Annotated in this window: 66 protein-coding genes (1 of these 66 cut by a window edge); 9 read left to right on the forward strand and 57 right to left on the reverse strand. The window is 41.4% G+C overall.

What is annotated here, in order from left to right; genetic code table 11:
* On the reverse strand, nt 1–229 hold a 229-nt coding region (locus BMX34_RS04890; RefSeq protein ID WP_200793406.1), incomplete at its 3' end, for a transposase.
* A 287-nt stretch (nt 230–516) separates the two neighbouring features.
* On the opposite strand from BMX34_RS04890, the gene BMX34_RS04895 reads away from it, so the two are divergent.
* The 5 genes from BMX34_RS04895 (at nt 517) to BMX34_RS04915 (ending at nt 8,128) form a co-directional block, all read left to right on the forward strand.
* Nucleotides 517–966 carry a BlaI/MecI/CopY family transcriptional regulator gene (locus BMX34_RS04895; protein WP_092571415.1) on the forward strand — a complete coding sequence of 150 codons (450 nt, stop codon included), beginning with the start codon at nt 517–519 and terminating at the stop codon, nt 964–966.
* A 31-nt stretch (nt 967–997) separates the two neighbouring features.
* Nucleotides 998–3,484: a heavy metal translocating P-type ATPase gene (locus BMX34_RS04900; protein ID WP_092571418.1), complete on the forward strand. Its 2,487-nt coding sequence runs from the start codon at nt 998–1,000 to the stop codon at nt 3,482–3,484.
* 355 nt (nt 3,485–3,839) lie between these two features.
* Complete coding sequence (locus BMX34_RS04905) at nt 3,840–4,325, forward strand: nucleoside 2-deoxyribosyltransferase (protein ID WP_092571420.1); 486 nt, start codon at nt 3,840–3,842, stop codon at nt 4,323–4,325.
* 11 nt (nt 4,326–4,336) lie between these two features.
* Nucleotides 4,337–5,890, forward strand: a complete 1,554-nt coding sequence (locus tag BMX34_RS04910; protein ID WP_092571422.1) for a Ppx/GppA family phosphatase — start codon at nt 4,337–4,339, stop codon at nt 5,888–5,890.
* 21 nt (nt 5,891–5,911) lie between these two features.
* Nucleotides 5,912–8,128 (forward strand): RNA degradosome polyphosphate kinase, encoded by a 2,217-nt coding sequence (locus BMX34_RS04915; RefSeq protein WP_092571424.1) that lies wholly within the window; start codon nt 5,912–5,914, stop codon nt 8,126–8,128.
* 172 nt (nt 8,129–8,300) lie between these two features.
* Here BMX34_RS04915 and BMX34_RS04920 read toward each other — a convergent pair whose 3' ends face one another.
* Nucleotides 8,301–9,275: a GMP reductase gene (locus tag BMX34_RS04920; RefSeq protein ID WP_092571426.1), complete on the reverse strand. Its 975-nt coding sequence runs from the start codon at nt 9,273–9,275 to the stop codon at nt 8,301–8,303.
* 27 nt (nt 9,276–9,302) lie between these two features.
* Nucleotides 9,303–10,931, reverse strand: a complete 1,629-nt coding sequence (locus tag BMX34_RS04925; protein WP_092571428.1) for an ABC-F family ATP-binding cassette domain-containing protein — start codon at nt 10,929–10,931, stop codon at nt 9,303–9,305.
* Nucleotides 10,932–11,278: 347 nt separating this feature from the next.
* On the opposite strand from BMX34_RS04925, the gene BMX34_RS04930 reads away from it, so the two are divergent.
* Nucleotides 11,279–12,448: an MFS transporter gene (locus BMX34_RS04930; RefSeq protein WP_092571430.1), complete on the forward strand. Its 1,170-nt coding sequence runs from the start codon at nt 11,279–11,281 to the stop codon at nt 12,446–12,448.
* Between the two features lie 636 nt (nt 12,449–13,084).
* Here BMX34_RS04930 and BMX34_RS04935 read toward each other — a convergent pair.
* The 5 genes from BMX34_RS04935 to pyrF all read right to left on the reverse strand — a co-directional run bounded on the left by BMX34_RS04935 (nt 13,085) and on the right by pyrF (nt 19,385).
* Complete coding sequence (locus BMX34_RS04935) at nt 13,085–15,106, reverse strand: DUF2079 domain-containing protein (RefSeq protein WP_234971680.1); 2,022 nt, start codon at nt 15,104–15,106, stop codon at nt 13,085–13,087.
* Between the two features lie 71 nt (nt 15,107–15,177).
* Nucleotides 15,178–16,581 (reverse strand): basic amino acid/polyamine antiporter, encoded by a 1,404-nt coding sequence (locus tag BMX34_RS04940; protein ID WP_092571435.1) that lies wholly within the window; start codon nt 16,579–16,581, stop codon nt 15,178–15,180.
* A gap of 137 nt (nt 16,582–16,718) precedes the next feature.
* A complete protein-coding gene (locus BMX34_RS04945; RefSeq protein ID WP_092571437.1) occupies nt 16,719–17,966 on the reverse strand; it encodes an MFS transporter in 1,248 nt (415 codons plus the stop codon).
* Nucleotides 17,967–18,016: 50 nt separating this feature from the next.
* Nucleotides 18,017–18,655 (reverse strand): orotate phosphoribosyltransferase, encoded by a 639-nt coding sequence (gene pyrE, locus BMX34_RS04950; RefSeq protein WP_092571439.1) that lies wholly within the window; start codon nt 18,653–18,655, stop codon nt 18,017–18,019.
* Nucleotides 18,648–19,385, reverse strand: coding sequence for an orotidine-5'-phosphate decarboxylase (pyrF, locus tag BMX34_RS04955; RefSeq protein ID WP_092571441.1), 738 nt, complete (start codon nt 19,383–19,385; stop codon nt 18,648–18,650). The genes pyrE and pyrF overlap by 8 nt, the downstream gene beginning before the upstream one ends.
* 342 nt (nt 19,386–19,727) lie before the next feature.
* Between pyrF and BMX34_RS04960 the strand changes: the two genes are divergently transcribed.
* Both BMX34_RS04960 and BMX34_RS04965 read left to right on the forward strand, forming a co-directional pair.
* Nucleotides 19,728–20,450, forward strand: a complete 723-nt coding sequence (locus tag BMX34_RS04960; protein ID WP_092571443.1) for a YebC/PmpR family DNA-binding transcriptional regulator — start codon at nt 19,728–19,730, stop codon at nt 20,448–20,450.
* A 9-nt stretch (nt 20,451–20,459) separates the two neighbouring features.
* Entirely contained in the window at nt 20,460–20,930 is a 471-nt protein-coding gene (locus tag BMX34_RS04965; RefSeq protein WP_092571445.1) for a glutathione peroxidase, read from the forward strand.
* A 174-nt stretch (nt 20,931–21,104) separates the two neighbouring features.
* On the opposite strand, the gene BMX34_RS04970 is transcribed toward BMX34_RS04965, so the two are convergent.
* The 9 genes from BMX34_RS04970 to BMX34_RS05010 all read right to left on the reverse strand — a co-directional run bounded on the left by BMX34_RS04970 (nt 21,105) and on the right by BMX34_RS05010 (nt 29,414).
* Nucleotides 21,105–21,536 carry a CBS domain-containing protein gene (locus BMX34_RS04970; protein ID WP_234971677.1) on the reverse strand — a complete coding sequence of 144 codons (432 nt, stop codon included), beginning with the start codon at nt 21,534–21,536 and terminating at the stop codon, nt 21,105–21,107.
* Nucleotides 21,537–21,649: 113 nt separating this feature from the next.
* Nucleotides 21,650–22,354, reverse strand: a complete 705-nt coding sequence (locus BMX34_RS04975; RefSeq protein ID WP_092571447.1) for an ABC transporter ATP-binding protein — start codon at nt 22,352–22,354, stop codon at nt 21,650–21,652.
* Nucleotides 22,354–23,127, reverse strand: a complete 774-nt coding sequence (locus BMX34_RS04980; RefSeq protein ID WP_092571449.1) for an ABC transporter ATP-binding protein — start codon at nt 23,125–23,127, stop codon at nt 22,354–22,356. The genes BMX34_RS04975 and BMX34_RS04980 overlap by 1 nt, the downstream gene beginning before the upstream one ends.
* Nucleotides 23,128–24,102: a branched-chain amino acid ABC transporter permease gene (locus BMX34_RS04985; RefSeq protein WP_092571451.1), complete on the reverse strand. Its 975-nt coding sequence runs from the start codon at nt 24,100–24,102 to the stop codon at nt 23,128–23,130. It abuts the gene before it with no gap.
* A gap of 9 nt (nt 24,103–24,111) precedes the next feature.
* The gene (locus BMX34_RS04990) at nt 24,112–24,990 is read right to left on the reverse strand and encodes a branched-chain amino acid ABC transporter permease (RefSeq protein ID WP_092571453.1); all 879 of its coding nucleotides are present in this window, start codon (nt 24,988–24,990) and stop codon (nt 24,112–24,114) included.
* Between the two features lie 53 nt (nt 24,991–25,043).
* Nucleotides 25,044–26,201, reverse strand: coding sequence for an ABC transporter substrate-binding protein (locus BMX34_RS04995; RefSeq protein ID WP_234971678.1), 1,158 nt, complete (start codon nt 26,199–26,201; stop codon nt 25,044–25,046).
* 357 nt (nt 26,202–26,558) lie between these two features.
* On the reverse strand, nt 26,559–27,398 hold the full coding sequence (locus BMX34_RS05000; RefSeq protein WP_412457634.1) for an aldo/keto reductase: 840 nt from the start codon (nt 27,396–27,398) through the stop codon (nt 26,559–26,561).
* A 16-nt stretch (nt 27,399–27,414) separates the two neighbouring features.
* The gene (locus BMX34_RS05005; RefSeq protein ID WP_092571458.1) at nt 27,415–28,884 is read right to left on the reverse strand and encodes a hypothetical protein; all 1,470 of its coding nucleotides are present in this window, start codon (nt 28,882–28,884) and stop codon (nt 27,415–27,417) included.
* On the reverse strand, nt 28,878–29,414 hold the full coding sequence (locus tag BMX34_RS05010) for a hypothetical protein (RefSeq protein WP_092571460.1): 537 nt from the start codon (nt 29,412–29,414) through the stop codon (nt 28,878–28,880). The genes BMX34_RS05005 and BMX34_RS05010 overlap by 7 nt, the downstream gene beginning before the upstream one ends.
* 144 nt (nt 29,415–29,558) lie before the next feature.
* Here BMX34_RS05010 and BMX34_RS05015 point away from each other — a divergent pair, with 144 nt between their 5' ends.
* The gene (locus tag BMX34_RS05015) at nt 29,559–30,233 is read left to right on the forward strand and encodes a hypothetical protein (protein WP_092571462.1); all 675 of its coding nucleotides are present in this window, start codon (nt 29,559–29,561) and stop codon (nt 30,231–30,233) included.
* A 153-nt stretch (nt 30,234–30,386) separates the two neighbouring features.
* On the opposite strand, the gene truA is transcribed toward BMX34_RS05015, so the two are convergent.
* The 40 genes from truA to fadB all read right to left on the reverse strand — a co-directional run.
* The gene (gene truA, locus BMX34_RS05020) at nt 30,387–31,157 is read right to left on the reverse strand and encodes a tRNA pseudouridine(38-40) synthase TruA (protein WP_092571465.1); all 771 of its coding nucleotides are present in this window, start codon (nt 31,155–31,157) and stop codon (nt 30,387–30,389) included.
* 3 nt (nt 31,158–31,160) lie between these two features.
* Nucleotides 31,161–31,964: an energy-coupling factor transporter transmembrane component T family protein gene (locus BMX34_RS05025; RefSeq protein ID WP_092571467.1), complete on the reverse strand. Its 804-nt coding sequence runs from the start codon at nt 31,962–31,964 to the stop codon at nt 31,161–31,163.
* Entirely contained in the window at nt 31,957–32,853 is an 897-nt protein-coding gene (locus BMX34_RS05030; protein ID WP_092571469.1) for an energy-coupling factor transporter ATPase, read from the reverse strand. Before BMX34_RS05030 ends, BMX34_RS05025 begins: the two co-directional genes overlap by 8 nt.
* Nucleotides 32,823–33,662, reverse strand: a complete 840-nt coding sequence (locus BMX34_RS05035; RefSeq protein WP_092571471.1) for an energy-coupling factor ABC transporter ATP-binding protein — start codon at nt 33,660–33,662, stop codon at nt 32,823–32,825. The genes BMX34_RS05030 and BMX34_RS05035 overlap by 31 nt, the downstream gene beginning before the upstream one ends.
* A 260-nt stretch (nt 33,663–33,922) precedes the next feature.
* Nucleotides 33,923–34,309: a 50S ribosomal protein L17 gene (gene rplQ, locus BMX34_RS05040; RefSeq protein ID WP_092571473.1), complete on the reverse strand. Its 387-nt coding sequence runs from the start codon at nt 34,307–34,309 to the stop codon at nt 33,923–33,925.
* Nucleotides 34,310–34,345: 36 nt separating this feature from the next.
* Nucleotides 34,346–35,290 (reverse strand): DNA-directed RNA polymerase subunit alpha, encoded by a 945-nt coding sequence (locus tag BMX34_RS05045; protein WP_092571475.1) that lies wholly within the window; start codon nt 35,288–35,290, stop codon nt 34,346–34,348.
* Between the two features lie 85 nt (nt 35,291–35,375).
* Complete coding sequence (rpsK, locus tag BMX34_RS05050; protein WP_092571478.1) at nt 35,376–35,762, reverse strand: 30S ribosomal protein S11; 387 nt, start codon at nt 35,760–35,762, stop codon at nt 35,376–35,378.
* A gap of 25 nt (nt 35,763–35,787) precedes the next feature.
* The gene (gene rpsM / locus BMX34_RS05055) at nt 35,788–36,144 is read right to left on the reverse strand and encodes a 30S ribosomal protein S13 (protein WP_092571480.1); all 357 of its coding nucleotides are present in this window, start codon (nt 36,142–36,144) and stop codon (nt 35,788–35,790) included.
* Between the two features lie 13 nt (nt 36,145–36,157).
* Nucleotides 36,158–36,271, reverse strand: coding sequence for a 50S ribosomal protein L36 (gene rpmJ, locus BMX34_RS05060; protein WP_092571482.1), 114 nt, complete (start codon nt 36,269–36,271; stop codon nt 36,158–36,160).
* Nucleotides 36,272–36,297: 26 nt separating this feature from the next.
* Entirely contained in the window at nt 36,298–36,516 is a 219-nt protein-coding gene (gene infA, locus BMX34_RS05065; RefSeq protein WP_092571484.1) for a translation initiation factor IF-1, read from the reverse strand.
* A 56-nt stretch (nt 36,517–36,572) separates the two neighbouring features.
* Entirely contained in the window at nt 36,573–37,223 is a 651-nt protein-coding gene (locus tag BMX34_RS05070) for an adenylate kinase (protein ID WP_092571487.1), read from the reverse strand.
* A 21-nt stretch (nt 37,224–37,244) separates the two neighbouring features.
* On the reverse strand, nt 37,245–38,543 hold the full coding sequence (gene secY / locus BMX34_RS05075; RefSeq protein ID WP_092571489.1) for a preprotein translocase subunit SecY: 1,299 nt from the start codon (nt 38,541–38,543) through the stop codon (nt 37,245–37,247).
* A complete protein-coding gene (gene rplO / locus BMX34_RS05080; RefSeq protein ID WP_092571491.1) occupies nt 38,543–38,983 on the reverse strand; it encodes a 50S ribosomal protein L15 in 441 nt (146 codons plus the stop codon). Before rplO ends, secY begins: the two co-directional genes overlap by 1 nt.
* Before the next feature lie 30 nt (nt 38,984–39,013).
* Complete coding sequence (gene rpmD, locus BMX34_RS05085) at nt 39,014–39,193, reverse strand: 50S ribosomal protein L30 (protein WP_092571493.1); 180 nt, start codon at nt 39,191–39,193, stop codon at nt 39,014–39,016.
* 10 nt (nt 39,194–39,203) lie between these two features.
* Nucleotides 39,204–39,707, reverse strand: coding sequence for a 30S ribosomal protein S5 (gene rpsE / locus BMX34_RS05090; protein WP_092571495.1), 504 nt, complete (start codon nt 39,705–39,707; stop codon nt 39,204–39,206).
* A gap of 20 nt (nt 39,708–39,727) precedes the next feature.
* Nucleotides 39,728–40,093: a 50S ribosomal protein L18 gene (gene rplR, locus BMX34_RS05095; protein ID WP_327077512.1), complete on the reverse strand. Its 366-nt coding sequence runs from the start codon at nt 40,091–40,093 to the stop codon at nt 39,728–39,730.
* A 39-nt stretch (nt 40,094–40,132) separates the two neighbouring features.
* Nucleotides 40,133–40,669, reverse strand: coding sequence for a 50S ribosomal protein L6 (gene rplF / locus BMX34_RS05100; protein ID WP_092571499.1), 537 nt, complete (start codon nt 40,667–40,669; stop codon nt 40,133–40,135).
* A gap of 41 nt (nt 40,670–40,710) precedes the next feature.
* Nucleotides 40,711–41,109 carry a 30S ribosomal protein S8 gene (rpsH, locus tag BMX34_RS05105; RefSeq protein WP_092571501.1) on the reverse strand — a complete coding sequence of 133 codons (399 nt, stop codon included), beginning with the start codon at nt 41,107–41,109 and terminating at the stop codon, nt 40,711–40,713.
* 36 nt (nt 41,110–41,145) lie between these two features.
* Nucleotides 41,146–41,331, reverse strand: coding sequence for a type Z 30S ribosomal protein S14 (locus BMX34_RS05110; RefSeq protein WP_092571503.1), 186 nt, complete (start codon nt 41,329–41,331; stop codon nt 41,146–41,148).
* 17 nt (nt 41,332–41,348) lie between these two features.
* Entirely contained in the window at nt 41,349–41,891 is a 543-nt protein-coding gene (gene rplE, locus BMX34_RS05115; RefSeq protein ID WP_092571505.1) for a 50S ribosomal protein L5, read from the reverse strand.
* Between the two features lie 27 nt (nt 41,892–41,918).
* Nucleotides 41,919–42,224, reverse strand: a complete 306-nt coding sequence (gene rplX, locus BMX34_RS05120; RefSeq protein ID WP_092571507.1) for a 50S ribosomal protein L24 — start codon at nt 42,222–42,224, stop codon at nt 41,919–41,921.
* 26 nt (nt 42,225–42,250) lie between these two features.
* The gene (rplN, locus tag BMX34_RS05125) at nt 42,251–42,619 is read right to left on the reverse strand and encodes a 50S ribosomal protein L14 (protein WP_092571509.1); all 369 of its coding nucleotides are present in this window, start codon (nt 42,617–42,619) and stop codon (nt 42,251–42,253) included.
* 30 nt (nt 42,620–42,649) lie between these two features.
* Nucleotides 42,650–42,916 (reverse strand): 30S ribosomal protein S17, encoded by a 267-nt coding sequence (rpsQ, locus tag BMX34_RS05130; RefSeq protein ID WP_092571511.1) that lies wholly within the window; start codon nt 42,914–42,916, stop codon nt 42,650–42,652.
* Between the two features lie 17 nt (nt 42,917–42,933).
* Complete coding sequence (rpmC, locus tag BMX34_RS05135) at nt 42,934–43,131, reverse strand: 50S ribosomal protein L29 (protein ID WP_092571513.1); 198 nt, start codon at nt 43,129–43,131, stop codon at nt 42,934–42,936.
* Nucleotides 43,121–43,555 carry a 50S ribosomal protein L16 gene (gene rplP / locus BMX34_RS05140; RefSeq protein WP_092571516.1) on the reverse strand — a complete coding sequence of 145 codons (435 nt, stop codon included), beginning with the start codon at nt 43,553–43,555 and terminating at the stop codon, nt 43,121–43,123. Before rplP ends, rpmC begins: the two co-directional genes overlap by 11 nt.
* A 2-nt stretch (nt 43,556–43,557) precedes the next feature.
* Nucleotides 43,558–44,220, reverse strand: coding sequence for a 30S ribosomal protein S3 (gene rpsC / locus BMX34_RS05145; RefSeq protein ID WP_092571518.1), 663 nt, complete (start codon nt 44,218–44,220; stop codon nt 43,558–43,560).
* A 3-nt stretch (nt 44,221–44,223) separates the two neighbouring features.
* Nucleotides 44,224–44,580, reverse strand: coding sequence for a 50S ribosomal protein L22 (gene rplV, locus BMX34_RS05150; protein WP_092571520.1), 357 nt, complete (start codon nt 44,578–44,580; stop codon nt 44,224–44,226).
* Nucleotides 44,581–44,596: 16 nt separating this feature from the next.
* Nucleotides 44,597–44,878, reverse strand: a complete 282-nt coding sequence (gene rpsS, locus BMX34_RS05155) for a 30S ribosomal protein S19 (protein ID WP_092571522.1) — start codon at nt 44,876–44,878, stop codon at nt 44,597–44,599.
* 37 nt (nt 44,879–44,915) lie between these two features.
* The gene (gene rplB, locus BMX34_RS05160; protein ID WP_092571524.1) at nt 44,916–45,746 is read right to left on the reverse strand and encodes a 50S ribosomal protein L2; all 831 of its coding nucleotides are present in this window, start codon (nt 45,744–45,746) and stop codon (nt 44,916–44,918) included.
* Between the two features lie 36 nt (nt 45,747–45,782).
* Nucleotides 45,783–46,082 carry a 50S ribosomal protein L23 gene (gene rplW, locus BMX34_RS05165; protein WP_092571526.1) on the reverse strand — a complete coding sequence of 100 codons (300 nt, stop codon included), beginning with the start codon at nt 46,080–46,082 and terminating at the stop codon, nt 45,783–45,785.
* Nucleotides 46,082–46,705 carry a 50S ribosomal protein L4 gene (rplD, locus tag BMX34_RS05170; RefSeq protein WP_092571528.1) on the reverse strand — a complete coding sequence of 208 codons (624 nt, stop codon included), beginning with the start codon at nt 46,703–46,705 and terminating at the stop codon, nt 46,082–46,084. Before rplD ends, rplW begins: the two co-directional genes overlap by 1 nt.
* 30 nt (nt 46,706–46,735) lie before the next feature.
* Entirely contained in the window at nt 46,736–47,368 is a 633-nt protein-coding gene (gene rplC, locus BMX34_RS05175; protein ID WP_092571530.1) for a 50S ribosomal protein L3, read from the reverse strand.
* A gap of 24 nt (nt 47,369–47,392) precedes the next feature.
* Nucleotides 47,393–47,701 carry a 30S ribosomal protein S10 gene (gene rpsJ, locus BMX34_RS05180; RefSeq protein ID WP_092571533.1) on the reverse strand — a complete coding sequence of 103 codons (309 nt, stop codon included), beginning with the start codon at nt 47,699–47,701 and terminating at the stop codon, nt 47,393–47,395.
* Nucleotides 47,702–48,370: 669 nt separating this feature from the next.
* Nucleotides 48,371–49,648 (reverse strand): mechanosensitive ion channel, encoded by a 1,278-nt coding sequence (locus BMX34_RS05185; protein WP_092571534.1) that lies wholly within the window; start codon nt 49,646–49,648, stop codon nt 48,371–48,373.
* Between the two features lie 95 nt (nt 49,649–49,743).
* Nucleotides 49,744–51,303, reverse strand: coding sequence for a malonate decarboxylase subunit alpha (locus BMX34_RS05190; RefSeq protein ID WP_159428856.1), 1,560 nt, complete (start codon nt 51,301–51,303; stop codon nt 49,744–49,746).
* 66 nt (nt 51,304–51,369) lie between these two features.
* Nucleotides 51,370–52,341 (reverse strand): NAD(P)H-dependent flavin oxidoreductase, encoded by a 972-nt coding sequence (locus BMX34_RS05195; protein ID WP_092571538.1) that lies wholly within the window; start codon nt 52,339–52,341, stop codon nt 51,370–51,372.
* 30 nt (nt 52,342–52,371) lie between these two features.
* Nucleotides 52,372–53,313 carry a LysR family transcriptional regulator gene (locus tag BMX34_RS05200; protein ID WP_092571540.1) on the reverse strand — a complete coding sequence of 314 codons (942 nt, stop codon included), beginning with the start codon at nt 53,311–53,313 and terminating at the stop codon, nt 52,372–52,374.
* A gap of 35 nt (nt 53,314–53,348) precedes the next feature.
* Nucleotides 53,349–54,110, reverse strand: coding sequence for an enoyl-CoA hydratase/isomerase family protein (locus BMX34_RS05205; RefSeq protein WP_092571542.1), 762 nt, complete (start codon nt 54,108–54,110; stop codon nt 53,349–53,351).
* 14 nt (nt 54,111–54,124) lie between these two features.
* On the reverse strand, nt 54,125–55,312 hold the full coding sequence (locus BMX34_RS05210; protein WP_092571545.1) for a thiolase family protein: 1,188 nt from the start codon (nt 55,310–55,312) through the stop codon (nt 54,125–54,127).
* Nucleotides 55,313–55,340: 28 nt separating this feature from the next.
* On the reverse strand, nt 55,341–56,317 hold the end of the coding sequence (fadB, locus tag BMX34_RS05215; protein WP_092571547.1) for a 3-hydroxyacyl-CoA dehydrogenase/crotonase FadB. The gene runs 1,282 nt beyond the window's last position; the window shows 977 of its 2,259 coding nt (coding positions 1,283–2,259); its start codon lies off the right edge, out of view; its stop codon occupies nt 55,341–55,343.

A 56,317-nucleotide genomic window follows, 5' to 3' on the forward strand; every position in this document is an offset into this window, starting at 1 on the left:
CCAGTGTTCCTACCCGAGTAGTAAATTCTCGCTCATAATAGCCGTTTCTTTGACTTTGCCGACTTTTTGAACGTTCATACGCATCGGCTTGAATATATTCTGTTCGTTGATTTTCCATCAATTGGTTGAAAACAGTAGTTAAAATCTTTTTAGAAACATCATCATTAACTGATCGTTCAATAATGTTTTGAACCTCTTCGCTGTTCAGTGTAAAATGTACTTGGGTCATGTAAAGTCCTCATGGGTATGTTTTTGTGGTTAAAAACATTGTACCGTAAAAAGGGCTGCTACATGGCCTTTTGTCTTTTACACAATTATATGGACTTTATCCCAACTTGACTGATTCATTTAATAATATATTACTGACATTACAAAAAAGAATTTAGTATTGTATATAGGAAAATTTATCCTAAATCATGCTTATTGACTTTGTTCGATTACAGTTGTAAACTAACCATAGAGTTTACACTTGTAAATTTAAATTTTAAATCTAATAAATAATTTATTTTGGAGGTGATGAAAATGCATCCAGCAACCGAAATTTCGATGGCCGAGCTAGAAATTATGCGCATTATCTGGGCTCAAAGTCCGGTTTCCAGTCGAGAAATTATTGATATCGCCAGTCAAGTAAAAGATTGGAAAGAAGGCACGATTAAATCTTTGATTCATCGTTTATTGCAGAAAGAATTTATCGAACAAGATACCAGTCAACGGCCTTACTTGATCTCTGCTAAGATTTCTGCCGAAGAAGCGACTTGGTCCCGAATTGACGAAGAGTATGAGCAAGTCTGCGCCTGTGATCGGCAAGGTTTACTCCTTCATTTACTTAAACAAACAGAACTGAGTAAAGTCCATTGCCAAGAATTGATTCGTTTTTTAGAAGCTAAAGCCACCAAGGCACCTGAAAGCATTCGATGTCAGTGCCCACCTGGCCAATGTCGTTGTCATCATGCTCACGCCCACTAGCTCGATGTTACATAGAAAGGAAGTGACTCTGATGGAAAAAATTCGTTTTGATGTTGAAGGAATGCACTGCGCTTCCTGTGCCCAAACGATTGAAAGAGGTCTAAAGAAACAAGCAGGTGTTGAAGAGGCTTCCGTAAATCTATTAAGTGAGGAAGCCTGGGTCAGCTTTGATCCCCATCGTATTCAAGCCAAGGATTTACAAGACGTTGTTGATAATCTAGGTTATCAACTAATTCTCCCTCAAGCTCAACAAGATCAGGATCAAACAGCTACTCAAATCCAACACTATAATATAGAAGGAATGCATTGCGCTTCCTGCGCCCAAACCATCGAAAAAGCTGTCAACCAGCTGGATGAAGTCGATCAAGCTCAAGTCAATCTGGCCAATGAAACTTTAAGCGTTCATTGGAAAAATCAAGCCCAATCTCAACGAGTGGTCGACACCGTCGCCGATGCCGGTTATCAGGCTCAATTACAAGAAGATAATGTTCAATCCTATCAAAAAAAACGCCAACGTAAATTAGTCCAACAAGATCAAGAAAAACACAAACTCATCTGGATGACCCTTTTACTCATCCCGCTTGTCCTGATTGCCATGGGTCCCATGCTTGGTTTGAGCTTGCCAGCTTTTATTGATCCGATGCACTCGCCAAAAACCTATGCCCTCGTTCAAGCCATATTGACGACTGGCATTATGTTTATGGCCCGGCAAACGTTCACGATGGGACTCAAAGCTTTATTTAAAGGCCACCCTAATATGGATTCGCTAGTGGCCTTAGGTACATTGGCTGCCTACTTACAAGGCTTATTTACCACGGTTGGCCTGTGGCTGAATGACTCAGCTCAGTCAGAACATCCCGTCTTATATTTTGAATCTGCTGGCATGATTCTGGTCTTAATCGGCTTAGGTAACTATCTAGAAAATCGGGCCAAGCATAAGACCAGTCAAGCGATTGAATCGCTGATGGACTTGAGTCCACAGACTGCCCATCTAGTAAAAGGTCCCCAAGACATCGTTGATGTCCCCACTGAAAAACTTAAGGTAGGGGACCGAGTCTTAGTGAAACCTGGCGAAAGAATCCCGCTCGATGGTCGCATTGTCCAAGGGCAAAGTAGCGTCGACGAATCGATGTTAACAGGCGAAAGTTTACCCGTTGAAAAACAAACAGATGACAAAGTTACTGGTGGCTCTTTCAACCAATCTGGTTCTTTCCAATTTGAAGTGACGCGTGTCGGTCAAGATACCACCCTGGCGCAGATTATTCGCTTAGTTCAAGATGCCCAATCCACTAAGGCCCCTATCGCTCGTCTCGCTGATACAATTTCGGCTTATTTCGTTCCCATTGTCATGACTCTGGCTGTCTTAGCGGCGGGTTACTGGTATTTCCTAGGGGGCCAATCGCTGAATTTCGCACTCAATATTCTGATTAGTGTCCTCATTATCGCCTGTCCCTGTGCCCTAGGCCTAGCGACACCGACCGCCATGATGGTAGGTATTGGCAATGCAGCCAATAAAGGCATCCTTATTAAGAGCGGACAGGCCCTCGAACAGATTCAGCAAGCTGATGTCATCCTGCTTGATAAGACGGGAACCATCACCCAAGGTAAACCAAAAGTACAAGCTTTCCACATTGTCCCAGAATATCAAGACCAGGAAACAGAAATCTTAACCTGGATTGCTTCCGCGGAGAATCAGTCAGAACATCCATTGGCCCAAGCTATTGTCCAATTCGCCCATGATCAAGAACTTGACTTAAGTGAGATCGATCATTTCCAAGCCGAAACAGGTCAAGGTATTCAAGCTGAAGTTAAACACAATGTAATCTACATTGGTAAGCAGGATTATATTGCTCAACATGCCACCATTCCGCAAAGCTACTTAGACCAAGCCAATGAAGCGAGCCAGCAAGGATTAACCACAATTTATGTGGCTTTAGCAGAAAAATTTGTAGCCAGCCTTAATTTGGGTGATCAAATCAAAGAAACTTCACTGGCTGCCATTCAAGATTTGCAAGATCGCCATTTAGAATTAGTGATGTTAACGGGGGATAATCAACAAACGGCCGAAGCGATTGGTCAACAACTTCACCTCGATCGAGTCATTGCAAATGTTCTCCCTGCCGATAAGGCAAACGTTGTGAAAGACTTACAAGCTCAAGGCAAAAAAGTGCTAATGGTTGGTGATGGAATCAACGACTCTCCAGCCCTGGTTCAAGCCGACATTGGTCTCGCTATTGGTTCTGGCGCCGATATTGCGGTGGAAGCCGCTGATGTGATTCTGGTTCATAGTGATCTCGCCGATATTGTTGAAACTTTTAACTTGAGTCAAGCTACTATTCGCAATGTCAAACAAAACCTCTTTTGGGCGTTTATCTATAATATTATCGGTATTCCATTGGCGATGGGCTTCTTCTATGCTTTTGGGGGTCATCTGTTAAATCCAATGGTCGCCGCCGCAGCCATGAGTCTATCCTCAGTATCGGTTGTCCTCAATGCGCTAAGATTACGCCGGGCCTAAGTGAATCTACTAGGTCGCTCAAAGCCTGAGTCCAATTAATATTTTCTCTAATGGTATTGAAGGGCCAAAGACGGCCTTTCAACAAAAGATCATAATTTTAATAAAATGAATCCTTGTTCTAGTGGCAAAGATTGCTCAATTGATAATTTTTTCAATAAAGCAATCTACAAGTCGCACTCGATAACGGTGTGATTTAGCTTAGAATGGGGATTCTTTTTTATATGTATGAGGATAATGTCTGCTGAGCAAGAAGGCGGATATTCGGCTGAATCCTTTGGCAATTGCTCGCTTAGGTGTTGAGTCCCTAGGAGCCAATGGTTATAATACAAGTAGATTAGTGATGAAGGAGTGCCCTATGACTAAAATCTATTTTGCCAGTCCCTTATTTAGTGAAGGTGAATTGGCTTATAACCGATATGTTAAAGATTTAATTTTACAACATTATCCTCAACTTCAGGTTCACCTACCGCAAGAAGTTGAATCGATTAACGATAAACAAGCCTATGCTGATTCTGTCATGATTGCCCAAGCTGATACCCAAGCGGTCTTAGATAGTGACTTAGTGATTGCTGTCTTAGATGGCTTAGTGATCGATCCTGGCGTGGCCTCAGAGATTGGAATTGCCTTCCAAGCAGGTATTCCAATTATTGGATTGTATACAGACTCTCGTCAACAAGGTGCTGAACATCCGCAGAAGATTGCTGCCCTGAAAGAACTTGCCGAGTCCCAATTCTCCTATATTAATCTTTATACGGTAGGACTCATCAAACAAAAAGGGCAAATTGTTGGTTCCAGCCAAGCACTCATTGATGTCTTAGCTGATTATATTAACCAGTCTTAGAAAGGGATGCCATGCACACAGAAAGACTCGCTATTATTGATATAGGTTCCAATACCATCCGTCTGGTAATTTACGGAATCAACCGTTACTTTGATATTGAAGAACTCCACAATGTAAAAACACCAGCCCGTTTGGCCGAATTCCTCCATGAGAAAAAAGGCCAGACGATTCTCGACCAAGCTGGCATTGACCGGGTTATTATGACCTTGAATAGCTTTAAACAAGTGATGCGCCGTTTCCAAGTGGATACGGTCAAAGCCATGGCTACCGCAGCCATTCGTCAATCCAGCAACCAAAAAGAAATTCTTGCAGCGATTGATCAAGCCACCGGCATCCAGGTTGAACTGTTAAGTGAACAACAAGAAGCTGAATATGGTCAATACGCAGTAAACTATACTATGAATGTCCACGATGCGATTACCATTGATATGGGCGGGGCGAGTACCGAAGTGACGCTCTTTAAAGATAAAGAGATGGTTGCTTACCATAGTTTCCCCTTCGGGACCGTTAGCCTGAAAGATCGCTTCTTTAACGGCAAAAGTCACAATGACCGTAAAGCCATTGATAAGACCAGCGCCTTCTTAAAAGATGCTTTCAAGAGTCTTCCTTGGTTAAAGAAAAGTAAGTTACCTCTGATTGCTATCGGAGGTTCAGCCCGGAACGTGGCCAATGTCCACCAGCGGATGACGGCTTACCCGATGGCCGGTCTTCATGGCTATCCAATGACCAACGACAACTTATTAACCACTTTGAATTTATTCCTGGAGACCGAAGCAGAGAATCTTTCTGATATCGATGGACTCTCTAATGACCGGGTCGATATCATCGTTCCAGCTAATCTGGCTTTCCTCGAGTCAATGAATGTCATCAAAGCCCCTGAAATGTTAATTTCAAGTCAAGGGATCCGAGAGGGGATTATCCTTTACCATATTAATACCACCTACAATATGCCACTCGATAATCAACAGATTCGCGTACGCACGGTCCAACAACTGATGCGCAATCTGCCGATGAATGATTTCGGCGCCTACTTAAGGGTTGATTTTACCATTAATCTCTATCTACAAGCTTGTCGTCTAGGTATCTTTGAATACGATTATGAACAACATGTCGAATTAGAATTCGCAGCTTATCTCTATCGAGTCGGAGCTTTCATTAGTAGTGAAGCCGATTCTCACCACACTTTCTACTTAATTTCCAATATGAATCTGCTCGGATTTACCCATAAACGTCGCTTACGTCTTGCTCTCTTAGCTAGTTATAAGAACCGTTCTTTACTCATGCAATTCTTAGAAGATTTCGCTGATTGGTTAAGTCTAGAAGAAGTTGATCTAATGATTGCCATGGGGGGCTTAATTAAATTCGCTGCTGCCTTAAATGATTCGAAGACCAACCCAATTAATCAACTGAAACTTGAACGGATTAAGGATGACCAACTTGAACTTAAGATCTATCATGATCGTCCAGTCTTAGCAGAACAGTACCGAACCCAACGTCACAAGAAGCATATTGAACGTAGTCTCAATGCCCAGGTCGCTCTTAATTTTATTCAACAACAACCATAATAAAAATAAAGGAGTATCAGCATGAACGCGGATAATTTAACCGAACAAATCGAAGAACCTAACCTTAATCAGTCTTTGGAAGAAGCTTTTGAAGATCCTAGTCTTTATTTTAATCGTGAACTTTCCTGGTTAGACTTTAATTATCGTGTGATTGAAGAGGCCTTAGATCCAGAAAATCCGATTCTGGAACAATTGAATTTCTTAGCGATCGCTAGCTCCAACTTGGACGAATTCTTCATGGTGCGTGTCGCTGGAGTTTATGACCAATTAGCCGCCGGCATAGAATTAGCAGAAACTAAGACCATGATGTCCCCTGACCAACTACTCAGCGCCATCTCTGAGAAAAATCACGAGAACGTCCGCATTCAATACGAACGATATCATGAACTCAAGGAGAAAATCATTCCCTTAGGTTATGAAATCAAATCTATGAAACAACTGACAGCAGATGAGATGGCTGAAGCAACCCTTTACTTTAAGAACTTCGTCCAACCCACCCTTTCACCTTTAGGAGTCGATGCTTACCGGCCATTCCCTCATTTAAATAACAAGGTGATTAATATTCTGGTGAACTTGACCGAATCACGGACGAGTAAGAAAGGCAATATTAAGACAACGGATCGTTATGCAATTGTGCCCATTCCAGCTTTATTAGGTCATTATAAAGTCTTCCAGATTGGATCAACCAAGACCGTCGTATTGATTGAAGATTTGATTATTCATTTCCTTGATGTGCTCTTCGATGGCATGACTATTAATTATGCCTATCCTTTCCGTATTACCCGAAATGCTGATTTCGATATTATTGAAGACGATGCAGCCGACTTATTAATTCTGATTGAAGATTATATTAAACAACGGAAGAATGGTCGAGCTATCCGCATTGAGATTGATACTAGTTATCTACCAGAAGAACGCAAAGTCGCTGGTAATTATCTGAAAGAAACACTGGAAGTCGAAGATCGGGCCATGTATCTGATTAATGGGCCGCTCGATTTAACCTTCCTCTTTGGTCTGCATGATCTGATTGGCGAAGACCATCCAGAAGAACTTTATCCGCCGTTTACCCCTTATCTGAATCCGAATCATCTTGGTGAGAAACTTTATCAAGAAATTGCCAAGCATGATGTCTTTATTCATCCACCTTATATGTCATTCGATCCGGTGGTTTCTTTCGTCCAACATGCTGCCGAAGATCCTCAAACGGTATCTATTAAACAAACCTTGTATCGCGTATCCAAAAATTCGCCAATTATTGCTGCCTTAAAGAAAGCAGCTGACAATGGTAAAGAAGTTACCGTCTTGGTCGAATTAAAGGCTCGTTTTGATGAATCTAATAACGTCTATTGGGCACGGGAATTGGAAGAAGCAGGCTGTCACGTTCTCTATGGCGTCTCTGAATTAAAGACCCACAGCAAAATTACCATGGTAATCCGCAAGGAAGGCAACCAAATTCGTCGTTATGTCCACTTAGGAACTGGGAATTATAATGACAAGACGGCCAAAATCTATACCGATATGGGCGTCTTCACCGCCAATCCGCAAATTGGTGACGATGCTACTAAATTCTTTAATTATCTGAGTGGTTATACCGACAGACCTCATTATACCCATTTACATGTGAGTCCTTTCGCCATTCGTGATTCATTGATGGACTTTATCGAAGAAGAAATTGACTTCCATAAAGCTTATCAGAACGGTCGCATTGTTGCTAAGATGAACTCACTAACCGATAAACCATTAATTAAGAAACTCTATCAAGCCAGTCAAGCCGGGGTGAAAGTCGAACTGATTGTACGGGGAATTTGTTGCTTGAAGCCAGGGATTCCAGGCATCTCCGAAAATATTCAAGTCCGCAGTATTGTCGGCCGCTTCCTTGAACATCCGCGGATCTATTACTTTAACCGGAATAATGAAGGTCACTTGTTCTTGTCCTCAGCGGATATGATGACTCGAAACATGGTGAACCGGGTCGAAATCGAATTCCCAATTCTCGACGAGAAGATTAAACGACAAATCATTGAAATTCTTGATGCTCAATTGAATGATACTATGAAGGCTCGCGAATTACAGATGACAGGCGAATACATCCGTCCAGATCGGACTAAAGTTCAGCTAAATAGTCACGATAAGATGATGGAATACGCTAACCAAATGCAAGCCGAACTTAATAAAACCCAAGAGAAAAAACAAGAAAAGAAATCTTGGTTTGATCGGATTCTTCGTCGTTTCCGCTAATTGAGATTCATCCCAAATAAATAAGACCTAGGATCGAGCAATCATTGCTTGAACTTAGGTCTTATTTACTTTAGCTAGATAGGGAAAAACCTAAATCATTATGATTTCGACAAAAAAACGAGCAGAGCTTAGTCTAACGACCAAACTCCACTCGAAATATTAGTTTTAATGCTTAATAATCCCCATTGAAGATTGAATTACGGACGATGACATAATCTACTTTGCGTAAATCAGCCAATTTATTCCCACCAGCATAGGAAATTGATGATTGTAAGTCTTGTTGCATCTCAATCAAGGTATCAGCTAGATGACCTCGTGTTGGAATTAACTCAATCTTACCTTCAACGTTCTTGCGGGTTCCTTTTTGATATTCGGAAGCTGAACCAAAGTATTCTTTAAAGAGTTGTCCGTCCACTTCACGAGAGCTCCCTGGACTTTCAATATGGGCAGCCAGCAGAGAACCAATCATGACCATCGTAGCGCCAAAACGAATGGACTTAGCAATGTCCCCATGTTGACGGATCCCCCCATCACAGATAATTGGCTTACTTGCTGATTTAGCACAATTTCTAATGGCAGCCAATTGCCAACCCGCTGTACCAAAGCCGGTCTTTAACTTGGTAATACATACGCGACCTGGGCCAACCCCCACCTTAGTGGCATCGGCTCCGGCATATTCTAAGTCGCGCACGGCTTCTGGCGTAGCCACATTTCCTGCAATCAGGAAACTTTCTGGCAGATATTCTTTAATGAAGCGAATCATATCCATCACATCTTCAGAATGACCGTGGGCCACATCGATGGTGATATATTCGGGGATAATCTTCTCATCGGCCAGTTCACGAACGAAATCAAATTCATGGGGTTTAATCCCAATTGAGATGGAGGCAAATAGACCCTTGTCGTGCATCTTTTGGATAAATGGTTTGCGCGCTGCTTCATCAAAGCGATGCATAATGTAGAAATAGTCATTCTCAGCAAACCAGACCGCTAATTCTTCATTAATCACTGTTTGCATGTTGGCTGGCACCACCGGAATTTTGAATGTCCGTGGACCAAATTTAACGCGGGTATCACATTCAGACCGCGAATGAACAATACATTTGTTGGGAATCAGTTGGACGTTCTCATAATCGAATAGTTCCATTATTTATAAAACTCCTTTAAATCATCCTTAACCTTCATATAATTGGTTAAGTCTGTCTTGAATTTCTGGATTATTAACATAATCTTCGTACTTAGTATTAATGTGATCGAAGGCTCCTTTAGGGGTTAATTCAATGACCCGATTACAGGTCGTATTCAGAACTTCATAGTCGTGTGAAGCCATGAGGATGGCACCTTTGAATTTAATCAGCCCTTCGTTCAATGAAGTAATCGACTCCAAATCTAAGTGATTGGTTGGTTGATCTAAAATTAAAACATTAGCCTTAGATAACATCATCTTGGAAAGAATGGTCCGGACCTTCTCGCCCCCAGAGAGAACCTGAACGGACTTCTTGACATCATCCCCTGAGAAGAGCATGCGTCCCAAGAAGGACCGCAAGAAAGTTTGATCCTGTTCCTCTTTACTAGCGAATTGGGCTAACCAATCGACAATCGATAAAGAACTGTCGCCAAATTCATCGCTAGCATTACGAGGTAAGTAGGTTTGTTTGGTCGTAACCCCCCACTCGAAACTACCCTGATCCGCTTCCATCCGCCCCATTAAGATATCAAACAACGCAGACATGGCTAAATCATTGCGACTTAGAAAGGCTACCTTATCTGTTCTCTGTAAGGTAAAGGTTAAATTATCGAATAGTTTAACCCCGTCGATGGTCTTGGACAGACCTTCAACACGCAAAAGGTCATTACCTATCTCGCGCTCGGGTTCAAAGCCAACATATGGGTAACGTCGGGAAGAAGGTTGAATATCGTCTAAAGTAATCTTGTCTAATAATTTCTTTCTCGAAGTTGCTTGTTTAGATTTCGAAGCATTGGCCGAGAATCGAGCAATAAAGGCTTGTAATTCTTTAATCTTTTCTTCTTTCTTCGCATTTTGATCGGCAGCCATCTTCGCAGCCAGTTGACTGGATTGTAACCAAAAATCATAGTTACCGACAAAGAGTTTGATTTTACCAAAATCAACGTCAGCCATATGGGTACATACTGTATTTAGGAAATGGCGGTCGTGAGAAACTACAATCACGGTATTGGGGAAGTTCAAGATAAAGTCACTCAACCAAGATACCGCCCGTGCATCCAACCCATTGGTCGGCTCATCTAGCAGAAGATTATCGGGCTTACCGAATAGAGCCTGAGCTAATAGGACCTTGATCTTGTCTGCTTCACCTAATTCACGCATATATTGATCATGCATGGAAGTCGGAATTCCTAAACCTTGTAGCATATCTGAGGCCTCAGCTTCAGCTTCCCAGCCCCCCATTTCAGCGAATTTAGCTTCTAATTCACCGGCACGTAGCCCATCTTCTTCGGAGAAATCCTCTTTAAGATAAATGGCATCCTTCTCTTTCATGACATTATATAATTCTTTATGTCCCATCATGACTGTCTCTAAGACTTTTGAATCTTCAAAACCATAGTGATCCTGGCTCAATACAGCGAGGCGTTCATTTGGATCCATCGTGACGGTTCCCGTTGTCGGTGTCACATCACCGGATAAAATTTTTAGAAAAGTTGATTTCCCTGCCCCATTAGCGCCAATGACACCGTAACAATTTCCAGGCGAGAAGGTGATATTTACATCATCAAAAAGCTTGCGATCTGAAAATTGTAAGCTGATGTTGGATACATTTATCATGGAGGTCCTCCCTTTAGTTTCTTTTTTACACCAACAGATATCATAGCATAAAATCAATAAGAATACAGTAAAATGTCTCAATAAGTCTGGTCAAGTTCTTCTATAATATCCTCAATCAAGAGGCAATCTTGACAAGAAACAAGCCTAACTTTTCTGCCAAGAAATGTCAACATAATAAATCAATGTGGAGGGTTGAACAAAAATGATTATGGATACGATGACCAATATGAGGCTTTGACGGATAAATAAAAACAGATTAATAATTTGCTAAGTTGAAAGTGGACTCGTCACTTCACTGAGAACGTGCTACAATAGGACAGATTAAGCAAATTGAAGGAGAATCAGCCATGCCAATCAGTCAACGACGAAAAACAATGATGACACTATTTTGTGTTATGTTCTTGGCCTCGGTCACCGAGAATATCAAGGGGATTATTATTCCCCAACTGCGGGCTAGATTCTGGCTCAGTGCGACTGATATTTCTTACATGCTTACGAGTGCCAGTGTTGCCTATATTATGGCTACTTTCTTCGCCGGTAATCTTGTCAATCGCTGGGGTCAGCGCCGGATTGAAATACTCGCCCTATGGCTTATGCTCATTTCTTGCCTGGAAATGGCCTGGGCACCAGACTTTCTGTTCTTTATTATTGGCATGGTCTTACTTAATATCGGCCTGGCATTAAATGGTGTGATTCTAAATAGTGCCATCCCCCTCTTAGCTATAGAATCCAAAAGTAAAACGGTCAACCGTCTGCACTTCATGTATGGATTAGGAGCAACCTTGGGCCAAAGTTTTGCTGCCTTGGCCTTAGGCCAGGGATTTCACTACCCACAGATTTTCATCAGTCTAGCTCTCCCTCTAATCATCTTATCGCTGGCCAGTCGCAAGGCTCAATATCCTCAAGTGGCCTTACCCGAATTGGATGACCCTCAGCTAAGTTCTCATCCTTATCGTGATCCACGCTTTTATTTACTGACCCTGGCCATGGGCTTGTATATTTTCGCTGAAATAGGTTTAGGCAATTGGTTGGTCGATTATCTGCATGTGACTCAGAATATGGCCGAAAGTCAAGCTGGACAATATATTTCCCTTTTCTTTCTGGCTTTAGCCTTAGGCCGTTTCTTTGGCGGACCATTGGTGGACCGGCTAGGCGCTTTTCCTAGTTTAATTATCGCTTGCGTGAGTGGAGCTAGTTGCGTGATTCTTGGCTTAATGATTGGTGGCCCGGCTTATTATCTGATTAGCTTGGCAGGCCTATGCTATTCTATTGTCTTTCCGACCGCTGTCGTCCTCATATCAGAAATTTTCCACCATGATATTGCTAAGATTACCGGGCAGATACTGACCTTTAATTCTTTAGGTTCGATGATTTACAATCAAGCGGTAGGTTGGACCACTGACCACTGGGGCTTCCAACGTTCAATCTACTTAATGCCGATAGCGGCCCTGCTCTCAGCTTTGCTCTTCTACCTCCTTTGGCAAGGACAGCGAAAAATTGCAGCCCGAGCGAGATAATCATCAATCAATGATTGAATCAATGATTGACTTCACGACTCCAAATAGAAATCACTCAATATTTTATAAGAACTTCATAAATATAGTAGCTTGTTTAACACCTGATCTCTAGAATGAAGTAAACAAATGTATTTAAAAATCCGAACCTAACTCTTCATCAAGACTAGGTTCGGATTGGTTTAATTTGCACTTAACTTTTCTTCACAAAAATATTCTATCATCCTTAGCTCTGTCAGGGCTATTCAACCCAGCAGATCAGCATACTTTACTCACATCAGTCCCTTGAAGCCTCTGGCTTTGGGGGAAGTGAGGCCTAAAGTAAGTCTGGAGCTTATCTGAATAAGCGGAAGACGATACCCAATCGGTTAAAATATAGTTAAGAAAATACAAAAACTTAATGGCTGGTATGGCCTGGTCATCGTTACCAATGACTTTTAGTATGAAACAACAAAAAAATATTCCGAATCTAGAATACTAGCAAGATTGAAGAAGATCCTCGTAGCTTACAATGACTTTGCGACTGGTCGCTTAGTCATTGTCTAGTGGATCTAGTCCGGAAAAGCCTTTGCTTTGAAGGACGGTCTCTTGCCCGTATTCTAGATTCGGAATATTTTGTTTAAACTCAGAGTTTTCTATTTAAGATGGCTTCTGATAAATCAACACCCGCTCACTGGATAAAGGGCTCAGTGTATATCCAGCCGCTAAATATTTACGAATAACCTCTGATTCTTTCTTATCAGTCTGTAAAAGCTGCCGCGGAAAGACTAACAAATCGATCTCCTCATCCACTTCTCCTTGCTGATGGTAAAAAATATCATATAAATAAGAAGCCTGACTTAAATGCGTTGTGTAATGACTATAGGCCAGTATTTTCTTGTCCGTATCCACCCGTTTCAAATCCTCAATCACCACTTGATGGTTGGCTCGGTTATCTTGATAAGCCGCATAATGGTCACGCAGACCCTGACTGCCTTGAAACCAAAGAGCCAAAGAAGCAAACAGCGCAACCAAGGTCAAGGTCCAGGCTTTCGCTGATTTAGAACGTTGATACATCTGGGCTAAGGATCGCACGCTTAAGAATAATAGTAAGCTAGTCGACCCGTAATGATATTGGAAACCAGGATCTACTTGATAAGGATAATCACTCAATAAATTAATCCCAATCAAAGGAAGCCAGAGGAAATAACTATGCCAATCGCGTTGAATGATTGGTAGGAATGCCTGACTCAATAAAATTAGTAAGAGATAGGTCAATTTTTCCTGGCTAAACAAAGAAGCCAAAGTATAAGCAGGGTTCAGCAAGATATTCTTGATGACTGCGAACAATCCATTCTCGCCAGCCAGCATATAATTAGAGAAACGACTGACCATCGGCCCATCGCCATAATGGGCTAGATAATACAGGCAGGCTGTAAAGTAAATTAGCGGAAATAGAATTTGTCCTAAGAAGAGCCATTTGACTTTGGTCCAGCGCCCTTTTTGGCCTTCCTCCCAAGCAAAATACAAACCTATTGCCAGCACATAGAGCATGGCATCTTCTTTAATGAGTAAGCAGACGATCGTGGCCACAAAGGCCCAGCCCGGTCTACCTTCTAATAATAAAGCCATTAACCAAAACAAAACCGGCGGTAGAAAGCAGTTCTCATGAAAGCCATAGCTATGCCCACTGGTTAAGAAAGGCGCAAATAAGAGTAATAAAGGCAATAATACTTGGGCTAGCGGGGGCAAACTTAATTTATTTACAATCCGTTTAAAGGGTATCAGGGCTGAGAAAGTCACTAAGACTTGTAACCACTCTAAGGTCGCGGGACTTGGCCATAACTTATAAATTGGCAGTAAAAGATAGTAAATCGGTGAAATATGCACGGAAAAATGACTGAGCCAACGATCCCGTTCTAAAGTCGTAACTGGACCTAGACCCTTAGCCATATTGGCATACATCTGACTAAATATTCCCTTATCGAAGCTGCCAAAACTCAGCGAACCCTCTTTACTGACTAGCCAAATGCTCACCGTAACTACCACTAGGCTTATTATCAGAAAAGTGACCAGACGAATTAGCTTTAGTCTAGCGGGTTGGTTTAGCTGATGCTCCAGGCCCTTCTTATTGCGCAGTAACAGATATGAAAGCCCAGCAAAGATCATTAGGATTACGGCCAGCTTGAAAATAAAGGCCAGCCTTGGCTCACTAGCCTCTAAGGAAAATTTATCTAACTGACCCTGATCAACTTGAAATGCTAGGTAAATCAGGCGAAAACCTACTCCACCTATACCAAGAGAGAGGGCTTGATTAGAAGCTTGACGAAGATTTGGCTGGTGGGCTAAGACTATCGATAATATCAATATTAAACCCAACTGAATCAGGATAGCCTGCGTCAAAAATGAAAGGCTCAAGACGTATATTATGATTAAAATTTTAAAGACCGACTCCTGAGAATAGGCTTTTATTTTATGGAGGATTAGCAAACCAACGGTGATCAACAGATAAAATAAAAGGAACATACTAACATTTCCTTGAGGATTTAAAGCCAGAAAACTCACTGAAGCTGGCTGAATTATCAGAGCCAATAGTTGGAAGATTAAATAGGCATTGAACCAGAGATACAATGAAGTAGAGGGCCAGTAGTCTCGACAGAATGAGACGAACTTCATCCACACTTGACGCAAACCAACATGCTCCTTTCTTAACATTAAATTAGCAAACCTAGACCTATTTACGAGCTTCAACGCTATATCAATTGGGCCAAACTATAGCAAAAACCTAAAAGCAGAATGATAAAAATGATCCATTCGTAATTTTTAAACACTTTGCGACCCTTCTGCCATTGCAACCCCATATAAAGCAGACTACCAGGAAATAGTAATAATACGCTTAAGATCAAATAGGTCCGCCCAGAAGCATAGATCAACCAAATCATATAAATGCTGGCTACCCAGGCAATCAAGGAGCTCGTCTTGGTTTGACTGCTAGCTTCAGTCTGTTTTGCATTCAATTTGACCAAATACAAAGCCATACACGTATAAGAAAATAAAATTGAGGCTGAAGATAACTTGGTTAAATTTGAATAAGCATTGGGAATCAACAAGAAGCTGAGGAAAAGTAGTTGAATTAAGCCATTAGATACCGTCAATGACCGCATCGATATCAAGCGCTGATTGCGTTGATCAAAATAAGCTGGGAAGAGTCCCAAATGGGCTGCCTGATAAACCACTTCTTCATTCAACAAAGTAGAAGAGAACCAAGCACCAAAAATTGAAAAAATTACACCAATATTTACAAAGATAGCCCCTGGACGTCCAATCAAGGCTTCCATCAAATAGGCCAATGAGGGATTAGGCAATTGAACAATTTCTTCCCGACTCAAAATACCAAAAGACAAAATAGTAACCGCGGCATAAATCAAGGTTACCGAACAAAAAGCTAACACCGTCGCTGTTCCGACCTGTCTTTGGTCTTGCGCTTTCCCTGAAAAAGCGACGGCACTCTCTAAACCGATAAAAGAAAAGACTGACACTAACATGGTTTCCTTAACCTGTTGACTGAGCGAACCCAACTGGATATTCTGATCCAGCTGACCCCAAAAATCAACTTGAAATAAATCGAAACGAAAAGCAGTCAAAGCCAAAATTAAAAAGACGATGATCGGAGCCAGTTTGGCCAACAAAATAATGGCATTGACTAATTCTGCCTGACGCACACCTCGAGAAATCAAGCCATGAATCAACCATAACAGCAAGGAAGCGCCGAGAAAAGAATATAGATTCTGACCATCCTCAAAATAAGGAAAGAAATACGATAAGGCCGAGAAAATTAGTGTACCGTAGGCTGCATTCTTAATCAAAGAAGAAATCCAATAGCCCCAAGCTGAATTAAAGCCAATATATTCACCGAAACCAGCTCGAGCATAATTAAAGATTCCTGATTCTAAATCGGGTCGACGACGGCTGACTTCCTGCATAGCTAAAGCTAAACAGCCCATGCCAACGCCAGTAATCAACCAGCCAATCATCACTCCGGCTTGTGAGGCCACTGAGGCCATCTCTTTACTTAGGTTAAAGATTCCTGAGCCAATAATGGTGGTGATAATCAAACCCATAAGGCTCCAAAAACCCATTTTATTATCTTGATTCATCGCTTACCTTCCTCAAACAATTAATGCATTCATTATGGGTCATAGAATTCCCCCCTGTCAATCCTTTTATAAGAAAAAAATTAGAGAGTCGAAAGCTCGACTCCCTACAGAACATTTGATTCACTTGTCTTTCAAACTTAAATCTCCGCTAAAGCAGATCCCTCTACCCCATCATAATGTATCAAGGCTTGGTAGCGATCCTTTTGTAAGTTAGGAATAGTTAGCATGACCACAAAGGAAACAAGATATAAACTCGCTAAGAAGACCATGACCATCCCCGTTGAATAGTGATCCAAGATCATACCGATAATTACTGAGGAGAAACCACCTACGGCTCGGCCAACATTCAAGATCACATTGTTAGCAATTGAGTGAATTCGCCCAGCATACAAACGACTGGTCATCGCGCCATAACCAGAGAACATACCATTGACGAAGAAACCAACAATCATACCGCCCAGTAACATGGTCGTGGCTGAATTAGCAAATTGGAAAAGAAAGACCGATCCGGCAGACATTAATAAGAAGATCCCATAAGCTAGTCTTGGTCCAAGTTTATCAAGAATTTGACCGAAGACTAACATGCCCAAACACATTCCAATAATAGTGGCAATCATCCATGTTGATGAATTCTTAATCGAGATATTTAAGGACTCTTGCATAATCGTTGGCAGCCAGTTCATCATACCGAAATAACCGGCAATTTGTACAGTCGTCATCAACATCAGGGCGAGTGTCTGGTAAGCTAAGGTTGGACTGGCAAAGAGTTCAGCAATACTTGGTTTCACGGTGACGTCTTTGGCCACTCGGTGATTAGATACCTTATCAGCATCAATGGCGAAGTGCATGTAAGCCACTAAGACAAGCGGCAGTAGTCCCATTAAGAATAGACCGCGCCAGCCAAAGACCGGAGCCACAAATGCAGCTAAGATCGCTGAAGCAATCGAACCGACTTGGCCCGCAATGCCATTAAAGGCTGAAATCCGGCCCATTCTTTCGGGTGGTACAATGCCAGCCATGATGGCAATGGCCACACCGTATTCACCACCGACGCCTACCCCGGCTAAGAAGCGCATCAGATAGAGATAAGAAATATTAGGCGTGAAGAAAATTAAGGCTGTAGCGATTGAGAAAATAGCAATGGTCCATTTGAAAACCCGATATTTATTATAACGGTCGGCCAATACACCAAAAATTAATCCGCCGGCCAACATACCAAAGTTGGTAAAGGTGGCAATCCAGCCCCCTTGCGTTTGGCTAATCCCTAATTGAGCAACAATCGATGACATTGAGAAAGCTAAAAACATGACATTTAAATCATCTAGTCCTGATCCAACAATCGCAGTAATCAGGGCTCGTCGGTCATTTTTGTTTATTTTTTCCATTTTTATTCTCCTTAATGAATGCTCTCGGCATTCTTTATTAATATTAATTTTTAAGCGTGTTTGTCTGACCAAGCTTGAGGGTCTTGATACCATTCGTTGAGCGAATCATAATAGGCTTTAATTTCAGCATCTTGACTCGCTACTTGTAACAAGGTTGAATAATCGGTTAAGGAATGTAAACTTAAGTCTGCTTCAGCAAAAGCCTGATAGCCTCGTTTCAATTGATAATTAAAAATTGACATCACGCCAAGCACTTGACCACCTGCTTGACGAATCTGTTGAGCCGCATTTAAGACCGAACGCCCGGTAGAAACCAAATCTTCAATTAAGACAACCTTGGCGCCAGGATCCAATCGACCTTCGATGGCTTGGCCCTTGCCATGGTCTTTGGCCGAAGATCTGACATAAATCATCGGTAAATCCATTTCTGCAGCAACAAAAGCGGCATGAGGAATGCCCGCCGTAGCAGTCCCAGCAATCACTTCGACTTCTGGGTAATGGGTTTGAATCGCTTGGGCTAAGAGATGTTCAATTTCTTGACGTTCCTTAGGATAAGACATAATGAGACGATTATCGGTATAAATCGGCGAACGTAAGCCAGACGCCCAGGTATAAGGCTCTTGTGGTTTCAAACAAACAGCTTCGATCGTCATTAAAATTTCAGCAGCTCGCTGGGCGCTATTATTCATGCAATCTTCCTTTCTCCTTTAATCCTTCTTGCCAACTTTGACAGATTTTACGATAAGCTGCGACGGGATCGTCAGCTTGAGTGATTGGCCGACCAACGACAATATAATCACAACCGTTTAGGGCTGCTTCATAAGGCGTCGCCACCCGCTGTTGATCATCGTCGGCTCCTTTTTCCAGACGAATCCCTGGAGTCACTGTAAGAAAGTCTTGACCCAGTTGTTCCTTAATCGCCTTGGCTTCTAGTGGCGAACAAACGACCCCATCTAAACCTGCAGCTTGGGTAAGCTCGGCAAGATGACGCACAGATTCTTCCATACTAACTGAAACTTGTTGTTCGTTGGCTAATTGATCGGCACTGGTCGAAGTCAGTTGGGTCACCGCTAAGAGTACGGGACGCTTTTTGCCTGCAGGGGTGCCTTTGCCTAAGCCTTTATGGGCCGCTTCCATCATCGCTTTGCCGCCTAGAGCGTGGACATTGACCATGGCCACCCCTTGTTTCGCCAGGGTCTTCATCGCCCATTTGACAGTATTAGGGATATCATGGAGCTTCAAGTCTAAGAAAATATCATGGCCTCGCTCTTGTAACTTCTCAATCATGGTTAAACCTGTGGTATAATATAACTCCATGCCAATCTTTACATTTAAAGCTTCTGAGAATTGATCTAAGAAATGCTCAAGTTGATCTAACTCTTGAAAATCCAGGGCAATTATTGGTTTCTTTGCGTCCATGCTTCATCTCCTTTATAAATTTATACAAAAAAAGATCCGCCTAAACGTGCGGATCCCTTGAAGTGCCTCAAATAATTATGGTTCCTGTGCCTTTGCCCAGGAAAAATATCATTTATGGTAACTTTCATGTTTCTCGAACACGTTTAAAGATAGCTCATAACTGACAATATTATACAGACTTGTAACTCACTTGTCAAAAATGTTTTTCCATTTCACCCAATTTCTTAGCCAGAATGATCGTTTTTTTGCTTTCGCTGTCGAAAAAATTACCAGGCCTATTTCACTTATTCGATATTTTTATGTATAATAAGCCTATATATTTAGGAAAGTGAAGTGAAAATAATGGGTCGTAAATGGATGAATATTAAAGAGAAAAAAGCCAACAAAGATCGCGATACTTCAGCCAAAAATGCTAAATTTGGTATCGAAATCTATGCTGCTGCACGTTCTGGTGAACCAGACCCCGAAAGTAACCAAAAATTAAAATTTGCCATTGAACGCGCTAAAACATACGATGTCCCCCGTCATATTATTGAACGGGCAATTGAGAAAGCCAAAGGTGGCGACGATGAACACTACGATGAGCTCCGTTATGAAGGGTTCGGTCCGAATGGTTCAATGATTATTGTCGATGCCTTGACCAATAATGTTAATCGAACTGCTGGTAACCTTCGTTCTATTTTTAACAAAAATGGCGGCAATATGGGTGTGGCCGGTTCAGCTTCTTATATGTTTGATAATACCGCTGTCTTTGTGGTTGAAGATCAAGATGCCGAAAGCATTATGATGGGCTTACTTGAAGCCAACGTCGATGTGCGAGATGTGACTCAAGAAGACCAATCCGTAGTCATTTATGGCGAACCAGCTGCCTTTAATGCTATTCGTGAAAGTCTTGAATCGATGGGCATTGAAAAATTTGCGGTGGCTGAATTAGAAATGATCGCCCAAAACGAAGTTAACTTAAGTTCAGAAAATCAAGCCCAATTTGAGAAATTAATCGATGCTCTCGAAGATGATGAAGATGTTCAAAATGTCTTCCATAATGTCAATCTAACGGAGGAATAATAGATAACCATGCCTTTGCCTAATTTCGAGCTTAAATATAGTGACGGTCGCCCCTATTCACTCAATGATTATAATAATTATGTCATCTTAATAGTGAATACTGCCAGTCAATGTGGCTTAAATGGCCAGCTACGTGAATTAGAAACGCTTTATCAAACTTACCGACAAGATGACTTTGTCGTTTTGGCCTTTCCTAGCGATCAATTTCATCAAGAACCCTTAGCTAATCAAGAGATGCAAAGTCAATGTCAACGCGACTTTGGCGTGAGCTTTCCAATCAACGAACGGGTTCAGATTAACGGTCAAGATACTGCTCCAATCTATCAATGGTTAAAACAAGAACGGTCTGGCTTCTTGAACGGCAGTATCAAATGGAATTTCACTAAATTTCTGCTCAATCGGCAAGGTCAAGTGGTGAAACGTTACCCACCTACCTTCTCTCCTCAACAAATTGCTAAAGACATCGAGGACTTACTCTAATAAATTATTAAACTAGTAAATAGGCAATCCTTATTCGGGAAGAAGGGTTGCCTATTTTTGTGGGCAAACGATTGATTACCCAAGTCTATGATTCATAAATACCGTGGATTTGATAGCCTTTTGCCTTGACTGCTTGAACAAAGGCCTCACTATGGCCTCGATCAAGCTGTAAGACTAGACGCAAGCTGCCGGATAGACCACTAGGTGACTGAGGTTCTCATCCACTTCGACCAATGCATCTCCCAATTCTTCAATCACACCCTGACGATCTTGATTTAATTCTAGAACGAGAGTCACACCGGGCTGATCATAACCACTAATATCAATGAAAGACTTGAAGATATCTTTATCGGTAATTAATCCCAATAATTCTTCTTGGTCTACGACTAAGAGAACGCCAATATTTAAGTCACGCATCAAAGCCGCCGCTTCGGTAAGTAGGCATTGCTCGCTTACACATTTGACCTGACGTTCCATAGCATCTTTACAGGTTAATTTACTTAATAAATAATTTAGTTCATAGACTGATAAGCTGGTTGCCTCGGAAGGCATTAATTTGGCTAGACTCTCTTTGGTCACTAAGCCAATCAATTTACCTTCAGCCATGACGGGCAAACGATTAATCTGATACTTTTACATTAAATCTTGAGCTTGGCTAATGCTAGTCCTTGGTTCGACCGTGATTAGATCTCGACTCATATAATCTTTTACAAACATCTCTAACCTCCTAAATAGGCTGCTTGAACTTTGGGATCAGCTAGCAATTCTTGGCCACTACCTGATAGAACCACTTTACCCGTTTCTAACACATAGGCTCGATTGGAAATTTTTAAAGCTTGGCGGGCATTCTGCTCAATTAATAGGACCGTCGTCCCCTGACTTTGAATATCTTGAATAATCTGAAATACTTCTTGAATAAATAACGGAGCTAGTCCCATCGATGGCTCATCTAATAGTAATAATTTGGGTCGACTCATCAGAGCACGTCCCATGGCCAACATCTGCTGCTCACCCCCTGATAAGGTTGAGGCATCTTGATTCAGACGCTCCTCTAAGATGGGAAAACGCTGATAGACTACTTTTAAATCCTGAGCCAAGGCGCTCTTGTCTTTTCTTAAATAAGCCCCCATTAGCAGATTTTCCTTGACGGTCAATTCCCGAAAGACACGCCGTCCTTCTGGAACTTGAACCAAACCTGCTTGGACAATCTGCTTAGCCGATAAGCGACTCAGATCTTGTCCTTCAAAGCGGATGTGACCCTGACTGGCTTTAATCAGACCCGATAAAGTATTTAAGATGGTTGTTTTGCCCGCCCCATTCGCTCCAATTAAACTAATAATTTCACCTGGATGGACTTGGAAACTGACGTCTTTGACTGCCTTAATCATGCCATAATTGACCGATAATTGACTGACTTCTAGCATCAGGCATCACCTCCCAGATAAGCTTGAATTACCCTAGGATTCTCTTTAATTTCTTGCGGACTTCCTTGAGCAATTAGTTGGCCATATTCTAAGACATAAATGCGTTCACAGAGTTTCATGACCAAAGACATATCATGTTCAATTAAGACAATCGTTAAAGCGAAACGCTGACGAATGGTGTCGATCAAGCTCATTAATTCTTCCGTTTCTTTGGGATTCATACCGGCCGCCGGTTCATCTAAAAAGAGTAACTTAGGCTGAGTCGCTAAGGCCCGAGCAATTTCTAATTTTCTTTGTTGACCATAGGCTAGATTGCGTGCTGGTAGCATGGCGTGCTGATCGAGATCAAAGATTGCTAACAACTTCAATGCTTGTTCTTCAACCAAGTCCTCTTGCTGATAATATCGTTGAGTCCGCCACAAACTATCCCAGACACTGGCGCCCTGCTTATGGTTCATCGCTACTTTAATATTATCGAGGACGGTTTGGTCTTTAAACAAACGAATGTTCTGGAAGGTTCGAGCCATGCCCTTTTGATTGATTATATTGGGCTTTTTGCCTTGAATATCAATTGGCTTTCCTTCGGGATAGAAAGTGATTTGACCCGATGTCGGCCGGTAGACACCCGTCAAAAGATTGAAAAAAGTCGTCTTACCCGCCCCATTCGGACCGATCAAACCGATTAATTCATGGTGATCAATGGCTAGAGATATATTCGACACTGCCGTCAAGCCCCCAAAATTTTTGCTTAATGATTTGACTTCTAATAACATTTAGCCGACCTCTTTTCTAATGGGGTTCTTTAAATGATTCAGCAGATAATGTGCTAGGTTAATTTCCTTAGTTCCTAATAATCCGCTAGGTCGAAAAATCATAATTAAAATCATAGCCAATGCATAGATAATCATTCTTAACTGACCAAAATCTTGTAAGGCTAAGTTGAGTAAACCCAGTACAATAGCAGCTAGGATGGTGCCAGAGAAACTTCCCATGCCACCAAAAACAACAATAATTAATATATCAATCGACCGATTGAATGAATAATCACTGGGGGTGACAATGCCCAAATAATTGGCTTGCAAAGCTCCACCCATGGCAGCTGTAGCTGCGGCAATGACGAAAGCTAGCACCTTATACTTGGTAATGTTCACACCCATGGCTTCTGCAGCCACTTCATCTTGGTTCAATGCTCGGGTGACTCGACCAGCTGGACTGAAGGTATAATTTAGAATTAAGGTGAGGCACAAGACCATCACTATATATACTAGCCACCAATCGACTACTCGAGGGATGCCACTAATTCCAGCAGGACCATTGGTTAAGCCTTGTTGATTATTGATGACGATACGAATCACTTCACTAATCCCCAAAGTCGCAATCGCCAGATAGTCTCCCTTTAAACGTAAGGTAGGAATCCCCACCAGTAAAGCTAAGAAGACCGCTAAACATATTCCGATCGCCAGCCCGACTAACCAAGCAGGGACAGGGTCTAAATTCAACCTTGTACTAGCAATAGCCGAAGCATAAGCACCGATAGCAATAAAGCCAGCATGACCTAAGGAAAATTGTCCCGCCACACCTAATACTAGATTCAAACCACTGGCATAGATAATGTTCAACATAATAGTAATTAGACTAATTCGATGGTAAGCGTTCAGCCACCCTAAATGAATCAAACTGGCTAGGATCACGAACGCCAGCAGAGATATTCCCAGCCAGATCATATTTCTATAATATCTATCTTGCATTTCTACCACCTAAACTTTCTCTTTCAGTTGTTTGCCGAATAACCCCGCTGGAAGTAACAAAAGAATTAAAATCAATAAGAGATAAACTAGGGCATCTTTATAGGCCGACATGCCAAAGTAGACCATAATTGTTTCAAGAATACCAATCACATAACCGCCCACCATGGCTCCATTCACACTGCCGATACCGCCAACCACTGACGCGATAAAAGCTTTCAAGCCAGGAGCCGTCCCCATAAGCGGCGACAAAGAATTATAATAAAGGGCGAATAAGACTCCCGCAGCCCCAGCTAAAGCTGACCCTAGGGCGAAGGTGAAGGAAATCACCCGGTCAACATCAATTCCCATCAGTCTCGCCGCCTCTTCGTCCACTGCCAAGGCTCGCATGGCTAGACCCATTTTTGTCTTATGAACGATTAGATAGAGGGCTAGCATCAAAGCAATGGTTAAGATGAAGACTAACACTTGCTTAGAAGTTAGGATGAGACCAAAAATCTTATAGACAGTCACCTTAATCGGTGCTGGAAAGGCCTTAACTTCCGGACTAAAGAAATAAATCATCAGATTTTGCAGCAAGTAGGATACACCAATCGCTGTAATCAAGGCAGCAATTCTTGAAGAATGACGCAAAGGTTTATAGGCAATTCGTTCTATGCTCATCCCAATGCAGGCACAGACGAACATGACTGCGAGCAAGCTGACCCACAAATTCAAGCCTAATTGAATCATGAAATAGGCTCCCAGAAAGGCTCCTAACATAAAAACTTCCCCATGGGCGAAATTTATTAGACGAATCGTGCCATATACCATGGTATAGCCTAGGGCAATCAGAGCGTAGATACTTCCCACCGCGATACCATTAATGATTTGTTGGATAAATAACTGCATAGATGATTTCCTTTCTAATGTCCATGCTTATCAGTTAACGATAAATGTTTCTCCTACTGCACCAAAACTTCTTCAACTGCCTCGACCTTGCCATTAGTCAATTTCAACATCAATGCAGGTTTAATCGGGTTATGATCACGATCCATATCAAAAGTCCCCGTCACGCCAGTAAACGCTTTGGTCTCTTCGAGTGCCTGCTTAATATCTTTAGCGTCCAAAGAATCTGCTCGTTCCATGGCGTCCATCATTAAATTGGCTGCATCAAAAGCTAAGGCTGCAAAGGTATCTGGTTCCTTACCATATTTATCCTGATAAGCCTTTAAGAAAGCTTGTACTTCTGCCGAGTCAGAATTGCTGGAGAAGTGAGAAGTATAATACAGATCGTTCACATTCTCTGCTCCTGCTAATTCAACCAGAGTAGGCGAAGCGAGACCATCACCACCGACGATTATCTGATTGAGACCCATTTCTCGCGCTTGTTTAATCAATAAGCCGACTTCAGTATAATAACCGGGTACATATAACACATCGAAATCTTGAACTAATAAACTAGTCAAGACCGCTGAGAAATCAGTGTCTCCACTCGCATAGGCCTCTTGAGCAACCACTTGCCCCCCCTTGGCTTCCAATTCAGCTTGAAAAGCCTTAGCCAATCCTTGGGAATAATCCAAACTTTGATCTACCAGAATTGCTACTTTCTTGGCGCCTAATTGGTCGACAACATAGGCACCCGCGGCTTTCCCTTGATATTGGTCTTCAAAACACACTCGAAAAATCCAGTCCAAGACTTTGCCCGAGGAGTCTAAAGTAACACCATTCCCCGTCACCGCAGGAAAGATGGATGGTAAGCCAGCTTGACTGACTACCGGAATAGTAGCTTTGGCATCACCGGTGGGAGCCGGTCCCAAAATGGCATGGACCCCCTGATCAATCAAACGAGTGGCGACAGAAGTCGCTTCGGTTAAATCTGATTTGTTGTCATAATTGATATATTCAATCTGCTTGCCTTTAATTCCGCCATCAGCATTCTTTAATTCAATAGCTAATTGAGTGGCTTCATCCATTGGCGTACCATAAGAAGCCGCTCCGCCGGTTAATTCGAAATTCCCACCGATCTTCACCGTGTCTTCAGCTGCAGCGACTGACGAACTTAAAGGGTTCAATAGCAACAAGGTCGGTAATAAAGCAGCAAACATCTTTCTACACATCATTTTCTATTCCTCCTCGGATATTCTATGAAAAAAAGACCCCCGCTAGATGAATTCATCTAACGGAGGTCGATAAAAACCGCCACGAAAAGCTTTGTGATGCCGCTAGATTATTTCATCTATGCGGACACCAAAATTATTAGCACCTCATAGATACAAACTTTCGTTTTACCGTGTTTGTATCTGTGAGGATACAAACACTATCTAATCACAATGCTAATAATGACTAATAAGTTTAGTGTTTGTTGTCGATGTGCCATAATTTCTTCAATCTCCTTTTCATTAGGGTTATCTTAATCTATTTCTTACTAAGTGTCAAGATATTTTCATATTAATTTAATACTTTCTCATTTATTGTACTTAAAATTTGGCGGTATCTGGATCTTGCATTTGAGCAATCCCGGTTAATTGGTCTAAAAATTCCATATCTTCTGGATCAAGTTCAAAATCAAAAATATTTAAGTTTTCTCTAATATGGTCAGGGTTCTGTGAACGAGGTAAGGGGACAAAGCCTTTTTGGATGGACCATCTTAAGGCTACTTGACCGACAGTCCGATCATACTTATTGGCTAAATCAATCATGGCAGCATGCTTAAAGATTTCACCCTGGCCAAGGGGACTATAGGCTTCTAGAAGCATCTCGTGTTCCCGGCAGAATTGCACCAAAGAATCTTGACTTAAACCGGGTGTTAAGATAATTTGGTTGACCATCGGTTTGATACTGACACTAGCAAATAAGGCTTCTAAGTGTTTAATTTGGAAATTCGATACGCCAATCGTCCGAACTTTCTTGGCTTGATACAAACTTTCAAGGGCGCGCCAAACTTCGGTATTACGTAATTTCCAAGCTTCATTCTCCCGTAATTCAATCGGATTAGGCCAGTGAATTAACAGCAAATCTAGATAGGAAGTTTGTAATTTATTTAATGATTCTTCGACTGAGGCAAGCGTATCCTCATAGCTTTGTTGATTATTCCATACCTTGGTGGTCAAGAAAATCTCTTGACGGTCGAGACCACTTTCTTTTATAGCCCGTCCTACACTCTCTTCATTGCCATAGATTTGAGCCGTATCGATATGACGATAGCCTACTTCCAGGGCAGCAGTGACTGCCTGAAATGCCACCGGTCCATCAGCGAGTTTCCAAGTTCCAAAGCCAGGAACCGGCATTTCAACTTGGTTGATTAGGGTTTTATTCATTTCCATCTTCTGCCTCCTATTTTTCTTTCAAGTGTTGTTCTAGCGTATCGACAAATTGTGTTAAGACTTGAATTCGCGCAAAGTATTTATCATTACTCGCAATAAAATGCCAAGGAGCTTGGTCTTGATTGGTTCGTGTCAACATCTCTTCCATCGCTACCATGTACGCATCCCACTTCTCGCGATTACGCCAATCTTCTTCGGTAATTTTATAATTCTTGGCGGCTTCGTCTTGCCGAGCCTTAAATCGTCTCCCCTCCTCTTCCTTATCAATATATAGAAAATACTTCAAAACAATGGTTCCGTGGTCGACTAAAATCTGTTCCATCTGATTAATCTCTTGATAGGCCCGATCCCATTCCTTCTCACTGGCAAATCCTTCGATTCTTTCTACCAGAACCCGTCCATACCATGATCGATCAAAGATACTCATTAGGCCGTCTTGAGGAAACTTAGTCTTAAAGCGCCAGAGGTAATGATGGGCCAGTTCTTCTTCCGTGGGCGCTTTGATACCATAAATCTTATATGAACGAGGGTCAATTTCACGGGTGAGCCGTTTAATAGCGCCTCCCTTACCAGCTGCATCCACCCCTTCAAAGACCAAAACAATCGGAATATCGTGGCAATAACATTGGTAAACTAATTCGGCCGCTTGTTTTTGTAAGTCTTCTTTATGCCTTTGGTATTCTTCTTCGGATAATTTTCGCTCTAAGTCTTCTTGAGGAACTTCTAGGGAGTGACTTTGATAATTTCGGTTTGGCGCTTGACTTACTTCCCGATCCTCGAGGACCCGTTTCATCTCCTGCCGAATGGTGGTGATGGTCTGTCCTAAGATTTCTTTGGCCGCTAATTTCTTATCTTCAGCATTAATAATGCGCCAAGGACTATGGTCTAAATCGGTGGCTTGCAAGACTTGATCGAACCATTTAAGAAATTTATCATGGTGTTTAGCTTGCTTATAATCTTCTTTAGATAGGAGAAAGTCTGCTTGACTGGAAGCTTCTAAGGTTTTAATCCGTTCTAATTGAGTGTGATGGCTGATGTTTAAGAAGAATTTCAGCACGATGGTACCATTGTCAATTAATGCTTGTTCAAAGGCTAAGAGTTCCTGCGTTTTTTGTTGGAGCGATTCTGGACCCGGCTCTTCATGATTAAAGACTTGATAATAGAAACTACGATCATAGATGGCAATCTCTTGTTTACTTGGAATTTTCTGCCAATAGCGCCAAGCTGAAGGATGCTTCTTCTCTTGTTTAGTTTCTTTCTCATAGACTTCAACACGAACGTAACGCGGATCCATTTCTCGAGTGAGGGCCTTGAGAACATAACCCTTCCCAGATGATTCCCAACCATCTAGCAGAATGAGGACTGGAATCTCGGCCGCTTGTAATTCTCGCTGTAATTGATCAAACGTCTGACCCAATTCCTTAATCGATTGTTCGTCATAGGTATCAGGCAATTGAGTAAAATCATAGTCCTTTAACATGATTTCCCTTCTTTCTTGCTATCCTGGATATATTGATAAGTATTCCGGAAAGTACCATCATGAATACTTACCTGACCTAAATACTTATAATGATATTGAGCCAAGAGTTTCTTCATGACCAAATTTTGGTCGTGGGTATCAATCATAATATTCTGGTAATGTTGCTTGAGCCAGGAAAAGATAAATTTCCCTAATCCAGGCACCCGACCCGCCGAAGCAATCCGATGAATCGTCACAATCTCAGCAGGATCTTCCCAATGTGACTTTAAAGGTAAATAGACTTGATCGGGTCCTTGTTGGATAAAGAAACTGGCCAAAATTTCACCGGCTTCGATACCTGGAAATTCATTTTCTTCAGCTACCACAACACGGGATCCACCGGCAGACATATCAGCCTGTAATTGTTTAATATCTGGATAACCATCTTGCCATTGATAGAGTCCTAAGGACTCTCGTTGAAATTGTCGAGCCCGATCATAAACCGCCAGGACCTGATTTTGGTCTGACTTTTGGGTAGAACGCACCTGCATCTTTATCCCTCCTAAATCATTATTCGCTTGACCTTAAGTAAGCTCTGCAAGCAAGCAAATTCATCCTTGAATCAAGATTGACCATTGCAAAGCACTTAAACTTATTATAATCTAAGTATAAGAAAATAAGAAGGAGAACACTATATGGCCAATAATATGAACAAAATTAGCCGCGATCGGGCCAGAATGCTAGCCGAACAATATAAGAATGACCCGGAAATGAAATATGTTGTTTATAACATTCGACGTCGTAGCTATATCTTACATAATCCTTATCAGTATTATTTCCGCTTTAGCCGGCGCGAATCCGTTTGGAATACGCGGACTTTAAAATTAGAGAACCTGATTTCAAGTGACCAACCCGTTGAAGATATTGCCACTGCCCTCTACAATGAAGTCAACCAAATTGTGGAAGATACAGTGAACTTCAAATTGAAGGGAAGCTTTGAAGAAGAAAATTGCGCGACGCTACTCAATTATTATTTCAACGGCAAATGCAATTTAGCCTACTACGATTATTATCTAGGGCGAGTATGCTTGATTAAAGAACGGGATAAGTCAGATGATTTCTCCGCTCTCATCGGCTCACGCTACTATTTTATCGATGATTTGCATAATGTGATTCAATATAAACTCGGTCTTTCTGCCGAATTCCTGAAGAATTTCCTCAAAGGGGTCATGAAGGAAGATAAGATGATTGCCGATATTGATGGCTATGACCAACTCAAAAAAGCCATGCTCCAATTTATCAATCAAGAGATTGAACAAATTGAAGAATGGCTAGCTTCTAATCAGTTAAAAGGGAACAAGCGTCGTTAATCTAGACACCGTTTCCTGACAATAAACTGAACACAATAAGAAACACCTCAGCACTTTGTCAAGCGTTGAGGTGTTTCTTCGTTTCGCTGAGGGGCTACATCATATCAGGCGCTAACTCTAATAGACCTTGTCTAAGTTTTAGCCAAATATAATTTAAGCGAAAGGATCCGTCGGATAATCGACCCGAACCATATATAGACCTTGGGGTGCCGCTGTAGGTCCAGCTTGTCGGCGATCCTTGACCACCAAAAGCCGGTCCAGTTCGTTGATAGCTTTCAAACCGTCGCCAATTTGTAAGAGAGTGCCGACTAGAATCCGAACCATATTATAGAGAAAACCATTGCCATAAAAATGAAAATGTAATTCATTTAATTCAGGCTGATAATCTACCCTAGCTTGGTAAATGGTGCGTACCAAGTCGGTCTTATCGGTCTTGGTCGAGCAGAAGCTGGTAAAATCATGCGGACCGATAATCGCCGGCAATGCCTGTTCTAAGCGAGTTAGATCACAGGTATAGGGATGATTCAAAGTATAGAAACGTTTGAAGGGATCAGGATAATCGCTTAAGTCGACTCGGTATAAATATTCCTTGGCCTGGGCAGAATAACGAGCATGGAAATCATTACCTACTGTGGCAACTTTTCGAATGCGAATCGAAGGATCTAACAAGGCGTTGAGAGCTTTCCGTAAATTAGCCGGTGGAATCGCAAAAGGGAATTCTAAATGAACGACTTGACCTAAGGCATGGACTCCAGAATCTGTTCGACCGGCAGCTACTGTATCGATTCGCGGCCCTTGTTTGCCATAAGCGACAATTCGAAGAGCCGCTTCTAAAGCCGACTGGACACTGGGCCCATTGTTTTGAACTTGATAGCCGACATAAGGCGTTCCATCATATTCAATCAAGAGAGCGTAGCGTGGCATGGGCTACACCCACCAATTCAGCAAGATAATGGCTAAAGTTAATAAAATGAAGACGACAACCACTAGCCGATCTGCTGAGCTATAGGATAATTGACGATATTTGGTACGTCCCTCACCACCTTGATAGCCACGCGCTTCCATCGCAATGGCCATTTCTTCCGCCCGATTAAAGGCAGAAACAAATAATGGGACTAGGATTGGAATCATCGCCTTAACCCGGTCCAAGAATGATCCTTGATCAAATTCAACCCCACGTGCTCGTTGAGCATTCATAATTTTCTGCGCTTCGTCCATTAAAGTCGGAACATATCTCAGGGCGATTGATAACATCAGTGCAATTTCATGAGAAGGAAAGCCTAATTTAGATAAGGGCCTTAATAAATGCTCAATACCATCGGTTAACTCTAGGGGGGCTGTCGTTAAGGTTAGCAAGGTTGACATCATAATAATAAGAACCAAGCGAATAAACATATAGAGTGAGTTAATCAATCCCAGAGTAGTTACGCGCAGAATACCCCATTGGAATAAGATCTCCCCACCAGTCGTAAAGAATAATTGAAAGACAACGGTAAAGAGAATCAGCCAAATCATCGGTTTAATCCCATTGAGAAAGAATTTTAAATCAATCTTACTCAACAGGACGGCCGTGACCACGACCAACGATAGCAAGACATAAGCCAGCCAATGGTCGGCGAGAAAGATTAATAAAATAAAATATAAGGCTGACATGAGTTTAGTTCGAGGATCCAGCCGGTGAATCCAAGAATCAATCTGAATGTATCTTCCCAAAAGCATCTTCTCAAACATGAGAACCCTCTCCCTTCTGGCAAGATTCTTTCAAGGCAATAATTTGATCAGCCAGATCATCGGCAGCCAGGACGGCTGTTAACTGGTCACGATCTAGACCTAATCTCTGTTCAATCTGTAAATAAAAATCCATCGCATAAGGCAAGGTTAACTGATGGTCAATGAGCCAATGATAATCCGAGAAAATCTCTTTGGCCGTACCAACTTTAGCGACCTGACCATGGTCCATGGCAATAACATAGTCAGCATAATTGGCCACATCCTCCATTTGATGGGTCACCATCACTAGACTAATTCCCATCTCTTGATGCAACTTCATAAAAATTTCCATCGTTTGTTGATGACCTAATGGATCCAGGCCTGCCGTCGGTTCATCTAAGACCAATACTTCAGGGTTCAACGCCAAGACCCCAGCAATGGCAACCCGTCGCATCTGACCACCGGATAAATCAAAAGGCGAGCGTTCATAAAGACTTTCAGGCACGCCTACGAGTTTTAGTTTTTCAATGGCTACAGCCCGCGCTTCTTCTTCACTAGCTCCGAAATTCAACGGACCAAACATGACATCTTTTAGGACGGTTTCTTCGAAGAGTTGTGCTTCAGGAAATTGAAAGACCACACCGACTTTCTTACGCAGGGGTTTGAGACTTTTATTCTTAGAATCTTGAGTAACCCGTTCTCCATCAATGGTTACGGTACCTTTTGAAGGGCGGACCAGAACATTAAGATGTTGAATCAAAGTTGATTTCCCAGATCCGGTATGACCAATAATCGCAGTTACTTGATGTTTGGGAATCTTCAAATTAATTTGACTCAGGGCCTGTTTTTCAAAGGGCGTACCATAATTGTAATAGAAATCTACTTGGTCAAATACGATGTAGTCAGCCATTCTAACAGTGCCTCCTCATTCATATATTGGGCGGGTAAACTTACCCCACGGGCTTCAAGCGCCGATCTTAATTTCTGAGCAAAAGGGATATCCAAACCCAAAGAGATTAATTGCTCACCAAGCGCAAAGATTTCTTCTGGGTTACCTTGTTGAATTGGCTTTCCTTGATGCATAACGATAATTCGATCAGCCCGGCTGGCCTCGTTAATATCATGGGTAATAGAAATAACTGTTAAGCCAAACTCTTTCTTTAATTCAGCCATGGCTTCCATCATTTCTCGACGACCTTGAGGATCCAACATCGCGGTTGCTTCATCGAGAATCACAATGCTTGGTCGGGTAGCCATCACGGAAGCCAGAGCGACCCGTTGCTTTTGACCTCCTGACAAACGAGCAGGTTCATGCTTAGCAAAAGCCGACATATTTACCTTAGCTAGCGCTTCCGGAATTCGTCGGAGCATTTCTTCCCGGGGGATTCCGATATTCTCTAGACCAAAAGCGACATCATCTTCGACTGTCGCACCGACAAATTGATTGTCTGGATTTTGAAAGACCATGCCGACATGCCGACGTGCCTGCCAAATGGTTTCTTCACTGAGGACTAAGCCCATGACTGATACCAATCCTTGATAAGGGACCAACAAGCCATTAATGACTTTCGCACAGGTCGACTTCCCTGAGCCGTTTGGGCCAATCATCGCTAGCCATTCGCCTTGACGGACACTCAGATTGACATGGTCTAAAGCATCTACCTCCGCTTCGGGATAGCTAAAGGATACATCCTTTAGTTCGATCACATTTTCTGTCATTGTTGTCTCCTAACTTGCAAATCTTTTATACATAAGTTTATCAATCATCTGTTGACTTTAATCATGGTAATCATACCATAAGCTACATTCATTAATAAACTTATATACAAAAAAGCACTTTATCGATGTTTGCACATGCTTGAAGCCAGAGGCTTCAAGCATAATCTTTGCGATTAATTCATGTGCATAGAGCTAGACTCGAAATACTTCAAATCGTAACACTCTCCATCATAAAGTGAGTAAGAATATGTCAATAATGATTAAACTAACTCAATAATAACCATTTCAGCTGCATCGCCGCGACGTGGTCCTTTTTTAATGATCCGGGTATAACCACCATTGCGGTCAGCATAACGGTTAGCATAATCGTCGAATAAACGGTTTAATACTGTTTCAATGACGACTTCATCGTTTTCTTCGTCAATATGGGCATCAGCAATTTCATTGCGTAAGAATGATGCAGCCCGACGACGTGAAGCTAAATCGCCTTTTTTACCTAGTGTAATCATACGTTCAACAAATTTACGTACTTCTTTGGCCCGTGAAACGGTAGTTTCAATGCGCCCGTTGATGATGACATCAGTGGTTAAATCACGTAACATTGCTTTACGTTGAGAGCTTGTACGCCCTAATTTACGGTATGTCATTATCGTCTTCCTCCTTTACCTATTATCGATTGTATTCTAGTCTTCATCACGTAATCCTAAGCCTAAGTCAGATAATTTCCCTTTAACTTCGGCAAGTGATTTGCGACCTAAATTACGAACCTTCATCATTTCTGATTCGGATTTATTGGTGAGTTCTTGAATAGTATTGATGCCTGCACGTTTCAAGCAGTTATAAGAACGTACAGAAAGATCAAGTTCTTCGATGGTCATGACTAGGACTTTTTCTTTTTCTGTTTCTTCTTTTTCAACCATAATTTCCACATCGCGCGCTTCTTCATTTAGATTCATAAAGACATTTAAGTGCTCGATAAGAATTTTGGCGGCTAAACTTAAAGAAGATTCAGGAGAAATCGATCCATCAGTCCAAATATCCATCGTTAATTTATCATAGAGGTTCTTTTGACCAATACGCGTGTTCTCAACCGTATAATTAACCTTCATAATGGGCGTATAGATTGAGTCAATGGCTAATACACCAATTGGCATATCTTCTCGTTTATTATGTTCGCTACGAACATAGCCTCGACCATTGGATACATTCATTTGCATCTTTAACTCGGCATCCTCAGCCAAGGTACAAATATATAAATCCGGGTTGAGAATTTGAACTTCATTGTCATGAATAATATCTGCTGCCGTTACCACTTTAGGACCAGTAACATTTAATTCAATCACTTTATCTTCTTCAGTATGTAATTTTAGAGCAAGTTGTTTTAGGTTCAGAATAATTGCACCTACATCTTCAGTTACTCCATCAATGGTTTGAAATTCATGAAGTACACTGTCGATTTGGATACTTGTAATGGCTGAACCAGGTAATGAAGATAATAAAATACGTCGTAATGAGTTTCCAAGGGTTGTTCCATAACCACGTTCTAGTGGTTCAATCACGATTTTTCCAAATTTGTCATCGTCACTGACTTCAATTGTAGTAATCTCTGGCTTTTCAATTTCAATCATTGATTATTTTTCCCCTTTCAAAACGTAATGCTCAATTTAATTACTGTTTTCCTATTGGCATTAGGAAGTTTAAACTCAGCATTGCTTATACACGACGGCGTTTTGGTGGACGAGCTCCATTATGAGGAATTGGAGTCACATCACGGATTGCAGTTACATCTAATCCAGTCGCTTGTAATGAACGAATGGCAGATTCACGACCAGAACCTGGACCTTTGACTGCGACCTCAACGGATTTCATTCCATGTTCAATTGCGCCTTTAGCGGCTACTTCTGAAGCCATCTGTGCGGCGAATGGGGTTGATTTCTTAGATCCGCGGAATCCTAATGATCCGGCTGAAGACCAAGAAATTGCATTTCCTTTTTCATCGGTAATCATCACAAGAGTGTTGTTAAAGGTTGAACGAATATGAGCAATCCCTTTTTCAACATTTTTCTTGATACGACGACGACGAGATTGTTGTTTTGCCATTGATTTAACCTCCTTTATTCAGATTCTATTTAGTAATTGCTTTCTTAGGACCCTTACGAGTGCGGGCATTGTTCTTTGTATTTTGTCCACGTACTGGTAAGTTACGACGGTGGCGCATACCACGGTATGAACCGGTTTCTTGTAAACGTTTGATGTTCAAGCTTACTTCCCGACGTAGGTCACCTTCAACTTTAATACTATCGACGATTTCACGAATACGGTCTAATTCATCGTTAGTTAAGTCTTTTACTCGAGTATCTTCAGAGACATTGGCTTGAACTAAGATGTCTTCAGCTGTACTCTTTCCAATTCCGTAAATGTATGTTAATGCAATAACGATACGTTTTTCACGTGGGATATCTACTCCAGCTATACGAGCCATTTATTTCCCTCCTTTAACCTTGACGTTGTTTATGTTTTGGATTGTCACAAATTACCATCACTTTTCCGTTACGTTTGATAATTTTGCACTTTTCACAAATTGGTTTAACTGATGCTCTAACTTTCATCGTGTTCCCTCCTTAAAATAATAACCTTATTTAAAACGGTACGTAATTCGACCCTTTGTTAAATCATAAGGAGACATTTCAACTGTGACTTTATCTCCTGGTAAAATGCGGATGTAGTTCATACGGATTTTACCTGATACATGGGCTAAAATCTCATGACCATTCTCTAATTCAACTTTGAACATTGTATTGGGTAATGTTTCAACAACAATTCCTTCAACTTCGATTACATCATCTTTCGCCATTGATATTCCTCCTTTACCAGCAAGATAATTTATGATTATTCTTGTACAAGAACATCTTATTCTCCTAAGATATTCCGTACTTCGCGATAAACATTCTCAATTGGTTGTTCCCCATTGATACGCGTTAATAAGCCGAGCTGATCATAATGCTCTAAAATTGGACGGGTCGTATCATATTGTAATTGAATACGGTGGCCGACCTTTTCTGGTTTATCGTCTTCTCTTTGGACAAACTCAGTTGAACCGCACACATCACACACCCCATCAACCTTAGGTGGGTTGAAGATCTTGTGATAAGTCGCTCCACAATTTGCACAGACGATACGTCCACTTAAACGTTCTTTGAGTACTTCTGGATCGACATCAATGTAAATCACATGGTCAATCTTTTGGCCTAAGTCTTGTAGATTTTGATCCAAGGCTTGAGCTTGATCAATTGTCCGTGGATAACCATCTAACATAAAGCCTTGCTCTTGAACATCGGCTTGTGATAGACGTTCTTTCACCAGTTTATTGGTAATTTCATCCGGCACTAAATTACCATTATCAGTATATTTCTTTGCTTCTAAACCTAGAGGAGTTTCGTTCTTAATTGCACTACGAAAAATATCTCCAGTAGCAATATGAACCATTGGATAATCCTTGGAAATATGCTCACTTTGGGTTCCTTTACCAGCACCTGGTAAGCCCATTAAAATAATATTCATCTTGTCTACTCCCTCTGTTTATTAATTCTGTAAATTTAAGAATCCCTTGTAACGACGTTTGACCATGCGTCCTTCCACTTGCTTAGCAGTTTCAATAGCTACCCCAACGACAATTAATAAACTCGTCCCTGATAAAGACAAGGTCATCGGCACATCAATAAAGAACCCAACGACAATCGGAGCCACAGCAATAATAACTAGATAGATCGCTCCGACACCACTTAAGCGGTTCAAGATGGTGGTTAAATAGCTTTCCGTATCATTTCCCGGCCGCACACTTGGAATATAACCAGATTGCTTCTGTAAATTCTCGGCGACTTTCTCTGGATTGACTTGGATTAAAGCATAGAAGTAAGTAAATGCGATTAACAAGAGTGTATAGAATATGGCCCCATAAGGATGTCTTAAATCAAAGACTTTAACAATCTCACGGATGATCCAGTGTTTATTAGACATATCCATAAATGAGAAAATTTGTTGAGGGGTCGTAATGAATGATGAAGCAAAGATGACTGGAATAACTCCAGCAGAATTAATTTTCAACGGTAAATGAGCCATATATTTAGCCCCTGATGCCCGTTTAGAATGATGGATTGGAATCCGTCTTTGGGCGCGCTCAACCAAGACTACCATAATAATAGCTAACACTAAAATTAATAGGATACCTAATAAAATAAGTAAGTTTTGGGTGAATTTATCACCGGCGCCTACTAGGCTGGTTTGAACATATTGATAGATATCTTTCGGCACTTCAGAAACAATCCCGGCAAAGATAATCATTGACACACCGTTTCCTATACCGTTGCGAGTAATCTGTTCACCCATCCAAACTAACAACATGGTTCCTGCCGTTAATACCAAGGCGATAGTTACGAAAGTTGTTGCTGTAGGGTTAGCGATTAAACCTAAACCAGATAATTGGTTGAAACCATACGCCAAACCAAGTGATTGGAAGAAACCCATAATAATGGCCAGATAAGTTGAGGCTTGGTTCAACTTCCGTCTGCCGACCTCACCTTGTTTAGACCATTCAGTAAATTTCGGCACCAAGTCCATCTGTAAGAGCTGCATAATAATTGAAGCAGTAATGTATGGAGAAACCCCCATAGCAAATAATGAAAAGCGTTTTAATGCTCCCCCACCAAATGTATTCAATAACCCTAAAATACCACTATCGGCAATTGTCTTCAATGCTTCAGCATTTACGCCTGGAACCGGAATATGTACACCCAAACGAAATACGGCAAAAATAAACAATGTAAATAAGATACGCCGTCGAATATCACGAGTTGTAAATGCATTTTTTATAAAGGTAAACATTAAATCACCTCGATTGATCCACCTGCTGTAGCGATGGCTTCTTCAGCAGTTTTAGAGAATTTGTGAGCTTGAATCGTTAACTTACGATCTAACTTGCCATTACCTAAAATCTTCACTCCACTTAATTCTTGTTTGATAAGACCTACTTCTTTAAGTAAAGTTGGAGTTACTGTTGTACCATCTTCAAATCGATTCAATGATTCTAGATTTACGGTTGCATATTCTTTACGGTTCATGTTGGTGAAACCACGTTTAGGAAGTCGACGAGATAATGGGGTTTGTCCACCTTCAAAACCTAGTTTAACTTTCCCACCAGAACGTTGTTTTAACCCTTTTTGTCCACGTCCTGCAGTCTTACCATTTCCAGAACCTTGTCCACGTCCAACGCGGTTACGGTCTTGACGAGAGCCTTCATTTGCTTGTAAAGTATGAAGTTTCATAGCTTCGGCACCTCCTTATTTAGTAATAAATTATACTTCTTTAAATTCAACTAGATGTTCAATAGATTTAATCATGCCACGAATTGCTTCGTTATCAGGCTTAGTCACTACTTTATAAGTCTTGGTTAGCCCCAAAGCTTTAGCAGTATTGATATGGTTTTGTTTACGACCGATTAAACTTTTCATTAATTTAATTTCTAAGTTCGCCATATCTTTCCTCCTAACCTAGCAATTCTTCAACAGATTTACCACGTAAATCTGCAACTTCTTCAGCTACCTTTAATTGTTTAAGGCCTTCAACAGTTGCACGAATCATATTGATTGGTGTGTTAGATCCTAGTGATTTACTAGTTACATCACCAATACCGGCTAATTCGACAACGGCACGAACAGGGCCACCAGCAGCAATTCCAGAACCGGCGATCGCTGGTTTTAATAATACACGACCACCACAGAATTCACCGATGGTTTCGTGAGGAATCGTTGTTCCAGTCATTGGAACTGAGATCATGTTCTTCTTACCGTTCTCAATGGCTTTACGGATAGCTTCTGGAACTTCCGCAGCTTTCCCAGTACCGAAACCAACATGACCATTTTGGTCACCAACAACGACAAGGGCTGAGAAACGTAGACGGCGTCCACCTTTTACAACTTTAGTCACTCGGTTAATTGCAACCACACGGTCAGTAATTTCACCAAGTGTTTCTGGATTAATAAATTCCATTCTTGGGTGTCCTCCTTCTCTTAAAATTCTAGTCCGGCTTCACGAGCAGCTTCAGCTAAAGCTTTCACGCGTCCGTGATAAATGTAACCACCACGGTCAAAGACAACTTTTTTGTGACCTTTCTCGATGGCACGTTCAGCAACTAATTTACCAACTGCTTGGGCTTGTTCTGTTTTTGAGCCTTCTGCAATTGTTTGATCATTACTAGAGGCACTAACTAGCGTCACACCCGCTACGTCATCAATTAATTGAGCGTAGATGTTTGTATTCGAACGGAATACATTTAAGCGTGGGCACTCAGCAGTACCAGAGAGTTTATTTCTAACGCGCATATGGCGTTTTTTACGTAATTTATTCTTATCTGGTTTTGATATCACAATTGTCACCTCTTTATTTTAAATTTATATATGATGATGGGCTGGCGATTATTTACCAGTCTTACCTTCTTTACGACGAACATATTCGCCAACGTACTTAATTCCTTTACCTTTATAAGGTTCTGGTGGACGAACAGCACGGATATTGGCAGCTAGTTCGCCAACTTTTTCTTTGCTGGTTCCTTCAACGACGATTTGAGTATTTGAAGGAACTTCAATACTGATACCTTCACCAGGTTCGAACTCAACCGGATGAGAAAGACCTACGTTCAAGACTAATTTGCTGCCTTGTTTTTGGGCCCGGTATCCAACACCGACTAATTCTAACTCTTTCTTGAATCCTGTAGATACGCCTTCAATCATGTTCGCTACTAATGAACGAGTTGTGCCATGGATTGAGCGCATTTCTTTTTGATCGTTAGGACGGGTAAAGTTAATGGAATTATCTTCAATCTTCACGGTAATGTTTGAATTAAGTTCACGTGATAATTCACCTTTAGGACCTTTAACAGTAACTGTTTGCCCGTCTAGTTCCACGGTCACTCCTGAAGGGATTTCGATGGTTTTATTTCCAATACGACTCACAGGACCGCACCTCCTTATATTATATCTCTTATTTGCTTAAATTACCAAATGTAAGCGAGTATTTCGCCACCCACGCCTTGTTGACGTGCTTGTTTATCAGTAATCAAACCGTTTGATGTTGATACGATGGCAATGCCTAAGCCGTTCAAGACTTTAGGAACTTCATTTGATTTCGCATAAACACGTAAACCTGGTTTAGATATACGTTTCAAGCCAGAAATGACTTTTTCATTATTGCGACCATATTTTAATTGTAATGTGAGCATGTTTTGCTTGTTATCTTCTTCAACTTCGTAACCTTTGATGAATCCTTCATTTTTAAGAATTTCAGCCATGGCTACTTTCATGTTTGAAGATGGAGCAGATACTGTCGCATGATTTTGTGCTAGGGCATTACGAATTCGTGTTAAAAAATCTGCAATTGGATCTGTCATAACCATAAAAGTTTACCTCCTCGTTTTTAAGAATAATGGATATTACCAACTTGCTTTCTTGACTCCAGGAATTTGTCCTTTATAAGCAAGTTCACGGAAGCAAATACGGCAAAGTTTAAATTTGCGAAATACTGAATGCGGACGTCCGCAACGTTCACAGCGTGTGTAATCTTGAACTGCATATTTATGTTTACGTTGTTGTTTATTAACCATTGATGATTTAGCCAATATTTTCGCCTCCTTTATTATTTTCTAAATGGCATACCTAACTCTTTAAGTAAGGCATAGGATTCTTCGTCAGTTTGAGCAGAAGTTACGATAACAATATCCATCCCTCTTACCTTATCGACATTATCATAAGAAATTTCAGGGAATATCAATTGTTCTTTAATCCCTAAGGTATAGTTTCCACGACCGTCAAAGGCCTTATTAGAAATCCCTTGGAAGTCACGAACACGTGGTAATGATACAGTAATTAATTTGTCTAAAAAGTCGTACATTTTTTGATCACGTAGGGTAACTTTAGCCCCAATAGGCATTCCTTCACGTAAACGGAAACCAGCAATAGATTTCTTTGCTTTAGTAATTACTGGTTTTTGTCCAGCTAATAGGGTTAATTCGTCAACAGCTTTGTCTAAGTTTTTGGCGTTAGATACAGCGTCGCCCACACCCATATTGATGACAATCTTTTCAACTTTAGGAACTTGCATTACAGAAGTATAACTGAATTGTTCCATTAATTTTGGGGTAACTTCATCTCTAAATTTAATTTTTAAACGGTTTTCCATGAATACTTATCCTCCTTCCTCAAAGAATTAGTTAAGTGTAGTGTTTGATTTCTTGGCAAAGCGAACTTTCTTGCCATCTTCTTCACGATAACCTACACGGCTAGTTTCTCCAGTTGATGGATCAACAAGTTGTACGTTAGATACGTGAATTGGGGCTGGAAATTCGTTCATTCCGCCGGTTGACATTTGGCTTGCTTTTTGGTGTTTCTTAGCGATATTAAGGCCTTCAACGACTACTTTGTCAGCCTTAGGCATCGTTTTAAGAACGGTTCCTTCTTTGCCTTTATCTTTACCAGCAATAATTCTGACTTTATCGCCTGTTTTAATACGCATGTCCAGTTTCCTCCTTCGTTATGAGATTATAAAACTTCTGGAGCTAAAGAAACTATCTTCATAAAGTTGTTTTCACGTAGTTCACGTGCAACGGGACCAAAGATACGGGTACCACGTGGGCTCTTATCGTCACGAATAATTACACAGGCATTTTCGTCAAATTTAATGTAGGTTCCATCTTTACGACGGGTTCCTGATTTAGTACGGACGATAACGGCTTTAACAACGTCGCCTTTTTTAACAACCCCACCTGGTGTTGCGTTTTTAACCGTTGCTACAATGACGTCACCAATATTGGCAACCTTACGTCCAGATCCGCCTAAAACTTTGACTGTCAAGACTTCACGTGCACCGGAGTTATCGGCTACTTTCAATCGAGTTTCTACTTGAATCATTTATATCCTCCTTCCGACACTTATGGTCTATTAGATAATTACTGCTTCTTCAACAACATCTAATAAGCGGAAGCGTTTCGTTTTAGACAATGGACGAGTTTCCATAATAGTAACGATGTCGCCTTCTTTAGCACGGTTTTGTTCATCATGTGCTACATATTTTTTAGAGTATTTTACACGTTTACCGTATTTAGGGTGTGTTTTACGCGTTTCAACAATTACAGTAATTGTCTTATCGTTCTTGGCAGAAATTACCCGACCACGGTATACTTTACGTTCATTTCGTTCTGCTGTCATGTTATGCCTCCTTCACTCTATTGTTCAGACAATTCTTGCTCACGCAAGACTGTCTTGATCCGAGCAATCGTTTTACGTACTTTACGTAAACGGGCAGTGTCTTCTAATTGTCCAGTTGCCAATTGGAATCGAAGATTGAAAAGTTCTTTTTTGAATTCTTTTTCTTTCTCAACCATTTGTGCAGTGGATAATTCTCTAATTTCTTTAATTTTCATTCGATTCACCACCATATTCTTCACGTTTTACAAATTTAGTCTTGATTGGTAACTTGTGTGAGGCCAAACGGAAAGCTTCGCGAGCAACTTCTTCAGAGACTCCATCGATTTCAAATAGAATCTTACCCCGTTTAACTGGTGCTACCCATCCTTCTGGAGTACCTTTCCCTTTACCCATACGAACCCCAATAGCTTTACTGGTATATGATTTATGAGGGAAAATGTTAATCCAAACTTTCCCACCACGTTTCATAAAGCGTGTCATTGCAATACGAGCAGCTTCGATTTGACGGTTGGTAATCCAATGAGATTCAATTGCCCGAAGACCGTAAGATCCGAAAGTAACCTCTTTACCACCTTTAGCTTCACCACGCATACTTCCGCGGAATTCACGACGGTGTTTTACACGTTTAGGTACTAACATCTTTATTTCCCTCCTTTCGTAGCTGGTTCTTGCACCATGCCCGGCAAGATTTCGCCACGGCTAATCCAAACTTTAACTCCTAATTTACCGTATTGTGTGTCAGCTTCTTCCCAAGCGTAGTCGATATCGTTACGCAAGGTATGCAATGGAACGGTACCTTCACTATAGTGTTCGGTACGGGCCATATCGGCACCATTCAAACGTCCAGACACTTGGGTCTTGATTCCTTTGGCTCCTGCCCGCATTACACGTTGGATGGCTTGTTTTTGAGCACGACGGAATGCAACCCGGTTTTCTAATTGACGAGCAATGTCTTCTGCGACTAATTTAGCATCAAGACTTGCTTCTTTAACTTCTACAATATTAATATGAACTTTCTTACCAGTTAGCTTCGCTAATTCATTCTTTAGAGTATCAACTTCTGTTCCACCTTTACCGATAACCATTCCCGGCTTTGCAGTTGAAATAGAAACGACCACTCGGTTTGAAGCCCGTTCAATTTGAATTGTAGAAACAGAGGCTTCTGAAAGTTTTTTGTAAATAAACTCACGAATTTTAATATCTTCGTGTAGGTATTCGGCGTACTTCTTGTCTGCATACCATTTAGCATCCCAGTCACGGATAACGCCAACACGCATACCTATTGGATGTACTTTTTGACCCATTAATTATGCCTCCTCTTTCTCTGATACCACAATGGTGATGTGGCTGGTTCTCTTGTTAATTGGTGAAGCTGAACCACGGGCACGTGGACGGAACCGTTTCATAGTTGGTCCTTCGTCAACGAATGCTTCACTAACATATAAGCTAGCTAGATCCAAATCATAATTATGTTCGGCGTTAGCGATAGCTGACATTAATACTTTCTCAACGACTTCAGCGGCACTGTTTGGAGTGAATTTCAAGATTGAAATAGCTTCCCCAACTTGTTTTCCTCGGATAAGGTCAATTACTAAACGTGCTTTACGAGGGGCAATGCGAACTGTCTTAGCCGTTGCTTTTGCAGATGTAACTTGTTCTGTCATCTAATTCCCTCCTCTTTTAACGTTTCTTAGTTTGTTTGTCATCTTTACTATGACCACGGTAAGTTCTTGTTGGTACAAATTCACCTAATTTATGACCGACCATATCTTCTTGGATATATACAGGCACATGTTTACGACCATCATATACGGCAATGGTTAATCCGATAAAATTAGGGAAAATGGTTGAACGGCGTGACCAAGTTTTAATAACTTGTTTTTTACTGTTTTCTGCTTGTGCTTCTACCTTTTTCATTAAGTGTTCATCAATAAAAGGTCCTTTTTTCAAACTACGACTCACGGTGTAGCCTCCCTTCATATATTATCTGTGACTTTTACTATCTTTTACGTTCACGGATGATTAAATTACTTGATTTTTTACGAGTTTTACGAGTTTTAAGACCTAATGTAGGTTTACCCCAAGGACTCATTGGGCTTGGATGCCCGATTGGTGCGCGACCTTCCCCACCACCGTGTGGGTGATCATTAGGGTTCATTACAGAACCACGAACGGTTGGACGTATAGACAGCCAACGAGATCGTCCTGCTTTACCTTTATTAATCAGTTCATGTTGCTCGTTGCCAACAACACCAACAGTTGCTCGGCAAGTCGCTAGAATCATTCGAACTTCACCTGAAGCTAATTTAACTAATACATATTTACCTTCTTGACCAAGCACTTGGGCACTCGCTCCGGCTGAACGCACTAATTGAGCTCCTTTACCAGGTTTCAATTCAATATTATGAACGAAGGTACCTACTGGAATATTAGCTAATGGTAGGGCATTTCCTACTTGGATGTCTGCTTGAGGTCCTGATTCAATCTTTTGACCTACTTTAATTCCTTTTGGTGCAATGATGTAAGTTTTTACCCCATCTTCGTAATGAACTAGGGCAATGTTAGCTGAACGATTTGGATCATATTCAATCGTCTTAATCGTTCCAACCACTCCATCTTTATTTCGTTTGAAGTCGATAATCCGGTATGCCCGTTTATGACCCCCACCTTTATGGCGGACAGTGATCTTACCTTGGCTGTTACGACCGGCTTTTTGTTTTTGCGATGATAAAAGTGTTTTTTCTGGTTTATCTGTCGTTAACACAGAGAAGTCATACCCTGTCATATTACGACGACCATTTGTTGTCGCTTTATAATGTTTAATCGCCACTGGTTTTCCCTCCTATATTATTTGATTTAGTCTTGATTATTCTTCGTCATCTGACTCGAACAATTGAATATCAGCTGATTCTGGAGTTAATGTTACGATGGCTTTCTTATATTTACGGGTGAAGCCTTGGTAGCGACCCATACGTTTTGCTTTTCCATCAACATTAATTGTGTTTACTTTAGCTACTTTAACTCCTTCAAACATAGCTTCAACCGCTTGTTTGATTAAGTTCTTGTTGGCCCGACGATCAACTTCGAAAGTGTATTTCTTTTCGTCAATGGCATTCATCGATTGTTCGGTAATAACCGGACGTAGGATTACTTCAGAAAATTCCATTATGCTAAAGCCTCCTCTACTGTTGATAATGCTTGTTTAGTAATTAAGACTTTATCATAATTGACTAAGTCTAGAACATTCAAATTATTATCATCGATTACTTTTACATTTGGTAAGTTACGAGCTGATAAATAAGTGTTGTCGTTCTCTGCTTCTAAAACTAGCAATACTTTTTGGTCTAGGTTTAGTTTGTTCAATACTTCTTTGAATTCTTTGGTCTTTGGTCCATCGAAAGCTAAATCTTCAATCACGACGAAGCTTTCTTCAGCAACTTTTTGTGATAAAACAGATTGTAAGGCTAAACGACGTACTTTTTTAGGTAATTTATAGCTATATGAACGAGGTGTTGGTCCAAAGACGGTTCCTCCACCAACCCATTGTGGTGAACGGGTAGATCCTTGACGAGCACGTCCGGTACCTTTTTGTCTCCAAGGTTTACGTCCACCGCCACTAACGGCGCTACGATTCTTAACCGCGTGAGTTCCTTGGCGTAATGAAGCACGTTGCATAATAACAGCGTCAAAGATAACTCCTTCATTTGGTTCAATTCCAAAGATGGCATCTTTTAATTCGATTTCTCCAGCATGGCTTCCGTCTTGTTTGAACATTGTTACTTTTGGCATTCTCTCGTTCCTCCCTTCTTATCTCTGAATTTAATTTGATTTAATCGCTGATTTGATTTCAACGAGTGATTTCTTAGATCCTGGGACATTTCCTTTAATAAGGATGATGTTGTCTTCTGGATTCACTGCTACGATTTCTAAGTTTTGAATGGTAATACGTTGGCCACCCATTTGACCTGGTAATTTCTTACCTTTCAATACACGGCTTGGCGTAGAAGCCATACCCATTGAACCAGGACGACGATGGTAACGAGAACCGTGAGCCATAGGTCCACGACCTTGACCGTGACGTTTAATAGCCCCTTGGAAACCTTTCCCTTTGGAAGTTCCTGTTACATCAACGATGTCTCCTGCTGCGAATGTCTCAACTGTAATTTCTTGTCCAACTTCATATTCTCCTAGCTCGACATTGCGAAATTCGCGAATGAAGCGCTTAGGAGTAGCATTTGCTTTTGCTACATGACCTTTATGTGCTTTGGTTGCTAATACTTCACGTTTGTCTTGAAAACCTAACTGAACTGCTTCATAGCCATCTGTTTCATTGCTTTTAACTTGCAATACCACGTTTGGTTGAGCTTGAATCACAGTGACTGGGATTAGTTCCCCGTTTTCAGTAAAGTATTGTGTCATACCTACTTTTGTTCCTAAGATTCCTTTGGTCATGAGTACACCTCCATTTTGTTAATTTTATAATTTAATTTCTACGTCAACACCACTTGGTAAGTCTAATTTCATCAAAGCATCCACAGTCTTAGCAGTTGGATCGATGATGTCAATTAAACGTTTGTGGGTACGCATTTCGAATTGTTCACGAGAATCTTTGTATTTATGTGGAGAACGGATCACGGTATAAACTGAACGTTCGGTTGGTAATGGAATCGGTCCAGCTGTCTTAGCTCCTGTTCTTTGCGCTGATTCTACAATCTTACTCGCTGACACATCAAGAGCACGGTGCTCATATGCTTTCAAACGAATACGAATTTTTTGGTTTGCCATTTATTTTCCTCCTTCGTCTATTATCTTCGAATGACTAGCTCCGCGAGAATTACCGACCTCCAGGCAGTGGCAACTCATCCTAGCGTGTCGCAACCTCCCGCTTCATAGCTCACCGATACCATAAAAGTACCGGTGTAAATACAGTATCCCGAAGGACACAACGAACATTATACTGGAAGCTTTGCCGACTTGCAAGGCCTATTTAAAGAAAGTTCAAATATTTTTTTACTCATTCGGGTTAAATTCTTTTGGCTGCCAATGGGCGCAGGAAATATCAATATTCTTTACGATGTGTTTACTCATACGAGTTTGTAATAATATCTTTTACTCTCATCGTTCTTATCTGACGGATCCTAGGCATAATTCTTCCTATATTATAGTAGAAACCCGTTAGTTATTTGGAGAATATTTTCTTAATTTCTGGTCAATTATAATTTTTGAAATCCGAATCGGTTTACTGATCCTCTCAAAAAGTTATTAAGCTTGAGGTCGGTCAAATGAATCTGATGGAACATCCATTGACACTGATTCATACAAAAAACAGCTACTATGAACCACCATGGCAGGGGCTAGTAGCTGTAAAATCATTCTGAGTGTGTATGGCTATAATATTTATTCGCCTTAATCTATTTAATCTTATTGGGTAGTTCGCCTGAGTTCAAATTAAGTTTAGACTTGATGGTCTAAATGATTATCTTCATTCAATGTTTGTTGAGGGTCGGTGATAATTTGATTGGATTGTTCTCCTTCTTTGGCCAGAGTATGGTCGATTTCTTCTAGCTTGCGATGAGCATAATCTTTGCCACCTAAACCAAAGGCTAGGACGAAGGCACCGGCTAAAGCACCAAGAATAATCACAAAGGCAGAGTTTACGATAGTTTGAGCGATTTTCAATTGGTCTAAGGTCATAAAGATAGCCAAAGCAATAATTGTAAAGCGAACCAATTCACTAAATAAGCTTGATCCAGATACTTGTTTAATAAAGTTGGCGAAGATATTTCCTCCGATGAGCCCAAGCGCCAAGATAATCACCGCTGAAATTACCGCTGGAATATAGGCAATAATTGAAGAACCAATTGCATTTAGGACATCCAGATTTAGGATGTTAATCGCTTCAACGATAAAGAATAGGGTCAAGAGACTTTGAACTAATACACCAATGACCCCTGAAATTTTGAGTTGGCTTTCTCCTTTGAAATTTAAATATTTAGAATATTGATCAATTCCAGAGGTAGATAATAAACCTTCAACCACATCTCCCAGCAATTTGCCGACGAAGCTACCAATCACTAACATAACTACCGCTGCAAAGATATTCGGAATAGCTCCTAGAATTTGATTTAAGACATCAATGATGGGTTGGGAAATAGATTGAATCCCTAGAGTCTCTAAAGCGACCGTAAGAATCGGAATATACAAGAGAACATAAACCACAGAAGATAAGACATCCGCCATTTGATTTTCATTCACATTCAATCCGTGAACCGATTGTTTAGTTACCTTACGGTACCATTTGTCAATGTTCAAACCGGTAAGAATGTTCTTGACTAAACGCTTAATAAAGTTACAGAAATAGCCCCCAATAACTAGAATAATCAAGGCCATCAATAGATTAGGAATAAAGGCTAAGAAAGTAGCAAACATGGCCACAATTGGATTTAAAGCTCCACCAATATTTAGGCCTGCGAGAATACTTGGTAAGAATAGAATAATAACAATAAAGTATAAAATAGAAGCAATCGTTTCAATAAATACATTGGCTTCTTCCTTGCTTTTGGCAAAACCCCAATGTTGTAACTGTTGATCGAAATCAATCTTATTTAAAACGGTGATGGTGAAGCGTTTAATCGCCCAAGCCACCACTAAGGCTACGACTAATAATAATAAAGCACCAAAGATACCCGGCAGAGCATTGACAATTGAGCGGAAAAAATTATCAAGGTTCATCTTATCATCTCCCTTTCTAAGGGTCATTGTACCATTTAGGCTTCAAACTTTTCATCTAAAATGGCTTCGGACCAAGCAAATTTCTCAATCAATTCTTATCGACATAGGGGATGCTGCCAAGCTAAATCAAATAAACTTGAGTCCATCTTCTTGAGACTCGGACTAATCACAGGTTGAAATGAAAGTTGTTGAAGAATATCCTGTTCTAAATCTAAACCAGGGGCAATTTCAATCAGGCGTAGCTTACCTTGCCTATCCAAATCAAATACTGCCCGTGAAGTGATGACCATTATTTCTTTGCCGGCATTTAATTGAATACCACTGGCGAAAGAAATATTAACTAGTTTCTTAACAAATTTATCGTGATTGCCAGAGTGAAGTATACGAACTTGCTGATCAACTAACTCTACTTGCTCTCCTTGTCTAAATTCACCGATAAAAATAATCTTCTGAGCGCCATGGGTAATATCAATCATCCCACCAGGGCCATAAATCTTCCCGCCTAATAGGGTAGAGTTCATATTCCCATAAGGATCCAGCTGACCAAAGCCAAGGATGGTCGCATCTAAGCCTCCTCCGTGGAAGAGACTAAACATGTCTTGGCTAGCTAGGATGGCTTCGGCATTGATACTGGGACCATAGTCATAGCCCGAACATGGGTAGCCGCCATAGCCCCCAAAGTCAATAGCAAATTTAATCCGATCTAATAGTCCTTGTTCGCCAATCACCCGATTAATTCGCGAAGCCAAACCATTGCCGATATTAACCAATGAATAATCAGGAAGCTCGCTGGCTGCCCGTCTTAATATAATGTCCTCAATGGTTAAAGAAGTTTGCGTTTCGAAGCTTAACTCTTTGGTCTGCTCATTCGATAAATACGGACTATAGTGGATGAAAGGAGTCTGCTGATGATAATGACTTTGACCAATCACTACTTCATCAACAAGATGACCAGGTACGACCACTTCATGGGCTGGAATCTTCTTGTCAATGATTTCTTCAACCTGAGCAATGACTAGACCCCCCGCATTCTTTGCTCCGGCAGCCAGTGAGAACTGTTCCAGACGATTCGTTTCATGTTTCAAGGAAATATTCCCCTGACGATCGGCAAAAGTCCCCTTAATAAAAGCCACATTAAAATTTAGCGGACGGTAATGAAGATAAGGCTGACCGTCGATCTGACACGTCGAAACATAAGGTGTTTGGGCTTGGGCTGAAGGATTCATCTGACCCGCTTGGAGTCTCGGATCGATAAAAGTATCTAAACCTACTTGGCTAAAGACACCTGGCCCCCGTTGAGCAGCATTCTGATACAGTTGACCAATGATCCCCTGGGGCAACATGAATAATTCATAAGCATCCTGACGAGCTAGCGCTTCGGCTAGAGGACATAAAAATAAGTAAGAACTGACGACCCGTTTCAATAAACCAGGAACTATCAGATGATCTAATCCTCGCCCTTCCCCCATACCCAAACCGGCTGTCGAGATAAAGGTAATCGCACGCGGTGATTGGTGTTGCCGATAATATTCCCCCAAACCAGCAAACAGCTGTTCCGGCATCCCACCAATACCAAAAGAAGTCGTAGCAATGATTGCTTGATCGGGAATCTTGGCCATCACCTCAATATAATTACTCGCTTGTAAATTTCTCATAAACATTCCCCTTTTAAAAGAAGATAGATGCACTTAAACTAAGCACATCTATCGACTTTTATGAATCTATTCGTTTATTAATTGAGCCATTGCTTGGTGGCAAGTGCGAAATTCGCTGATAAATTCTTCAATAATTTGACCAGCTGGCTTGATGTCATGAATCCGTCCCACGCCTTGGCCCATACTCATCTGTCCCTCATCGAGACGGCCCTCAATCATGGCCTCGTAAGATCGACGCCCAGATATTAATGGCATCAAGTCTTTTAAAGTAGCACCTTCTGCTTCAGCCGCTAAAATTTTCTGAGCGAAAGCATTGTTGGCCACCCGCATGGCGTTCTTTAGGGATTTCATAGTTAAGACGGTACCATTCTCTGGGACCTGGAGGAGAGCTTGACGGTAGGCCTCACTAGCATTGACTTCAGGGGTTGCTAGAAAACGAGTACTTACTAGAACTCCATCTACTCCTAAAGCCATAGCGGCATAAAAGCTCTTACCATCAACAATCCCGCCACCAGCCAACACCGGAACTTCTAGTTCTTCTGCTGCCTTGGCCCAAAGAATCGATCCGGCCACTTGTTCCATACCAGGATGTCCCCCCGCCTCCATACCAATCATTGAGATGATATCGGCTCCATCTTTAATGGCTGCCCGAGCATGTTTGAGGCTAGTTACCTTATGGATTACTTTAACACCGGCATCTTTTAAAGGGGTGATAAAATTTCCTGGCCTTTGCCCAGAGGTCTCAACAATGCCCACCCCTTCTTCAATAATGACATCAATATATTGAAAGATCATATCGGGTATCACAACTTCAGGTACTAAGGAAATATTGAAGGCGAAAGGTTTATCAGTGAGTTGTTTCATCTTACGAATTTCAGCACGTAAATCATCGGGATTGGCGAAGGCCATGGCAGGCACCGTCCCGAGCCCCCCAGCATTGGAAATCGCTGCGGCCAAATCTGCCAACGACATATATTGCATAGCGCCTTGAACGATCGGGTATTTAATACCCAGTAATTCAGTTACTTTAGTTCTCATAATTCACCTCTTTTAGTATGATTTGACGGCTTATTTTTTGAGGAAATCGTAACGTAGATTATGTTTATCATCATAAAAATTTTCTAAAATAGAAGCGAAGATAAATGATTCTAGTTTAGAATACTTGCTTTTCTTTTGACGGACAAGTGTCGGAATATAGGCAATCGGATCGGAAAAACGTTTCTCCACTACGCCGACTTGTTGAATGTTCTGTCTAAACATATCGAACGATGCAGTCGGTAAGATTGCAATCAATTCATTCACCTCAGCTGCTTCGATTAAATAATCCCAAGAGTCTGAACTGATTAATAACTTGGCATGTGAATCATGGGCTCTGAGCTTCTCCTGAATCTCACTCACTAAACCATCTGTTGAGTTATAGGTGGTGTAGAAATAACCATCAATATCTTTCCAAGAAAGAATATGCTTGTTGGCCAGAGGATGATCAGGGTTCATAAAGGCAGCCACTTCTGTTCGCCCGAGCAGATGCTGTTCATATTTATCAGGATCTAAGTGGGTTGGTTGCGACAAAATCGCTGCATGGAGGACTTCGTCTTCCATCATTTCTGACAAGACCAGTGAACCTGCTTCGACTGTTTCAATAAAGGCTTCAGGATATTCAAGCATAAACTGAGGGATAAACTTACGGAAGAACAAACGCAGAATGGTTGGATGAGCACCTAAACGAAAGGTTCCTTTCTGGCGCAAAGATTCTTTCTCAACAACGGAAATAAATTCTTCATACTTATGATTAACCTCTAAAGCGGCTTGATATATCTTGCGACCGGCAGAGGTAAACCCAACAATTCTGCCATTCTTTCGCTTAAATAAACTTACATCATGATCGGTTTGGAAAGTTTTGATAAATTGACTTAGGGCCGATTGGGATAAATACAATTTACTGGCAGCGGCCGTTAGATTAAAACCTGCATCGACAATTTCAATCAGATACTGCATTGAATTTATATCCATAAGACACCTCTTTTAGCTTTGGTGTCTACATAATATCACTTCTGCAAGAATTTTGTAACCGCTTCAGCATGAGCAGCCTGTCTGGAGGCCAAGCTCATAAATTTCGCTTCTTGTTGATTGAATTGATCAATCTCAGGATAATTAAGACTAGCTAAGAGTTCTTTCTGATAAGCATAAGTATTTAGCGGGCCGGATTGAAGTTTCCGAGCCAATTCCTCAGCGTCCGAGACGACTTGTCCTGGCGGAACCACTTTATTGACCAGGCCATAACGGCGACCCTGTTCAGCTGAGATTGGCTCATTTAACATAAGATGGCTGTTCAGTTGCTGAGTCGGCATGGCTTGATAGAGATGATAGATTAAATCGGTATCCCCCGGGAAAGCTAAACCGATAAAAGCGGTCAGCAATTTACCCTGTTCTTCCATTAAGATAAAATCGCAAGCTAAGGCTAAGCCTAAACCAGCACCGGCAGCAATGCCATTAATCGCCGCAATCACGACTTTCTTATTTTGTTTAATGCTATTGACCATGGCTCCGGTAGCTAAGATATCTGTTTCAGTTAAATAGCGCTTCTGTTCTAACATTTGTTGGAAGAGTTGAATGTCTCCACCCGCACTAAAATGTTTACCCTTGCCGGTCAAAATCGCGACGTCGACTTGATCATCCTGATTAATTTGATCAAATACCTGCTTGATTTCAGCATAACTTTCTTCCGCAAAGGCATTCCCCTGTTGGGGCCGATTCAGCGTGACATAGGCTATCCGATCCTTCAACTCATAGGTTAAGGTTTGATACATGTCCTTCCCCCTTATTAATGTAGATATTCAAAAACTCCAGCAGCTCCCATACCAACACCGATACACATAGATACAATCCCATATTTACTTTCAGGACGACGAGCCATTTCAGCTAATAAGCGCGAAGTCAAGATGGCTCCCGTGGCTCCTAAAGGATGGCCTAAGGCAATGGCTCCCCCATTCACGTTCGTAATTTCTGGATCAATCTGTAACTCGTTCATTGAAGCCAAAGCCTGGGCAGCAAAAGCTTCATTGATTTCAAACAGATCAATATCATCAATACTTAGTCCAGTTAATTTTAAGACTTCTGGAATCGCGTAGGCTGGCCCGATTCCCATATATTTAGGGTCCACCCCCACTGCTTTATAGCCTAAGAACTTAGCAATTGGTTTAATCCCTAATTCTTTGACTTTCTTTCCAGACATCAGAATCACAAACCCTGCACCATCGCTGACTTGAGAAGATGAGGCTGCAGTAACCGTGCCTTTGGCTTTGAAGATCGTAGGCAATTTAGCCAGGCTTTCTAGATTAGATTCTGGCCGAATCCCTTCATCATCTTTAAATTCAACTTGCTCTACAACAGGTTTATTATCTTGATACGTGACTTTCTTAACTTTCAGTGGAATAATTTCATCGGCTAAGCGTCCGGCATCTTGGGCAGCTTTAGCTCGTTGATGACTGCGGACCGCAAAAGCATCTTGATCCTTACGACTGACTTGATATTTTTCAGCTACCTTCTCAGCGGTTAGCCCCATTGGATAGGCTTGACCGACATCTTCTTTCTGTAAAGTAGGGTTATTGGTTGGTTCATTGCCCCCCATTGGAACGGCACTCATAAACTCAACCCCACCCGCTGCCATCACATCAGCCTGTCCAGCCATAATGGCATTAGCGGCGCTAGCAATGGTCTGTAAGCCCGATGAACAATAACGGTTCACCGTTTGTCCAGGGACAGAATAGGGTAAACCAGCTCGCAAGGCAACATTCCGGGCAATATTGAAACCTTGGACTCCCTCAGGGAAAGCATTACCAACGATGACATCTTCTATTAGGGCCGGATCAAAGTTGCCTTCAATCCGGTCGATGACACCTTTAAGAATTTCGGCGGCGACATCATCTGGACGCTCAAATGCCAGGGCTCCATTCTTCTTTCCTTTAGCAATGGCCGAACGTCCATAAGCCACAATGTATGCTTCTTCCATTCATGTCATTCCTTTCTCCAGCGTTTTTCTAGTTTCTTAGTGGTTTACGAGTTTCTAACATATGGGTAATTCGTTCATAAGTTTTTTGATTATGAACGAGTCTGACAAAGGCTTCTCTCTCCAAATCTTGTAGCCAAGCTTGATTAATCAGTGCTCCTCGTGGAATGTCGCCCCCAGCTACCACATGAGCCAAGGCTAAGCAGACTTCCATATCGTAATCACTAATAAATCCACCTACCCGCATGGCATCCAATTGGGCTTCAACCACCGCTTCAAAATCTTCACCCAGGCCAACAAAGTTTTGTCGACTGCGTGGAATATAATTGCTTTCTGCCAACAACTTAGCATAAGCCAAAGCAACTGGCACACGTTTATCACCATTATTAATAATCAAATCTGATTCACGCAATATAAAGTTGCGCTTGGCTTCATAGGCATTCATGTAAACTTTTGCTTGGGCAATATTACTTACCGCATCAGCTAATAGTTTAATCTTATTGGCTTCTAGCCCTGGTTGAGTCATGATACGTTCGGTAATTTCAGCCAGGCCTCCACCAGCTGGAATCAGACCGACACCCACTTCAACCAGCCCAATATAACTTTCAGCCGCAGCGACCACATAAGGTGACGCTAAGAGTAACTCACAACCGCCTCCTAAAGCTCGACCTTGAGCCGCCGTAACGATTGGTTTACTTGCATAGCGGATGCGATTGACTGCTTGATGAAGTTCTTTAACGGTTGTGTCAATGACTTCTTGAATTTGATTGGCTTCAATCGTTTCCCGAACCATCTTTAAATTGGCTCCAAGCGAGAAGTGAGGTCCCTTAGAACTGATGACCATCGAAGAATAAGGTCCTTCTTCTAAACAATCTACTGCTTCGACGATCGCTTGTGACAGCTCATCATTAATCGTATTATTGGCTGTTTGAATCATAAAGATGAGCTGTTGGTCTTGAGTTACCTTCAGGCTTGATTGACCAGGACGATCCCATAGAATTTCTTCAA

Source organism: Ignavigranum ruoffiae (genome assembly GCF_900110675.1).
Lineage (GTDB): Bacteria > Bacillota > Bacilli > Lactobacillales > Aerococcaceae > Ignavigranum > Ignavigranum ruoffiae.

What these genes read in the sequence shown, in the direction of transcription:
- BMX34_RS04920 (WP_092571426.1), bottom strand. Translation starts at nt 9,275, where the DNA reads ATGGAACTATTCGATTATGAGAACGTCCAACTGATTCCCAACAAATGT.
- BMX34_RS04895 (WP_092571415.1), top strand. Translation starts at nt 517, where the DNA reads ATGAAAATGCATCCAGCAACCGAAATTTCGATGGCCGAGCTAGAAATT.
- rplQ (WP_092571473.1), bottom strand. Translation starts at nt 34,309, where the DNA reads ATGACATACCGTAAATTAGGGCGTACAAGCTCTCAACGTAAAGCAATG.
- rpmC (WP_092571513.1), bottom strand. Translation starts at nt 43,131, where the DNA reads ATGAAAATTAAAGAAATTAGAGAATTATCCACTGCACAAATGGTTGAG.
- rplW (WP_092571526.1), bottom strand. Translation starts at nt 46,082, where the DNA reads ATGGAATTTTCTGAAGTAATCCTACGTCCGGTTATTACCGAACAATCG.
- BMX34_RS04925 (WP_092571428.1), bottom strand. Translation starts at nt 10,931, where the DNA reads ATGATAAATGTATCCAACATCAGCTTACAATTTTCAGATCGCAAGCTT.
- BMX34_RS05070 (WP_092571487.1), bottom strand. Translation starts at nt 37,223, where the DNA reads ATGAATATTATTTTAATGGGCTTACCAGGTGCTGGTAAAGGAACCCAA.
- BMX34_RS04960 (WP_092571443.1), top strand. Translation starts at nt 19,728, where the DNA reads ATGGGTCGTAAATGGATGAATATTAAAGAGAAAAAAGCCAACAAAGAT.
- BMX34_RS05035 (WP_092571471.1), bottom strand. Translation starts at nt 33,662, where the DNA reads ATGACAGAAAATGTGATCGAACTAAAGGATGTATCCTTTAGCTATCCC.
- rplP (WP_092571516.1), bottom strand. Translation starts at nt 43,555, where the DNA reads ATGTTAGTACCTAAACGTGTAAAACACCGTCGTGAATTCCGCGGAAGT.
- BMX34_RS05205 (WP_092571542.1), bottom strand. Translation starts at nt 54,110, where the DNA reads ATGTATCAAACCTTAACCTATGAGTTGAAGGATCGGATAGCCTATGTC.
- BMX34_RS04980 (WP_092571449.1), bottom strand. Translation starts at nt 23,127, where the DNA reads ATGTTATTAGAAGTCAAATCATTAAGCAAAAATTTTGGGGGCTTGACG.
- rplV (WP_092571520.1), bottom strand. Translation starts at nt 44,580, where the DNA reads ATGACAGAACAAGTTACATCTGCAAAAGCAACGGCTAAGACAGTTCGC.
- rpsM (WP_092571480.1), bottom strand. Translation starts at nt 36,144, where the DNA reads ATGGCTCGTATAGCTGGAGTAGATATCCCACGTGAAAAACGTATCGTT.
- infA (WP_092571484.1), bottom strand. Translation starts at nt 36,516, where the DNA reads ATGGCGAAAGATGATGTAATCGAAGTTGAAGGAATTGTTGTTGAAACA.
- pyrF (WP_092571441.1), bottom strand. Translation starts at nt 19,385, where the DNA reads ATGGACGCAAAGAAACCAATAATTGCCCTGGATTTTCAAGAGTTAGAT.
- truA (WP_092571465.1), bottom strand. Translation starts at nt 31,157, where the DNA reads ATGCCACGCTACGCTCTCTTGATTGAATATGATGGAACGCCTTATGTC.
- BMX34_RS05185 (WP_092571534.1), bottom strand. Translation starts at nt 49,648, where the DNA reads ATGAACCTTGATAATTTTTTCCGCTCAATTGTCAATGCTCTGCCGGGT.
- secY (WP_092571489.1), bottom strand. Translation starts at nt 38,543, where the DNA reads ATGTTTACCTTTATAAAAAATGCATTTACAACTCGTGATATTCGACGG.
- rpsQ (WP_092571511.1), bottom strand. Translation starts at nt 42,916, where the DNA reads ATGACAGCAGAACGAAATGAACGTAAAGTATACCGTGGTCGGGTAATT.
- BMX34_RS04945 (WP_092571437.1), bottom strand. Translation starts at nt 17,966, where the DNA reads ATGGAAAAAATAAACAAAAATGACCGACGAGCCCTGATTACTGCGATT.
- rplN (WP_092571509.1), bottom strand. Translation starts at nt 42,619, where the DNA reads ATGATTCAAGTAGAAACTCGATTGAAAGTAGCCGATAACTCCGGTGCA.
- BMX34_RS05025 (WP_092571467.1), bottom strand. Translation starts at nt 31,964, where the DNA reads ATGTTTGAGAAGATGCTTTTGGGAAGATACATTCAGATTGATTCTTGG.
- BMX34_RS05010 (WP_092571460.1), bottom strand. Translation starts at nt 29,414, where the DNA reads ATGCAGGTGCGTTCTACCCAAAAGTCAGACCAAAATCAGGTCCTGGCG.
- rplD (WP_092571528.1), bottom strand. Translation starts at nt 46,705, where the DNA reads ATGCCAAAAGTAACAATGTTCAAACAAGACGGAAGCCATGCTGGAGAA.
- BMX34_RS04940 (WP_092571435.1), bottom strand. Translation starts at nt 16,581, where the DNA reads ATGAATCAAGATAATAAAATGGGTTTTTGGAGCCTTATGGGTTTGATT.
- BMX34_RS04990 (WP_092571453.1), bottom strand. Translation starts at nt 24,990, where the DNA reads ATGCAGTTATTTATCCAACAAATCATTAATGGTATCGCGGTGGGAAGT.
- rpsJ (WP_092571533.1), bottom strand. Translation starts at nt 47,701, where the DNA reads ATGGCAAACCAAAAAATTCGTATTCGTTTGAAAGCATATGAGCACCGT.
- BMX34_RS04905 (WP_092571420.1), top strand. Translation starts at nt 3,840, where the DNA reads ATGACTAAAATCTATTTTGCCAGTCCCTTATTTAGTGAAGGTGAATTG.
- BMX34_RS04900 (WP_092571418.1), top strand. Translation starts at nt 998, where the DNA reads ATGGAAAAAATTCGTTTTGATGTTGAAGGAATGCACTGCGCTTCCTGT.
- pyrE (WP_092571439.1), bottom strand. Translation starts at nt 18,655, where the DNA reads ATGAATAATAGCGCCCAGCGAGCTGCTGAAATTTTAATGACGATCGAA.
- rpmJ (WP_092571482.1), bottom strand. Translation starts at nt 36,271, where the DNA reads ATGAAAGTTAGAGCATCAGTTAAACCAATTTGTGAAAAGTGCAAAATT.
- BMX34_RS05210 (WP_092571545.1), bottom strand. Translation starts at nt 55,312, where the DNA reads ATGGAAGAAGCATACATTGTGGCTTATGGACGTTCGGCCATTGCTAAA.
- BMX34_RS05190 (WP_159428856.1), bottom strand. Translation starts at nt 51,303, where the DNA reads ATGAGAAATTTACAAGCGAGTAATTATATTGAGGTGATGGCCAAGATT.
- BMX34_RS05015 (WP_092571462.1), top strand. Translation starts at nt 29,559, where the DNA reads ATGGCCAATAATATGAACAAAATTAGCCGCGATCGGGCCAGAATGCTA.
- rplE (WP_092571505.1), bottom strand. Translation starts at nt 41,891, where the DNA reads ATGGAAAACCGTTTAAAAATTAAATTTAGAGATGAAGTTACCCCAAAA.
- BMX34_RS04910 (WP_092571422.1), top strand. Translation starts at nt 4,337, where the DNA reads ATGCACACAGAAAGACTCGCTATTATTGATATAGGTTCCAATACCATC.
- rpsH (WP_092571501.1), bottom strand. Translation starts at nt 41,109, where the DNA reads ATGGTTATGACAGATCCAATTGCAGATTTTTTAACACGAATTCGTAAT.
- rplC (WP_092571530.1), bottom strand. Translation starts at nt 47,368, where the DNA reads ATGACCAAAGGAATCTTAGGAACAAAAGTAGGTATGACACAATACTTT.
- rpsC (WP_092571518.1), bottom strand. Translation starts at nt 44,220, where the DNA reads ATGGGTCAAAAAGTACATCCAATAGGTATGCGTGTTGGCGTTATCCGT.
- BMX34_RS05005 (WP_092571458.1), bottom strand. Translation starts at nt 28,884, where the DNA reads ATGTTAAAGGACTATGATTTTACTCAATTGCCTGATACCTATGACGAA.
- BMX34_RS04970 (WP_234971677.1), bottom strand. Translation starts at nt 21,536, where the DNA reads ATGGCTGAAGGTAAATTGATTGGCTTAGTGACCAAAGAGAGTCTAGCC.
- rplX (WP_092571507.1), bottom strand. Translation starts at nt 42,224, where the DNA reads ATGCGTATTAAAACAGGCGATAAAGTCAGAATTATTGCTGGTAAAGAT.
- BMX34_RS04985 (WP_092571451.1), bottom strand. Translation starts at nt 24,102, where the DNA reads ATGCAAGATAGATATTATAGAAATATGATCTGGCTGGGAATATCTCTG.
- rpmD (WP_092571493.1), bottom strand. Translation starts at nt 39,193, where the DNA reads ATGGCGAACTTAGAAATTAAATTAATGAAAAGTTTAATCGGTCGTAAA.
- BMX34_RS05045 (WP_092571475.1), bottom strand. Translation starts at nt 35,290, where the DNA reads ATGATTGAAATTGAAAAGCCAGAGATTACTACAATTGAAGTCAGTGAC.
- BMX34_RS04995 (WP_234971678.1), bottom strand. Translation starts at nt 26,201, where the DNA reads ATGATGTGTAGAAAGATGTTTGCTGCTTTATTACCGACCTTGTTGCTA.
- BMX34_RS04915 (WP_092571424.1), top strand. Translation starts at nt 5,912, where the DNA reads ATGAACGCGGATAATTTAACCGAACAAATCGAAGAACCTAACCTTAAT.
- BMX34_RS04975 (WP_092571447.1), bottom strand. Translation starts at nt 22,354, where the DNA reads ATGCTAGAAGTCAGTCAATTATCGGTCAATTATGGCATGATTAAGGCA.
- BMX34_RS05195 (WP_092571538.1), bottom strand. Translation starts at nt 52,341, where the DNA reads ATGAGAACTAAAGTAACTGAATTACTGGGTATTAAATACCCGATCGTT.
- BMX34_RS04965 (WP_092571445.1), top strand. Translation starts at nt 20,460, where the DNA reads ATGCCTTTGCCTAATTTCGAGCTTAAATATAGTGACGGTCGCCCCTAT.
- BMX34_RS05030 (WP_092571469.1), bottom strand. Translation starts at nt 32,853, where the DNA reads ATGGCTGACTACATCGTATTTGACCAAGTAGATTTCTATTACAATTAT.
- BMX34_RS04930 (WP_092571430.1), top strand. Translation starts at nt 11,279, where the DNA reads ATGCCAATCAGTCAACGACGAAAAACAATGATGACACTATTTTGTGTT.
- rplO (WP_092571491.1), bottom strand. Translation starts at nt 38,983, where the DNA reads ATGAAACTTCATACTTTACAAGCAAATGAAGGCTCTCGTCAAGACCGT.
- rpsE (WP_092571495.1), bottom strand. Translation starts at nt 39,707, where the DNA reads ATGGAATTTATTAATCCAGAAACACTTGGTGAAATTACTGACCGTGTG.
- rpsK (WP_092571478.1), bottom strand. Translation starts at nt 35,762, where the DNA reads ATGGCAAAACAACAATCTCGTCGTCGTCGTATCAAGAAAAATGTTGAA.
- BMX34_RS05200 (WP_092571540.1), bottom strand. Translation starts at nt 53,313, where the DNA reads ATGGATATAAATTCAATGCAGTATCTGATTGAAATTGTCGATGCAGGT.
- BMX34_RS05000 (WP_412457634.1), bottom strand. Translation starts at nt 27,398, where the DNA reads ATGAATAAAACCCTAATCAACCAAGTTGAAATGCCGGTTCCTGGCTTT.